Origin of the sequence: Nocardia higoensis, from assembly GCF_015477835.1 — a bacterium.
In the GTDB taxonomy this organism is placed as follows: domain Bacteria; phylum Actinomycetota; class Actinomycetes; order Mycobacteriales; family Mycobacteriaceae; genus Nocardia; species Nocardia higoensis_A.
The window spans coordinates 1-57,671 of record NZ_JADLQN010000008.1 but is presented as its reverse complement, the minus strand read 5'-3'; the positions used below and the strand labels follow the sequence as shown (position 1 = coordinate 57,671).

Genomic DNA, 57,671 nt, shown 5'->3' with positions numbered 1-57,671 from the left:
GCCAGTTCGGGCAGCAGCCCGCCGGACCGCAGGGGTACGGCCAGATGTCCTCGCCCGGCGGTTCGGTCAACGACCTGAACCTGCTCAAGCGCGCCCGTCGCGCCCCGCGCAGCGGCTGGCGGCGCGCCATGCACAAGGCCTCCGGCGGCATGATCAACCCCGGCGAATCCGCGGCCGACATCGTGCACCGCGATCTGGTCGAGCGCGTCAATCAGCCGGTGCGCGGCGATTACCGGATCGCGATCCTGTCGCTCAAGGGTGGCGTCGGCAAGACCACCACCACCGTGGGCCTGGGCTCCACCTTCGCCTCGCTGCGCGGTGACCGGGTCATCGCGATCGACGCCAACCCCGATCTGGGCACGCTGGCCCACCGGGTGCCGCGCCAGACCCGCTCCACGGTGCGCAATCTGCTCGAGGACCCGCACATCTCGCGGTACTCCGACGTGCGCGCGCACACCTCGCAGGCGCCGAGCCGACTGGAAGTGCTCGCCTCCGAACAGGATCCGGCGGTGTCGGAAGCCTTCAGCGAGGCGGACTACCGCAAGGCCATCACCATCCTGCAGTCGTTCTACAACATCATCCTCACCGACTGCGGTACCGGCCTGATGCACTCGGCGATGGCGGGCGTGCTCGACATGGCCAGCTCACTGGTGCTGGTCACCTCCCCGGCCATCGACGGCGCGCGCAGCGCCTCGGCGACCCTGGACTGGCTCGAGCACCACGGCTACGGCAAGCTCGTCGAGCGAACCGTGGTGGTGGTCAACGCCTCCCGGCGCGGCGCCTCCACCGTCGACCTGGACCAGCTGCGCAAACTGTTCCTCGACCGCACCCGCGCGGTGCAGGTCGTCCCCTTCGACGACCACTTGGCCGAGGGCGCCGAGATCGACCTGGAGCTGGTGAGCAAGCCGACCCGGCGCGCTCTGCTGGAGCTGGCCGCCATGGTCGCCGACGACTTCGGTTACGCGGGCGCACAGCAGTATCAGTACCCAGGCCCGCCCCAGCACTACTGAGCACAGCAGAACTCCGATGCTCGAGAGCTCGCCACCACAACGGCGGGCGTCCCGAGGTCTCTGTGCAGGGGAGCGCCTGAGCGACCCGGGGCCGCGGCCGGGGCTGATCAGCTCACTCCGCGGTGATCTGCCGCGCCGCGCGAGTGAAGGCCTCGAGAACGGTCGCGACCGCGGGTCGGCTCTCCGCGCGCGGCCGCGTGACCAGGTCGTAGTGGCGGGCCGCTCGGACCCCGGACAGCCGCAGCACCACCAGCGCCGGATGCGTGACCGCGAACCGCGGCATCAACGCGACGCCGTATCCCACCGCGACCAGCGCCTCGATCGCCCGGAAGTCGTTGATCCGCTGGGCGATTCGCGGCTGCACCCCGGTGACGGTGGCGATGGATTCGAGGACGTCGTCCACCGGGAAGCCACCGCGGACGCTCAGCCAGCTCTCGTCGGCCAGTTCGGCCGGGGTGACCGCCCGCTGACCGGCGAGCCGGTGCCCGGGCGCGACCACCACGTCGATGGGTTCGCGCATGAGGAACCGGCTCGCGACGCGCGGCCCGGTCAGCGGACGGGCGCGCTCGTCGCGGTGGGTCAGCACGATGTCGTAGTCGGCGAGCAGCCCCGGCACTTCGGTCGGCGGCACGTCTTCGTCGCGGGCGACGACATCGACCTCACCCCCTGCCAGGGCGGGTAGGACCAGCGGCAGCAGCAGGGCCGCGCCGGAGGGGAACAGCGCCACCCGCACCCGCCCGCGCGGACAGTCCCGATAGCGCGCCATCTCGGCGGCTGCCCGATCCATCGCGGCGAGCACGTCGTCGGCACGCACCACCAGGGCGTGTCCGGCGTCGGTGAGCCGCACTCGCCTGCCGTCGGGTTCGAGCAGGCCGACACCAGCCTCCTTGGCCAGCACCTTCAATTGCTGCGAGACCGCCGAGGGCGTCATGGACAGCAGGGCCGCCGCACCCGCGACGGTGCCCCGATCGGCGAAGGCACGCAGCACCCGCAGGCGCTCCAGGGACATTCCCGGGGTAAGCCCCGCCACACCGTCGTCGCCCACCCGGCCCTCCCAGCTCATCCGTAAAGTTCTACTACATTATTTGTCCACAATTATTCGATTGTTCTGATCAATCGAGCGGCTCACGATCACCCGGTGACCACTCGTGACCGCATGATCGGCTCGGCCGTCGTCGTCCTCTGGGGCCTGAACTTCCTGGCCATCCGGGCGGGCCTCGATCATTTCCCCGCCCTGTTCTTCGCCGCGCTGCGCTTCGCCGTGCTCGCGATCCCGGTGCTGATCTTCGTGCCGCGCCCACCGGCGCCGCTGCGCTGGCTGCTGCTCTACGGCATCGGATTCGGCATCCTGCAGTTCGCCTTCCTGTTCACCGCCATGCGGGCGGGGATGCCGACCGGCCTGGCCTCGCTGGTGTTGCAGACCTCCGCCCCGTTCACCGTGGTGCTCGGCGCGCTGCTGCTGCGCGAACGGCTGCGCCCGCGCCAGCTGATCGGTCTGGCGGTCGCCTCGGCGGGCATCGCGGTCATCGGGGCGGACCGGATGGGCGAGGCGGCGCTGCTGCCGATGCTGCTCACCCTGGCGGGCGGATTCGGCTGGGCGTTGGGCAATATCGGCTCACGGCTGGCGACGAGCGCCGCGCCCGGCTCCGAGCCGCCGGTCAACCCGCTGCACCTGACCTTGTGGATGACCGTGATTCCCCCGGTCCCGCTGTTCGCCCTGTCGGCCCTGACCGAGGGCCCGGCGACCGGCCTGCGCGCCCTGACCGATCTCGGTGCCGCGACCGCGCCCGCAGCCCTGCTCGGCCTCGCCTACCTGGTGACCCTCGGCACGGTCGGCGGCTCCGGACTGTGGACGTACCTGATGAGCCGCTATCCGGCGGGTACCGTCGCCCCGCTGTCGCTGCTGGTCCCGGTGGTGGGTATCGCCGCCGCCTGGCTGGCGCTCGGCGAGACCCCCACGGCGGCACAGCTGTTCGGCGCCGCCGTGGTGATGACGGGAGCTTTCGTCACCGTGTCGGCACCGGGAGTACGGCGCCCCTCGCGAGGGCAGGCCCGAGGCGACGGAAGTGCCCACGGGATAGGCGAAATCGCGCGGGTGGGCAACGGTGCCCGGTAGTGTCGCCGACAACGTGCGACGCCCGGGGCCGCGGCCCGTGATCGGCGGCGACGGTCGCGGGCCGCAACGGGGGCGGGTGGGATAGCCCCCTGGTCCGATCCCTACAGTGTGTGCGACGGTGCAGGTTGACGAGGCTGGGCAGCGAATTGCGAATGGCGGATCAGCGGTGGGCCGTATCCCGGAGGACAGTTCTTCGCGGAGCGGTGGCGGTAGGCGCGATGACGGTGGGCGCGGGCTGGCGAACCGGATACTCCGCGGCGGCGGGCGGTAACCGGGTCGCGGTACTCGGTGGCGGCGTGGCCGGACTGACAGCGGCGCACGAGCTGGCCGAACGCGGTTTCGAGGTCACCGTCTACGAGCGCCGCGCTCTCGGCGGCAAGGCGCGCAGCATCCCGGTCCCCGGCAGCGCCTCCGGCGGTCGGCCCGAACTGCCCGGCGAGCACGGCTTCCGCTTCTTCCCCGGCTTCTACCGGCACATCCCCGACACCATGCGGCGGATTCCGTTCGGGTCGAACCCGGACGGGGTCTGGAACAACCTGGTCGCGGTTCCTGAGGCGAGATTCGCCCGCCGCGACGGCGAGGATTTCCGGGTCGCGCTGGATTTCGGCGCTCCCCCCGATCCGAGCAAGCCCGGCTTCTCCGAGACTCTGGGAGCCACACTGGCGACCGCGATGAAGATCACCCCCGAGGAAGGGCTGTTCTTCGCCAACCGGTTGCTGGTGTTCAACACCAGCTGCGACGCCCGGCGCCTGCGACAGTGGGAGTACATGTCCTGGCTGGATTTCGTGCGCGGCCATGAGCGCTCACACGAATTCCGCGCGCTGCTCTCGCGCACCCTGACCAGCATCATGGTCGCGGCCAAGGACCATATGGCCAGCGTGCGCACCATCGGCACCATGGGCGAGCAGTTCCTCGGCAACCCGCTCGGCATCGGCAACGACGGCGCGCTGGACCGGGTGCTCAACGGCCACACCAATCTCACCTGGATCGATCCGTGGACCGAGCACATGCGCGGGCTCGGTGTGCGCTTCGCCGTCGGCGCCGAGGTGCGCGGCCTCGACGTCCGCGACCGGCGGGTCACCGGGGTGCGCATCGTCGACGAGTCCGGCACGGCCCGCACCGTCGAAGCCGATCACGTCGTGGTGGCGCTGGCCGCCGAGCAGGCGCGCGAACTGTGGTCGCCGGACGTACTCGCGGTGCGCCCCGAACTCGAGGGTATGAACCGGCTGACCGTGGACTGGATGACCGGAATCCAGTACTACCTGCGCTCCAGCCCCGACATCTCCCCCGGTCACACCGCCTACATCGACTCGCCGTGGTCGCTGACCTCCATCAGTCAGAATCACCTGTGGGCGCGCAAGCTGCCCGAATACGGCGACGGCACCGTGCGCGACTGCCTGTCGGTGGACATCTCCGACTGGCACACCCCGGGCATCCTGTACGGCAAGCCCGCGATGGAGTGCACGCCCGAGGAGATCGCCCGCGAGGCGTGGGCGCAGATGAAGGCCCACCTCAACGATCGCGCCGAACTGCTGCACGACGCGGACCTGCACTCCTGGTTCCTGGACCCCGCGATCGTCTGGCACGCGGATTCCGGCCGCAACACCAACGCCGACCCGCTGCTGATCAACACCGCGGGCTCCTGGGATCTGCGGCCCGAACCGCACGGCGCGCTGGAGAATCTCTTCCTGGCCGGTGATTACGTGCGCACCAATGTGGATCTGGCGACCATGGAAGGCGCCAACGAGTCCGCACGCGCCGCCGTGAACGCCCTGCTCGACACGATCGGCTCGAACGCTCCTCGGTGCGCGATGTACACCCTGCACCGCGCCGCCGAACTGGAGCCGCTGCGCCGCATCGACGCCGACCGCTACGCCGCGGGTCTGCCCAACGTACTGGACATCTGAAAAGCTGCCACGGACCAGCCGGCGAGAAGGCCGGGCGGGACCCGCTGCGGCCGCATATCGGTCTGAGCGGTCGCGGCGGCCACCGCCGAAGCGCCGCTCGCCGGTGTGCGTGTCGAACGCGGGGCGTGATGCGGATCCGGGCGCCGACCCGGAACGCGCCCGCCGCGCCGGTCACACATACACTCGCGTGCGTGGCGGACTTTTCGATACGCGGGCGGATCGCCCTGCGAGCCGCGGCGGCGGCGTCGTGGGCCTCACGGCGCGCCGGTCGCGGCAACGGCTCGATGATCGGCGGCCTGATCGCGCTGAAGATCGACCCGACGATCATGACGCAGCTCGGTCGCGGCCGCCGGACGGTGCTGATCACGGGCACGAACGGCAAGTCGACCACGACCAGGATGACCACCGCCGCGCTGAGCACGCTCGGCGCGGTCGCCACCCAGGCCGACGGCGCCAATATGGACGCGGGCATCGTCGCCGCGCTGAGTCAGCACCCCGGCGTGCCGCTGGCCGCCATCGAGGTGGACGAGCTGCACCTCCCGCACGTCTCCGACGAGCTGAAGCCCGCCGCGATCGTGCTGCTCAATCTCAGCCGCGACCAGCTCGACCGGGTCGGCGAGATCAACATGATCGAACGCAAGCTGCGCGCGGGCCTGGCCAGGCACCCCGAGGCGGTGGTCATCGCCAACTGCGACGACGTGCTGATGACCTCCATCGCCTACGACCACCCGAACGTGATCTGGGTGGCCGCGGGCAGCGGCTGGGCGATGGACGCCACCAGTTGCCCGCGCAGCGGCGAGCCGATCATCTGGGAAGGCGCGCACTGGCACAGCACGGGCACCGATTTCCAACGCCCGGAACCGGATTGGTCGCTGGAAGGCGAGGACCTGGTCGGCCCGGACAGCACCCGTTACCCGCTGCACCTGGCCCTGCCGGGGCGGGCGAACCGCGGTAACGCGGCCCAGGCCGTCGCGGCGGCGGTGGCGCTCGGCGCCGACCCCGCCAAGGCCGCGGTGGCGGCGGGCACCGTGCGCGAGATCGCGGGCCGCTACAAGACGGTGCAGGTCGGCGAGCATTCCGCCCGGCTGCTGCTGGCGAAGAACCCGGCGGGCTGGCAGGAGGCCCTGTCGATGATCGACCGCTCGGCGGCCGGACTGGTCATCGCGGTCAACGGCCAGGTGCCCGACGGCGAGGACCTGTCCTGGCTGTGGGACGTGCGTTTCGAGCACTTCGAGGACGTGCAGGTGGTCGCCGCGGGCGAACGCGCCACCGACCTCGCGGTCCGGCTCACCTACGCGGGCGTGCGGCACACCACGGTGGCGGATCCGTTGCGCGCCATCGCTTCCTGTCCGCCGGGGCAGGTCGAGGTGCTGGCCAACTACACCGCCTTCCGCGACCTGAACCGGGATCTGGAGTCGCGGCGGGCAGGAATACGAGCGCAGTGAACACAGGGAGAAGCGTCGCGCGCACAGCTGCGAGCGCCGGGCGCACGAGTAAGAGCACGGTAGGCACGAGTAGGACCGATGTGAGCACGGTGTACGGCACGGTGCGCACCGCCGACAGCACGGTGGGGAACGAGGCATGAGCGAGTCGACGGTACGGATCGGGCTGGTACTGCCCGATGTGATGGGCACCTACGGCGACGGCGGCAACGCGCTCGTCCTGCGCCAGCGCCTGCGCATGCGCGGCCACGACGCCGAGATCGTGGAGATCAACCTCACCGACCCGGTCCCCGAGTCGCTGGACATCTACACCCTCGGCGGCGCCGAGGACTCCGCCCAGCGGCTGGCCACCCGCCACCTGCGCCAGTACCCCGGCCTGCAACAGGCCGCCGCCAAGGGCGCCCCGGTGCTCGCCATCTGCGCGGCCATCCAGGTGCTCGGCAATTGGTACGAGACCTCCTCGGGCGAGCGTGTCGAGGGCGTCGGCCTCCTCGACGTCACCACCTCTCCCCAGGACCGCCGCGCCATCGGCGAGGTGGTCACCTCCCCCATCGTCCCCGGCCTGCGCGCTCCCCTCACCGGCTTCGAGAACCACCGCGGCGGAACCACTCTCGGCCCGGACGCCGAGGGCCTGGCCCGCGTCACCCGTGGCGTCGGCAACGGCGTCGGCGACGGCCTCGAAGGCGTTGTCCAGGGTTCGGTCTTCGGCACCTACATGCACGGCCCCGCCCTGGCCCGCAACCCCGAACTCGCCGACCTCCTGTTGGCCCGCGCGCTCGGCGTCGAGTCCCTGTCCCCTCTCGACCTGCCCGAGGTCGAGCAGTTGCGCCGCGAACGCCTCCGCGCCTGAATCAGGGCGTGAGCAGTCCGACGTCGGGTTCGTGGTCGAGCCGCGCTTTCACCTCATCCGACAGCCGGGGTTCGGCGGCGAACCACCAGAGGAGGACATGGGGTCCAGCAGCAGACTCACGGTGCGTTTCCGAAATCCGCCGCGATCTCCGCGTTGGTCTCCTCGGAATCCCCATCGGTGTCCAGCACCATTCGGCCGCGCAGCGACCCGCCGCCGCGACGATCCACCGGGCGAACCAGCGGGACCACCTCGGCGACCGGATGGCCTGCACGGCTGATGACGATCTCCTCGCCGTGCTCGACCCGCTCCAGGATCCGCGACAGATGAGTCCCAGCCTCGTGGACGTTGAACTGTCGAGCGTCGTCGAATTGTTCAGCGGCATTGCTCACGCTGACCACCTCCTCAGCTGGAAGCGTATGCCCACAGCGCGCCGGTGGCGCTTCGTGTCGGAGGCATGTGGTGTCATCTAGGTCGACCGACGAACCGACATCCCAGTCAGGAGGGCACATGCGCGCACCGGGTTGCGGGGGATGCGACACCGGGGTCGACCACTGTCACGGGACGTTGGTCGTGCATCAGGACTGGTCGGCGGAGTGCACCGAGGACTGCGTGGACCTCGACCGGGCACGGCATACCTTCGTCGTCGACTGCGCCGATGTGGCGGGCGGATGCGCCTGCGCCGAGGAACGCGGACAGCGGCGCAGCGCATGACGCGAAAGCCGCGTGCGGTCCCGAACCGCGACACGCGCGGCCGCGCCCAGGCCACGGAACCGGGCAGGCACCGGCGGTCGGCCCGTCACTAGGCTGACCGGGTGAACTACGACTTCGTTCTGTTGCCATCCGGTGTCGCGCGCACTCCGTCCGAGGTGGACGGCTACCTGACCGCGCAGCAGGGTCTGCCGCAGACCGAGACGGTCACCGCCATGGCCGCGGTGATCAACGAACGCAATGCGGCGCTGCCGGAGGAGGATTCCTTCCTCGCCGACAACGCCGAAGTCGGCGCAAAGGCGACCGGGTCGGTGCTGCACGTGGCCTGCCCCTACGACGCCATCGGGCACGTGCGCGCCCTGCTGTTCGAGATCGGCACGCCGCGCGACTACGCTCTCTACGATCCGCAACTGGCCTGGTTGATCGACCCCGCCGGCCGCGTCCCGGTCACTGTCACGCACGGCGGCGCGGGCGAATTCCCTTACTTGACGGAAACTCTCGTGCACCAATGGGTTCCCGAACTCGCCGAGCCCGGCCCGTATCTCATCGTCGAACGGGCACCGCAGCACTACATCCAGACCTTCCGCACCGCGCCCGGCGAATTCGCCGTCGAGTACCGCGAGGGCGGGCCGGACCGGCACTACGCCCTCACGCTGACCGAGCCCCGCGATGTCGCCGAGATCATCTGGGCGTGGGCCCGGGGAGATCGGGCGGCCGTGCAGGCACGGACCTGGGAACGAGTCGACTTCTGATCGCGCCGGTCGCCGCCGCCGGGTGCTGCCGAGCGCGGACTCGACGCGAGGCGGGCACGCTCAGAGCGCGCGCCGCCCGGACAACGCCCGCCCCAGCGTCAGTTCGTCGGCGAATTCCAGATCCCCGCCCATCGGCAGGCCCGACGCCAGGCGCGTGACCGACAGCCCGGGGAAATCGCGCAGCATCCGGACCAGATAGGTCGCGGTCGCCTCCCCCTCGGTGTTCGGGTCGGTGGCGATGATCACCTCGGTGACATCGACCCCGTCGTCCTGGTTGCCGATGCGGGCCAGCAGTTCCCTGATCCGCAACTGATCGGGGCCGATACCGCTGAGCGGGTCGAGCGCGCCGCCGAGCACGTGGTAACGCCCGCGGAACTCCCTGGTCCGCTCGATCGCCTGCACGTCCTTGGGCTCCTCGACCACGCAGATCACCGTGCGGTCCCGGCGCGGGTCGGCGCACAGTCTGCACAGCTCTCCGTCGGCGACGGTGCCGCACACCGCGCAGAAGCGCACCCCGTCACGCACCTTCTGCAGCGCGGCCTGCAACCGGTCGATCTCCGGCGGCTCGACCTGCAGCAGGTGGAAGGCGATGCGTTGCGCGCTCTTGGGACCGACGCCGGGCAGTCTGCCCAGTTCGTCGATCAGATCCTGTACCGGCCCCTCGTACAACCGACGCGTCCTCGATCAGAAGCCGGGCAGACCGGGCAGCGAGCCGCCACCCGCCAGCGGCCCGAGACGCTCGGCGGCCAATTGCTGGGCCCGAGCGGAGGCGTCGTTGACCGCGCCGATGATCAGATCCTGCAGGCCCTCCACATCGTCGGGATCGACGACCTTCGGGTCGATGGTCAGCGCGACCACTTCGCCGCTGGCCTTGAGGGTGACGGTGACCAGCCCGTTGCCCGCCTGGCCGGTCACCTCGGCGGCCGCGATCTCGGCCTGCGCCTGCATCACCGCTTCCTGCATCTGCTGTGCCTGGGCGAGTAACTGCTGCATGTCGAATTGACCACCGGGCTGCACGGCATGTCCTCCTCTGGCGGGGTTGTCGATGTTCAGCCTAGTCGCCGCGGCCCTCCGGCCGCGGCGGGCCGTGCGGGTTTGAACTCACGTCGACGGGGAAGACGCAACGAAGTTGGACAAGCGACAGGTTCGGATCGGCGATTCACAGGTATGACACGAGTTCTTTCACTACTGCACAACGACATTCGTGACGGTCTGCGCGGCGGCGTGCTCGCACTGGCGGCAGGCATGCTCCTCTTCGGCAGTGCCGTCAGCGCGGACGCCCGACCGGCGTCCCTCGACTACGGGGGCGGCTGCCTGCTGGATCCCACCGACAAGGTCGCCACGCTGGCCGCGCTGCGCGCCCGGTGCACGCCAGGGCAGCAGGACGCGATCTACTCCGCCGCCGACGCGGGCGCCGCGCCGTCGGGGTTCACCCGGGGCCGGGTGATCCGACCGGGCTACGGCAGCGACCTCGCGCCGACGGTGTGGACCGGCAAGACGTTCACCACCGGCCCGGACGGCGGGGCGGTCACCAACCGGCTGGCCGACGGCACCGACGCCTGGCATGCCGACATCTACCGCGCGCCGTCGATCGCCGACGGCGACCCGACCTGGGTTCTGGACTACGCCCCCTCACCCACCCCACAGGTCTACGACGAGATCAGAGAGGTCGTGCCCGGCGTCTGGCTCGGCTATTCGTGGTGGCGCGAGGCGGGCACGGACACGCTGCTGCTGGCCTTCGTACTCGCGAACTGAGCGGGTCCGGCTTGACTCTCCCCGTGCTGGAGAGTGTTTGCTGTTGCCCATGACCGCGACCGTCGCCATCGGGGAGTTCGCTCGTCTTTCGAACCTGAGCGTGAAAACCCTGCGGCACTACCACGACATCGGCCTGCTCGCCCCTGCCGAGATCGACCCGGGGTCCGGCTACCGCCGCTACCGCACCGACCAGGTGGAGCAGGCGCTGCTCATCCGCAGGCTGCGCCTGCTGGACATGCCGCTGCCCGAGATCAGGGACGTGCTGGCGGCTCCCGACATCGCCGCCCGCGACGCCACCCTGCGCGCGCACCTGGTGCGCATGGAGGAGCAGTTGCAGCGCACCAGGAACGTGGTGGCCTCGCTGCGCGCCCTGCTCACCCCGGCTTCGCCCCCGGGCATCGAATACCGCGCCCTGCCGTCGACGCGAGTGCTGGCCGTGCGAGAAGTGGTCGCCAAGCCCGATATCGACCGATGGTGCGCGGCGGCCTACCCCCGGCTCTACGCGGCGATCGCGGCGGCGGGGTCCGCACCGGCCGGTCCGGCGGGCGCGACCTACCCGCTGGACTATTTCACCGACGACGTCGGCGAGGTGCTCGCCTACGTTCCGGTCCCGCCCGGCGACGCGATCCCCGCCGCCGGACTCGAATTGGCGGTACTGCCCGCCCACCGGGTCGCGATCGCCCTGCACCGCGGTTCCTTCGACGACGTCGACCGCACCTACGGCGCGTTGGGAACTCATGTCGCCGAACATGATCGGGCGCTGCCCGAGCCCGTACGCGAGATCTATCTCGCCGGTCCCGGCGACACCGCCGATCCGGCCGACTACCGCACCGAGATCTGCTGGCCCGTCAGTTGAGCGACACCCCTACCCATCTCTCGACGCACCCCGAGGAGAACACCATGTCTTTGTCCATCGCCGCCGTCACCTTCGACTGCGTCGACGCCGCCGCCCAGGCCCGCTTCTGGGGCGAACTGCTCGGCCGAGCCGTCGATCCCGAGGCCAGCGAGTTCTTCGCCTCCATCGGCCGCACCTCCGGCGAGCAACCTGTCCTGATGTTCTTGAAGGTCGGCGAACGCAACCCCGGTAAGAACGTGGTCCATCTGGACCTGTACGCCACCGACCGGCAGGCGGAAATCGACCGGGCGATCGGCCTCGGCGCCGAACATCGCGGCGATTTCGACGAGTACGGCATCGTGTGGACCACGCTGGCCGACCCCGAGGGCAACCTCTTCGATATCGCCGCCCAAGCCTGACCACCCGCCCGGCCGCGCGGATACCCGCGCGTGGCCGGGCGAGTGCGGCTCAGGCCAGTTCGCGCTGCAGGTTGCCCAGCACCTCGGCCTGGATCTTCTTCAGGCCGAGGGGGGCGAAGATACCCTCGAAGATGCCCTTGACGCCGCCCGCGCCCTGCCAGGTGGTGGTCTGGGTGATCTTCGAGCCGGTGCCCTCCGGGGCGACGGTCCAGGTGGTCACGAGCGAGGAGTTGGCGTCGGTTTCGGTGACCATGCTGCCCGCGACCGAGACGGTGGCCCGCACATTGCGCTGCCGGGTCTCGGTGGCCTGCAGGGTCCATTCGGCGACCGTGCCGTCACCCTGGCCGCCCTCGACCACCTTGTAGTCCCGGTAGTGCGCGGAGAGAATGCGCGGGCGCACCGTCACGTAGTCCGCCACGGCGTCGAGCGCGCGCTTCGGATCGGCCGCAACGGTGATCGAACTGCTGGCGCTGACCTGTCCCACTGTGAACTCCTTGTCCGGTTGTCGATCGAGGTGCCCCAATCCTGCCCTGCGACGGCCCCGGAGCGCCGCGCGCCCTCGGAATCGACCGCAGACCGATATTCACCCCCGGTATTTACAGGGACATCACATGTATTTTGTGGCCGACCCGACCCGCGAGTACTAGCGTCGCAGGGGTGGCAGTGAGTCTGGGCAAGGCCGGTCACACCCCGGCCGCACGCGAATCAGGGTTCGCCGCGCATGAAGCGGGCGTCGACCGACTTCTGGCGAGTTACCACGCCATCCCCCCCGGCGCGACCGTCCGCCTGGCGAAGAAGACTTCGAACCTGTTCCGAGCCAGGGCAGCCAACCCCGCGCCCGGACTGGACGTATCGGGCCTGACCCGCGTCATCGCCGTCGACCCCGAGGCGCGCACCGCCGATGTCGCGGGCATGACCACCTACGAGGATCTGGTCGCGGCCACCCTGCCCTACGGTCTGGCCCCGCTGGTGGTGCCGCAGCTCAAGACCATCACCCTCGGCGGCGCGGTCACCGGCCTCGGCATCGAGTCCACCTCCTTCCGCAACGGCCTGCCGCACGAGTCGGTGCTGGAAATGGACGTGCTCACCGGGGCGGGCGAAATCCTCACCGCCACACCCGACGGCGAGCACGCCGACCTGTTCCGCGGTTTCCCCAACTCCTACGGCACGCTCGGCTACACGGTCCGATTGAAGATCGAACTGGAGCCGGTGCTGCCCTACGTCGCGCTGCGGCACGTGCGCTTCCACGACCTGCGCGCACTGGAAGCCGCACTGGCCGCCATCGTCGACGAGCGCGGCTACGACGGCGAGCGGGTCGACTATCTCGACGGCGTGGTGTTCGGCGCCGACGAGAGTTACCTGACCCTCGGCAGGCAGACCGACGAGCCGGGTCCGGTCTCCGACTACACCGGGATGGACATCTACTACCGGTCCATCCAGCACGATTCGGCCACCCCCCGGCGCGACCGGCTGACCATCCACGACTACCTCTGGCGCTGGGATACCGACTGGTTCTGGTGCTCGCGCGCTTTCGGCACCCAGAATCCCCGCATCCGCCGCTTCTGGCCGAAACGCTATCGGCGCAGCAGCTTCTACTGGAAACTGGTCGCGCTGGATCACCGGTACCACATCGGCGACAAGATCGAGGCCCGCAAGGGCAACCCGCCGCGCGAGCGGGTCGTGCAGGACATCGAGGTGCCGGTCGAGCGCACCGCCGATTTCGTGGAGTGGTTCCTGCGCGAGATCCCGATCGAGCCGATCTGGTTGTGTCCCTTGCGATTGCGCGAGCACGGGCCCGCGATGCGCGGTGCCGGCGGGACGCGGGGCTGGCCGCTGTACCCGCTCGAGCGCGGACGCACCTATGTGAACGTCGGATTCTGGTCGGCCGTGCCGACCGTCCCCGGGCAACCGGAGGGCGCGGCCAACCGCGCGATCGAGAAGACCGTGACCGAATTCGACGGCCACAAATCGCTGTACTCGGATTCCTACTACCGCGAGGACGAGTTCGCGGAGCTGTACGGCGGGCAGATCTACACCGATCTCAAGAAACGCTACGACCCGGACCAGCGCCTGCTGGACTTGTATTCGAAGGCGGTGCAACGCAGATGACGACATTCAAGGACCGCTCCGACGTCTTCGCCGATCTAGGAACCAAACTGACCATTGCCGAAATCTTCGACACCCTCATCGAGGGCACGAGCCCGATCCGGTTGACCGCCTACGACGGCAGCTCCACCGGTCCGGCCGATTCTCCCTACACCCTGCACCTCGCTACCCCGCGCGGGATCAACTACCTGGCCACCGCGCCGGGTGATCTCGGCATGGCGCGCGCCTACATCTCCGGTGACATGACCGTCACCGGCGTACACCCCGGTGATCCCTACGACGCGCTGAAGGCGCTGCAGGATCTGAGGTTCCGGCGGCCCTCGGCGCTGGCACTGGTGACCATCGCCAGGTCGCTGGGCTGGGAGAGACTCAAGCCGATCGCGCCGCCACCGCAGGAGACACTCCCGCGCTGGCGGCGTATCGCTTTGGAGGGCCTGCGCCACACCAAGGCCCGCGACGCCGAGGCGATCCACCACCACTACGACGTGTCCAACGAGTTCTACGAATACGTCCTCGGCCCGTCGATGACCTACACCTGCGCCGCCTACGGCGAACCGGACTGGACGCTGGAACGGGCACAGGAGAACAAGTACCGCCTGGTATTCGAGAAGCTGAAGTTGAAGGCGGGCGACCGGCTGCTCGACATCGGCTGCGGCTGGGGCGGCATGGTGCGCTACGCGGCCGCGCGCGGCGTGCGCGTCATCGGCGCGACGCTCTCCGCGGAGCAGGCGGCCTGGGCGCGGGCGAAGATCGAGGAAGAGGGCCTGAGCGAACTGGCCGAGGTCCGCCACTGCGACTACCGCGACGTCCCGGAGGCCGATTTCGACGCGGTGTCCTCCATCGGTCTGACCGAGCACATCGGCGTGCACAACTACCCGTTCTACTTCGGCTACATCCGCGACAAGCTGCGCGACGGCGGCATCTTCCTCAACCACTGCATCACCCGGCCGGACAACACCCGCACCACCAGGGCGGGCGATTTCATCGACCGCTACGTCTTCCCGGACGGCGAGCTGATCGGTTCCGGGCGCATCATCTCCGAGATCCAGAACGTGGGCCTCGAGGTGCTGCACGAGGAGAACCTGCGCGAGCACTACGCGCTGACGCTGCACGAATGGTGCAAGAACCTGGTCGAGCACTGGGATGCCTGCGTCGCCGATGTCGGTGAGGGCACGGCGAAGGTGTGGGGCCTGTACATGGCCGGTTCGCGGCTGGGCTTCCAGCGCAATGTGGTGCAACTGCACCAGGTGCTCGGCGTCAAGGTACCCGCGGACGGCAGCTGGACAGTTCCGCTGCGCCCCTGGTGGCAGCCCTGAGCCGATCGGGCAGCCATCATTCGCCGAAGGGCGGCTCCGGTCCGACCGGGGCAGCCCTGCCCGGCCGCCACCGCGATCATCCGGTCGCCGCAGCGGGTCAGGCCGTCGAGGGCCCGGTTGGGGATTTCCGCGAGAGATCGAGCGAGGCGCTACGCCGCGGCCGGCTCGTCGGTGCCGGCGGGCGCCCCGGCCCGCACGGGATCAACCGAGTACATCGTCGAGGAAGTGCCCTGGTAGCAGCGGCGCGTCGGGCGGCGAAGCCCCCGGTTCCGTAGGGGAGCCCTCCTCGGCGGCCGGGCGGGCCTCGCTACGCAGCACACGCAGGATCGCGACCACCCTGGGCCCCGCATCCAGCAGCGGTCGCGACCAGCCGAGCCGGGCGCACGTCTCGGCGGCGGGCACGAGCAGAGAGGTCGCCTCGCCGACCCAGCCCGCGGCCGCCAGGCATTCGGCCAGCAGCAGGGCGGTGTCGAGTTCCGCGCGCGGACGGCCCTGCTCGATGGCCCGCCCGTACAGTGCGCGCGCGTGGCGCACCGCCGCTTCCTCGGAGTGCGGGGGCATGCCTGCCAGCATGGCCCGGATGGCGGCGATCTCCTGGGCCTCGGCGATCAGCGCGTCGGCGCCGCGCGCGCGTCGCACTCCCCGGCCGCTGAGCAATTCCTCCTCCGGCAGCGCGGGCACCGGCAGGCCGAGCCGCAGCCGCTCGGCCCGGACATACGCCGCCAGCCGGGGCAGATTGCCGTCGGCGGCGATGCGCTCGCCCTCCTCCAGTCGGGCCGTCGCGGCCCGCATGTCTCCGATCAGCGCCTTGACCCGCGCGCCGATCACGAAGGTCGCGAGCAGCACATCGACGGTGCCGACCCTGGCCACCAGCTGATGACTCTCGTCGAGCAGCCGGTCGGCGCTCGCCAGGTCGCCCGCCCGGTATCGCAACTCGCCCAGCATCGCCGAGACCACCCGCACCCCGTGCGAGCGCGGCCCGGCCCGGCGCGCGACCTCGCACGCGGCCTCGAAGTGCTCCAGCGCGCCACGGACATCGAGCTGCTCGTAGGCGGCCACCCCGCGTGCCAGCAGGCCGAACACCGGCCCCAGCTGGTATTTCGACTTCTCGTGATAGGGCGCGGCCCAGTCCTGGATCTCACGCACCCCGTCGAAGTCGAACGCGCACAGACGCGCGTAGGCAGCGACATTCGCCGCCGTCGACACCGTCCAGGTGGGCAGATCACCGGGATCGTCGAGGACCTCGGCGACCTGGTCGAGCACGCCCTCGGTGTCGTCGCGGGTGACCGCGTCCGCGGCGGCGAGCACAGCGGCCTCGCGGCGCTCGTTGCGGGTCTCGCCCTCGGTGGCGGCCTCGCCGCCGGGCAGCATGTTGGTCAGTTTGCCCAACGCCGAGCGCGCCGCGTCCGACTGCTGCAGGTTCACGTTGGCCCTGGCCACCGCCATCAGCAATTTGGAGCGTGAGGTCACCTGCTGCAGCGGTAGTTTCGAGACGGTGCCGAGCAGCGTGGCCAGCCTGGAGCCGTCGATGAGGTCCATTCCGCCGCCCTCGACCAGATCCAGCGCCATCTTCAGGTCGGTCGCCGCGAGCGCGTGGTCGACGGACTTGCGCAGGAACTGGTGCTCGGCGTACCAGCGGGAGGCCTTGCGGTGCAGCGACCGCAGTTTCGACTGATCGGTGCGCTCCAGCCGGGCGCGCAGGTGCTCGGCGAACAGCGGCTGCATCCGGTACCAGCCGGCATCGTGCTCGATGCGGCGCAGGAACAGTTCCCGTTGTTCGGCCTGGGCCAGCAGCATCTCGGCTTCGCTGTCCTCCGACAGCGCGCCCGCCAGGTCGGCGTTCACCCGCTCGACGACCGCGACCGCGGTCAGGAAGTCGAGCATCCGCGGTTCGAGGGTGTCGAGCACGTTCTCGGCCAGGTACTCGCGGATGTTGTGCCCGCTTTCCGGGCCGGAGGCCAGCAAGCGCTGCGGATCGTTGTTGCCGCGCAGTGCCAGACTGATCAGCTGCACGGCGGCGGGCCAGCCGTCGGTGGACCGATGGATCTGCTCCACCTGCTTGTCGGTGAGGTCGAAACCGTTGCGCTCCACCAGAATCCCGGCGGTCTCTTCGAGGGTGAGCCGCAATTGCGCGGAACCGATCTCGACCAGTTCGTCGTCCACCCGCATGGCGTTCAACGGCAGGCCGGACTGGTCGCGGCTGGTCACCACGAAACGCAGGTGATGACAGCCGTTGCGGAGCAGGGTGTCCATCGCGCGCAGCGCGCCGGAGTCGGTGATGCGATGCCAGTTCTCGATCACCACCACGATGGTCTCGCCGCCGCTGTGCACCTCGTCGATCAGCGTGCTGATGACATAGGGAACCGCGTCGTCGAGCTCTTCCTCGAGCACCTGCTCCAAACCGACGCCGATGTCCGGGCGCACCCGGTGAATGGCCTGCAGCAGATGCGCCAGGAACCACACCTCGGTGTCGTCGTAGCGGTCCAGGCTGATCCAGGCCACCGGCACGCCGTGCTCGGAGAGCTCGGCTCGCCACTGCGCGGCCACCGTGCTCTTGCCGAAGCCCGCGGGCGCGTGGATGAGGGCGAGCCTGCGTCGCCCACCCGCGCGCAGCGTCTCCAGCAGACGCGGCCGGGCCAGCGGCTCCTTGGCGGGCGTGGCCGGGCGGAATTTGGTCGCGGCGGTCGGCGGCGGAGCGGCGCCCGCGGAGCCGGTGGTCGACCACCCGGCCTCCACCGCCACGGTGCCCGCCCCCGCGGCCTGGGCCGCGGCGTCGGTCCCGCCGGGATGCCGGGACACATTCGGTCGCAGTGTCAACGGCCAGCTACGCCGGGAGGCGATCGCGGGAATCGACCGCGTCGACCACTGCGTGCGCGAGACCTGCTCCTCGGTCTCGGCCGCGGGTTCGCCGAGATCCTGGTCGTGCGCGATCGGGTCGAGCAGCGCCATCTCGTCGGGCACCTGCCCCAGCTCGCGCTGGGCCGCGCGCAGCATCTCGCCGAACTCGTAGGCCGAGGCCGGGCGCCGATGGACCTCGGGCGACATGGCGGCCTCGATGGCCTTGGCCACCGGCGCCGGGATGTGCTGTTCACGCAGGTCGGGAACGGGCTGGGTGGTGATCCGCAGGAACTGCGCGACCACCCGCTCACCGGCCTGCCGCTCGAACGCCGCGTGCCCGGTGAGCAGCGCGAACAGCGTCGCGCCCAGACCGTAGACGTCGGAGCGGACGGTCGGCTCCTCACCCTTGAGCACTTCCGGGGCGGTGAAGGCGGGCGAGCCGGTGATCAGGTTGCTGGAGGTACGGAACCCGCCGGGGATGCGGGCGATCCCGAAGTCGGTCAGCTGCGGTTCCCCGTAAGCGCTGAGCAGCACATTGCCCGGCTTGACGTCGCGGTGCAGAATCCTGGCGCGATGCGCGCTCTCGATGGCGCCCGCCAGTTTCACCCCGACCCGCAGAGTGTCGGCCCAGCTCAGCGGTCCCTGTTCGACGATGAGCTGTTCGAGGGATCCGTGCGCGCAGAACGGCATGACGATGAACGGCAGACCGCCGGCGGTGACGTCGACCTGCAGGATGTCGACGATGTTCGGGTGCCCCGACACCCGGCCCATCGCCTGCTCCTCGCGCAGGAACCGCTCCCGGCTCTCGGCGTCCATGTCCGGCGAGAGCACCTTGACCGCCACGACGCGATCCAGCGCCACCTGCCAGCACCGGTACACCACGCCGAACCCGCCGCGCCCGATCTCCACCGCGCCCGTCAGCCCGGCATCCTCCAGTTCGTCGACGATACCGATCGGGGCGTGGCGTTGCGTGGGTTCGCCGGCGGTTTCGGCACGCGAAGATCCGGCCACCGGCCGGTCGCTCACATCGACCTGGGCCGCATCGAGTTCGGACCCGTCCGAACGCGGCTGATGCTTCACCTGGACCACCTCGTGCCGACGACAGCCGGACCGGCGGGCACAGCGCCAGTCCTCATTGCCTGCGCATATCCAACGTAGCGCGGCCGGGTCGCGGTGTGGTGGAGAAACGGCGGAAGCCCGCCACCGCGACGCGATGACGGGCTTCCCTCGGCGAGCCTCAGCTCATCCGATACTTCACTTGCGCAGCGACGCCGGAACCTCGAAGCGCTTGCCGTACTTCTCGGCCAGGTAGTCGGCACGAGCCACGAAGGCCTCCTGCCCACCCGGGTAGCCGACGATGAACTGGTGCACGCCACCGGTCCAGGCCGGGAACCCGATGCCGAAGATCGAGCCGATGTTGGCGTCGGCGGTGGTCTCGAGCACACCCTCGTCGAAGCACTTCTGGGTCTCGATCGCCTCCGCGAACAGCATCCGGTCGATCAGGTCCTGCAGCGGCACTCCGAAACCGGCGTTGGTCTTGAAGTGGTCGCGAACGCCCTGCCAGATGCCCAGACGCTTGCCGTTCTCGTCGTACTCGTAGAAGCCGGCCTTCTCCAGACGACCCGGACGCTGCGCCTCGTTCACCATGTACTCGATGACCGCGATCGCCGGGTGACGCTCGGTGCCCATCGCGATATCGCCCTTGGCGGCCGCTTCCTCGGTCTCCTTGGCGATCTTCAGCATGAGCTTCATGTTCAGCTCGTCGGTCAGCTGCAGCGGCGGCGCCGGGTAGCCCGCCTGCGAACCGGCCTGCTCGATGGTGGCGGGCTCGATGCCCTCGGTGAGCATGGCGATCGCCTCGTTGACGAACGTGCCGATCACGCGAGAGGTGAAGAAGCCGCGGCTGTCGTTGACGACGATCGGGGTCTTCTTGATGGCGAGGGTGTAGTCGAACACCCGGGCCAGCGCCTCGTCGGAGGTCTTCTCACCCTTGATGATCTCCACCAGCGGCATCTTGTCGACAGGCGAGAAGAAGTGGATGCCGATGAAGTCCTCCTGGCGCTTCACGCCGGTCGCGAGACCGGTGATCGGCAGGGTGGAGGTGTTGGAGCCCAGCAGGGCGTCCGGGGTGACGATGTCCTCGATCTCCTGGAACACCTTGTGCTTGAGCTCGGTGTTCTCGAAGACGGCCTCGATGACGAAGTCGACGCCGGCGAAGTCGGCCGGGTCCGCGGTCGGCTTGATGCGGTCCAGCAGCGCCTTGGACTTCTCCTCGGTGGTCTTGCCACGGGAGAGGGCCTTGGCCTCGATCTTCTCCGAGTAGTTCTTGCCGCGCTCGGCCGCCTCGATGGTGACGTCCTTGAGCACGACCTCGTAGCCGGCCTTGGCCGAGACGTAGGCGATGCCCGCGCCCATCATGCCCGCGCCGAGCACGCCGACCTTCTTGATCTCCTTCTTCGGCACATCCTTGGGACGCGAGCCGCCGTTGTTGATCGACTGCAGGTCGAAGAAGAAGGCCTGGATCATGTTCTTGGCGACCGGGCCGGTCAGCAGGTGCACGAAGTAGCGCGACTCGATCAGCGAGGCGTTGTCGATGTCGACCTGCGCGCCCTCGACCGCGGCGGCCATGATGGCACGCGGGGCGGGCATGTTGGCGCCCTTGAGCTGCTTGCGCAGGTTCGCCGGGAAGGCGGGCAGGTTGGCCGCGAACGCCGGGCTGGCCGGGGTGCCGCCGGGGATCTTGAAGCCCTTCTTGTCCCAGGGCTGCACGCCGCCCTCGGGGTTGGCCTTGATCCACGCCTTGGCGGCCGGAATCAGCTCTTCGACCGAGCCGACCAGCTCGTCGACCAGGCCGATCTCCTTGGCCTTGGCCGGCTTGTTGCGCTGGCCCTGGAGCAGCACGCCCATGAGCGCGTTCTGCAGGCCGAGCATGCGCACGGTGCGGATGATGCCGCCACCGGCGGGCAGCAGGCCCAGGGTCGCCTCGGGCAGGCCGATCTGCGAGCCGGGGACGTCGGCGGCGATGCGGTGGTGGGTGGCCAGCGCGATCTCCAGGCCGCCGCCGAGGGCGGCGCCGTTGATGGCCGCGACGACCGGCTTGCCGAGGGTCTCCAGCTTGCGCAGGGCACCCTTGATCTGGCCCAGCTCGTCCATGAGGGCCTGGCCGTCTTCCGGGCCGACCTTCATCATGTTCTTCAGGTCGCCGCCGGCGAAGAAGGTCTTCTTCGCCGAGGTCAGCACGACACCGGTGATGTCGTCCTTCTCGGCCACGAGCCGGTCGACCGTCTCGGTCATCGACTTCTTGTACAGCTCGTTCATCGTGTTGGCGCCCTGGTTCGGGTCGTCCATCGTCAGTACGACGATGCCGTCCGAATCCTTTTCCCAACCGATCATGTTGGTTTCGCTCACAGCTCTGTGTCTCCTTGTTGAATCAGTGACCGGTGGGATCAGACCCGCTCGATGATGGTGGCCACGCCCATGCCGCCACCGATGCACAGGGTGATCAGCGCGTAGCGGCCGTTGCGGCGCTCGAGCTCGTCGACCATGGTGCCGGTGATCATGGCGCCGGTGGCGCCCAGCGGGTGGCCCATGGCGATGGCGCCGCCGTTGACGTTCAGCTTCTCGTCCGGGATGTTCAGGTCCTTCTGGAACTTGAGCACCACGGAGGCGAACGCCTCGTTGATCTCGAACAGGTCGATGTCGTCGACGGTCAGGCCGGCCTTGTCGAGCACCTTCTTGGTGGCCGGGGTCGGGCCGGTCAGCATGATGGTGGAGTCGGCACCGCTGGTGGCGGTCGCGACGACGCGGGCGCGCGGGGTCAGGCCCGAAGCCTTGCCCGCCTCTTCGGAGCCGACCAGCACCAGCGCGGCGCCGTCGACGATGCCCGAGCTGTTGCCGCCGTGGTGGACGTGGTCGATTTTCTCCACGAAGTGGTACTTCTGCAACGCCACCGCGTCGAAGCCGCCCATCTCACCGACCATGGCGAACGAGGGCTGCAGCTTGGCGAGGTCTTCGAGGGTGGTGCCCGGACGCATGTGCTCGTCGTTGTCGAGCACGATCAGGCCGTTCTGGTCCCTGACCGGCACGAGCGACTTGGCGAAGTAGCCGCCGGTGGTGGCCTTGGCCGCCAGCTCCTGCGAGCGCACCGCGTAACCGTCGACGATCTCGCGGGTGAAACCCTCCATGGTGGCGATCAGGTCGGCGGAGACACCCTGCGGAACGAAGTAGGTGTCGTAGTTGGTGGCCGGGTCCAGCGCCCAGGCGCCGCCGTCGGAACCCATCGGCACGCGGGACATCGACTCCACACCACCCGCGATGACCAGGTCGTCGAAGCCCGAGCGCACCTTCTGGGCGGCCAGGTTGACCGCTTCGAGGCCGGAGGCACAGAACCGGTTCAGCTGGAAGCCGCCGACGGTGGGGGGCAGGCCCGCCACGGTGACTGCGGTGCGCGCGATATCACCGCCCTGGTCGCCCACCGGTGCGACGCAACCCAGGATCAGGTCGGAGATCCGGTCCTCGTCGAGGTTGGGGAAGCGGTTGCGCAGCTCCTGGATCAGACCAACAGTCAGGTCGATCGGCTTGACCGAATGCAGCGAGCCGTTCTTCTTGCCGCGGCCGCGCGGAGTGCGGATGGCCTCGTAAATGTAGGCCTCTGTGGTCATATCGGAGTGTTCCTTCCTTAAGGTGCCCCCGCACCGCGGTATGCGGTACAGGCGCGGATAACCTCGCCGACCGGCCGTGCGACCGACCGTCCTAACGCTGTACAAAACTCGGCACGCTTCGACAGACGCACGCTCTGGCCGCCCGCACGTCTGGGCATACCATAGAACCTCGTCGGATCGGAGTTCGCGGCCACCCGTTCATAGTAGCGCCGGTGTGCGAACTCCCGTTAACTTAACGTCGTCGGACCGGGGGTTGTCAACCATCCAGCCGGGTAGCGCCGAGTTCGGCGCGGAGCAACTCCAGGGCGACCTCGTCGGGGTCGCGCCGATCCTCCGGCGCCACCGGCGTCGCCGCCTCGGCGAGCATCTCCTGCTCCTCCTCGGCCGTCAGCGGCCCCGGCACCGCGGGCGGCGCGTACTCGCCCGGCGCCGAGGTCTCGAACTGCGCGAGGTCCGGCGGGGTGAAGTCCCCCGGCCCCGGGTCGTCGGGCAGGTCCGGGAAATCGGGGGGCGGAATGTCGTCGTCCGCCATCGGTCCCGACCGCTTCGGCCGCGCACTCCCGGCCGCGCCGCTCCCCTCCGCACCCGCCCGACTCGGTCGCGAGAACTGCGGCAACCCCCCTTGCCTGCCCGACTTGGCCTGCGCCGGCGCGGGCTGACCGCCGCGCCCCTGCGGGGTACCGCTCTGACCGGCCCGATCGGCCTGCGCCGCACTCGGTTTCGAGCGCGCCGCCTGCGCCTGCGGACGCGCTCCCGAGCCGCCTTCCCAGCGGACTTCGTAGTCGACGCCGAGCACCTCGCGAATCGCCGACCGGATGACCTCGACATTGCGCGGCTCCGACAGCCGCCCCACCAGTACCGCGGTCGGGTGCGCGAAGACGATGGTCTGCCCCTCGACCCGGACGACCGACGCCCCCGACAACATGGCCGGAATGGAGGCGGATCCGTACTCGCGAACCTTCGCGCGGATCTGTGCCCACGCGCCGTCGACCGCCTGCCGGACTTCCTCGGGCGACCCGGCCGGGGCCTGCGGCTCCGGCGCCACCGGTGCGGCGACGTCCGGTTGCCGGTCCTGCCGCGCCGCGGGCGCACCCCCGGTCGGCGCAGGCTGCGCGGCGGAATCCCGCACGCTCGCGGCGCCACCGGACGGCGACGATCCACCCGCGCCGACGGCGTGGTCGTCCGGGCGCGCGTCACCCGTTCCACCCGCCATGGAGCCGTGTGGATCGGGTGTCACCGGATGTGGGGGCGCGGTCGTCGGCTCACCCGTGACCGGCAGATCCCGCGCGGGCGAAGCGATCGGGCTCGCCCCGGACGAAGCACCCGATCGCGGATCGGCCACAGGAGAGGCCACCCGCGCATCCGGGGCCGAAGCCGACGGCTCGGCATGCGACGCGGCGGGCTGCGCGGAGGCGGATTCCACGGCTCGTGGCGGAACGGGCACCTCGGCCGAAGCGGACGGCGCGCCCGCCTCCGATGGCGAACGCTCGGCCGATGGCTGCGCCGTGGTCACCGGCGCGGCGTCCTTGCCCTTGGTCTGCCGTAGGGCGGCGATGGCTTCGGCCCCGCGCCGACGCGAGAGGTCACCGGCACTCGGCCGGGCGACCGGCGCGGCGGCGGCTTCGGCGGCCTGTCCGGCCTGGACCGGCGCGGCCGGGAGCGCTCCCCCGCTCGCCACGCTGCGTTCGAGTCGTTCGATCCGTTGCAGCGTGGCGGCCTCGCTGTCGGAGGCCGCGGGCAGCAGCATCCGCGCGCACACGACCTCGAGCAGCAACCGGGGCGCGGTGGCCCCGCGCATCTCGCCGAGCCCCTCGTGCAGCAGTTCGGCGAAGCGGGTCAGCCCGGCCGGGCCGATGCTCTCGGCCTGGTCACGCATCCGGTCGAGCACATCGCCCGGGCCGGAGACCAGGCCGCGCTCGACCGCGTCGGGCACGGCCTGCAGCAGGATCAGGTCACGGAACCGCTCGAGCAGGTCGACGGCGAAACGACGGGGATCGTGCCCGGCCTCCATCACCCGGTCGATCGTCCCGAACAGCGCCGCGCCGTCGTCACCCGCCAGCGCCGTCACCGCGTCGTCGATCAAGGCCACGTCGGTGACGCCGAGCAACGAGACCGCCCGGTGATAGGTCACGCCTTCGTCGCCCGCACCGGCGAGCAGCTGGTCGAGCACGCTGAGGCTGTCACGGGGCGAACCGCCGCCCGCGCGGATGACCAGCGGATACACCGCCTCCTCGACGGCGACGCTCTCCTGTTCGCAGATCCGCCCGAGCAGTCCGCGCATGGTGGCGGGCGGCAGCAGCCGGAACGGGTAGTGGTGGGTGCGCGAACGGATCGTCGGCAGCACCTTGTCCGGTTCGGTGGTGGCGAAGATGAAGATCAGGTGGGCGGGCGGCTCCTCGACGATCTTGAGCAGCGCGTTGAAACCCGCGGTGGTCACCATGTGCGCCTCGTCGACGATGAACACCCGGTAGCGCGAGGTCGCGGGCGCGTAGAAAGCGCGGTCGCGCAGTTCACGGGTGTCGTCGACGCCACCGTGGCTGGCGGCGTCGAGCTCGATGACGTCGAGGTTGCCCGGCCCGCCGGGCGCCAGCGCCTCGCACGACTGGCAGCGCCCGCACGGGCTGGCGGTCGGCCCCTGTTCGCAGTTGAGCGAGCGGGCCAGGATGCGCGCCGAGGACGTCTTACCGCAACCGCGCGGACCGGAGAACAGGTAGGCGTGATTGATCCGGCCGGTGTCCAGCGCGGTACTCAGCGGTTCGGTGACGTGCTCCTGCCCCACCACTTCCGCGAATGTCGCCGGTCGGTACTTCCGGTACAGAGCCACAGCCCGAGACTACTGCCGGGGCCCGACGAGGTCGGGAGGAGCCGGGCGTTCGCGACGAACCGCTCAGTTCACCGCTTCGGCCGGGGCGGCGAAGGTGTTGCACTGCGCGGCGCGGTTCTGCTCGACACCGATCTCGAACCACGTGCCGCTGTTCTCCGGACTGCCGTGGTCGGGGGAGTCGGTGGGGGCGTCGCCGCGGCCGTTCGCGTCGCGGATCGCCAGGCTGATCTGCGAACTGGTCAGCGCGCCGCCTTCCTGCGAGGACCCGAGATACATGCCGTCGAAGCACTGGGCCTGCAACTCGATGCGGCGGGAGAGCTCGAGTCCGCGGTCGCTGCGCACACCCGCTTCGACTCGCTCGCTGTTGGCCTTGCGCAGGATTCCCGACATCGCCTGAACGTGATGGCCGTATTCGTGGGCGAACACCGACAGGTACACCACCCAGTTGTCTTTGAACAGATCGGTCTGCAACTGGCTGATCGGCATGTAGATGGTCTTGTTCGCCGGGCAGTAGAAGGCGGCGAAATTGGTGGTGGTGCCGGTGCAGGGCGTGGAGATGCCCTCGGTGCTCGCGCTGACCTCCAGAGCGGGCGGCGTGAACGACAGATCCGCGTCGGCCAGCACCGGCTTCCACGCGTCTTCCAGGCAGGCGGCGGCACTGTCGAAGAACGCGCGCGCGACGCTCACCTGGGTGCCCCAGGGCGAGTAGTCGCAGTTCGCCGGGATCAGGGTGAGATCCGGGTCGGTGAGCAGCGGGTTGCTCGCGGACTCGGAGGCGGCCGTCCCGTCGGGGTCGTAGCTGAAGCCGGGCGTCGGGCCGGTGGCGCGGTGCTCGGTGAGATCGAGGCGGACCGCGGCACGCACCAGCCCGCCGACGATCACCACCGCGACCACCAACAACACCGCCAGCCACCGGCCGCCACCGCTCCTGCGGGGCGGCCGCTGCGGACCTCGACCGGGCGGGCCGTAGGGCATGGGCGGCGGCATCGGCGGCCGGTGGGCCCGCTGCGGTCCGTACCCCGGCGGGTAGGCAGGCCGCTGTGGCGGCGGGAACTGCGACGGCGGGGACTGCGGCGGCGCGGAATATGCCCCTGGCTGCGAATAGGCTTGCGGCGGGGCATATTCGGGCTGCTGTCCGTAACCGGGGTGCTGCCCGTGGCCGGACTGCTGCCCGTGCCCCGCGTACCGCGCCGGCCGGTGACCGGGCTGCTGTCCGTAACCGGGATAACCGCCCTGACCAGGGGGCGGCGGAACCGGGCGGCCGCTGGGACGATCGGGTCCGTAGCCATGCGGTGGTTGGGTCACTCCCCCTGCCCCTCCATGCTCGAATCGCCGCGGGCCGTCGCGCGAGAACAGCCGCCGGCGAAGGATACCAACCCTATTAGAGTAGGCAGCCATGTTGAGTTTTCGGGGGGCCGCTGCGGGCGCGCTGATGCTGGCAGCCGCAGCGATGTCGGCCACCGCCCCGCTCGCCCTGGCCGAGCAGCCTGCGGGCATCACCATCGTCGCCGATCTGCTGCTCGATACCCAGGGTGTCCTGCAGGTCGAGGAGAAGGTCACCGTCCCCGAGGGGGACGAGTTCCGGATGTCGCTGCCGCTGCGCCTGCAGGTCGAACCGGACGTGGAGCGCCGGTTCGCGGTGACCGACGTGGAGACCACCGGCGTGGGTTCCACCACAACCGCCGACGACCGGTTCACCATCATCGCTCCGCCCGGCGAATCGACCTTCCGTTACTCGGTGCACAACACCGTCGGCGACGCCCCGAACAGTCAGGTGTTCCACTGGATCGGCGTGGTCGACACCGACATCGCCTCGATCAGCGCCGCGCTGGTGGCGCCCAGCTACGAGCTGGCCATCGTGGACTGCACGCTCGGCCCGCCCGGCGACACCCGCCCCTGCGCCGACGTGCGCACCGAGGCCATCGGCGTGCTGCACCTCGAGCAGACCGACATCCGCAAGGGCGACGCCATCGACCTCACCGTGCAGATTCCCCCCGGCACAGTGCCCGCCAACGCCGACGTGATCGATCACAACGCGCCGGGACCGTTCTCCGTGAGCGCCCCGGTGCTGGCGGCCTTCGGCGTCCTCGCCGCCGTGCTCGCCGCGCTGGCCGCGCTGGTATGGCGGGCCAGGCGCGAGAACGATGCGGCGAGCACCGGTTCGGAGGTGCTCGATCCGCTGGATCGCACGGACGGACACGTCCGGTTCATCTCGCCCGAGGGCATTCTGCCCGGCGAAGCCGGACTGCTGCTCGACGAACACGTCGACCCGATCGACATCGCCGCCACCGTGGTCGATCTGGCGGTGCGCCGCTACCTGTGGATCACCCGCATCGCCGAAAGCGACTGGCGCGTCACCCGGGTCAACGACCCCGACGACCAGTTGCGCGCCTACGAACAGGCCGTCTATCGCGCCCTGCTACCCGACGGCGTGGACGCGGTCACGCTGCGCGAAGTGCGCGAATCCGGTCGCGCCCGGCATGATTCGGTCCGCGCGACGATGATCGCCGACTCGGTGGACCGCGGCACCTTCGTCGACCGCACCCGCCCCGGCCACTATCTCTGGTTCGGCGGCGCCCTCGCCGTCGTCGGTGTGCTCGCCACCGTCGGACTCGCCGTCACCTCCGGTTACGCCCTGGTCGGCGTCGCCATCCTGCTCGCGGGTGTCGCTGTCATGCTGCTCCCGAAGTACCTGCCCGCCAGGACCGCGCTCGGCAGCGATATCGCCCGCCGGGTCCGCGCCCTGCAACGCGGACTCGACGCGATCGGCATCGACCAGATCCCCGCCGCCGATCGGGAGACGGTCTTCTCCCGCGCGCTGCCCTACACCGTGGCCTCCGGCCGCGTCGACAGCTGGGTGCGCGCCTTCCGCTCGATCGACCCCAGCGACGACTCCCAGCCCGGCCTCTACTGGTTCGGCGGCTACGAACGCGACCGTGACCTGCAGCGCTTCGCGGGCGACTTCCCGTTCTTCATCACCGCCGTGGAGGGCCTGTTCCACACGCCCAAGGTCTGAGCCGAGGACTCCGGAAGCGGCGGCCGCGGCTCCCGCGCGATCACCGCGGCCGACGAGCCGCACCCGGCCGCGAGCGCGTTTCGGAGCGCGGTCATCACGTCGCGTTCGACGACGAGCGGGCTCACTACGTCGCGGCGAGGCGGCGCATCGCCGCGAGCGGGTCCGCGTACAGGTTGCTCAGCGACGCCACCACGGCCGCGAATTCCTGTACTTTGCCGCCGAATCCGCTGATGCGAATGTCGGTGGGCGGCAGGGCCGAGGCACCGCGGAACGCCTCGGCGACGCGCGCGACGCCGGGACGGTAGCCGGTGAAGGCCTGACCTGCCAGGATGACCCGGTCGGGATTGAGCATGTCGCTCACCAGCGCGACCGCGTTGCCCAGCACCGTCGCCCGCTCGATCAGCAGATCGTGCGCCGGACCCGAACCCTGCGTGGCGGCATCGTAGAGGTCGGCGATGGTCGAGCCCCTGGTCCCGTTGTGCGCGGGGATGATGCCCTTGCCGACCGCCCGGGCCACCAGGGCACGATCGCCGACGGTGGCCTCCAAGCAGCCGCGCCTGCCGCAGGAGCAGGTCACCTCCGACCCGGTGGGCAGGTGCGCGATGGAACCGGGGCCGCTGCTGGGGGCATGCACCCGGCCGTCGAGAGTGACCGCCACACCGGCGGTTTCGCGCACGTAGAAGAACAGTCCGGCGCCCCGTTCGAGCGCGCGGTCGGGATGCGGGACGGGCAGCAACTCGGAGGCGGCCATCGCCTCCACGTGCGGGGCCACCGAGACGGGCAGCTCCAGCACCTCGGCGAGGACACCGCCGAGCTGCGCGCCCTGCCAGCCCAGCACGGGATGGTCCACGGTGCCCCCGGCCGGGTCCACCCGGCCGCCGACGGCTACGCCCGCCCACAGGGCGCGACGCCGATGCCACCGGCGCAGAAAGGCTTTCGCGCTGCGGGCGATGGTGGTGGTGGCGAATTCCTGGCCGGTCTGCGGTGTCGCGATGGCGAGCCCGCCGATGATGCGGCCGCGCAGGTCCGCCGCCACGATCTCGGTGGAGACGGCGCCGATGTGGATGCCGAGAGTCAGGTAGCTGTCGTGGTCGACCTCGAAGGGCACCCGCGGCCTGCCCACCGCGCCGGGGGTGGTCAGATCGGGACGCTCGCGCAGTAGACCGGCCGTGAGCAGCGCCGATACCTGGCGGTTCACCGTCGCGATGCTCGAACCCGTTGCGCGCGCGACATCGTCACGCGAGACCGGGCCGCCGGTGGCCGCCCGCAGCACCGCGGCGGCGGGATTGTCGCTGAGGCGCAATTCGGGCGCGACGACCGGACGCCGGGTACGGGCGCGTGCGGTGACGGTCCGGGAAGTGGAGCGTTCCAGGATGGGAAGAGACATCTGTTTTCCTTGCTGAAGCCCCGGCCGAGGACGGGACATGCCTACACGTGCGGCGACGGTGGCGCGTGAGCGAGGAAGGAACAGCTCAGCGCCGACGGCGGGAACAACACAGTTCCCGCGTCGGCGGCAGCCGAAGACCCAGCGCGGCGGTCACATAGGTGACCCGCGTGGCGGTGGGGCGGCCGGAAGACATGAGAGGAAAGGTAACACCGCTGTTGTCGGCGCACCAAGCTTTACCCCACCTTCCGTGGGGCAATCCACAGCAAACCTCATCGGGCCCCAGCCACGACGACGGCCCCGCCCGGCGCGAGATGCGCTGAGCGGGGCCGGTATTGGCGGGGCCGGTATTGGCGGGGCCGGTATTGCGCCGGGGAGTTACTTGGCGGGCGGCGTGAACGGCTGATTGACGGTGGTCAGGTACTGGATCGCGGCGCCGATCGCGACCGGGGCCGTCACCAGGATCTGACCGGCGAGGGTGCCGATCGCGCCGACGGCCAGGATGCCGCCGACGCAGCCGATCGCGGCAGCCGGGATGAACGGGCCGAACAGGCCGACGATGGTGGCCGAGGCCACGGTGAGGCCCGCGATGCCGCCGAGGACGCAGCCCAGCGCGCCGCCGCCCAAGCCGCCGACCAGGGTGCCGATGGCGGCACCCATGGTGATCGTGCTGGTCAGCCGACTCCAGGCGGCGACCTCACGGTCGTACTCGCTCTTCCAGGGGGCCTTGTCCTCGTAGGGCAAGGCGACGGGCTTGTAGACGGCCCTGTCCACGGAGATCTGCGGCGTCAGGGTCGCCGTGCGGTCGCTGATCTCCGCGACGATCGGGAACTCGAACTCGTCGATGCGGAAGTGCAGCGGGGCGCCCGCGATGGTCTCGCCGTTGGCGGCCTTGATCTTGAGCGCATTGTCCTCGACGACCAGCGATCCGGAATCGATCGAGATGATCGACTGCGTATCGGTGGCGTGGGCGGTGAAGTTCACCGCTTCCTGCGCCGGCTCTGCATGGGCCGTACCACCGGCGACGCCGGCCACAATGGACACCAGTGCCGTGAGCACGGCAATCTTGCTTCTCTTCATCACGCTGCGATCCCTCATCTGGTGGAGCTATTCGGTCGCAATCATGCGGCAACCGACTCACCACCACAAGAGTAAAAAGCAGCGAGATCGCAACCCCCAGGTTATCCGCCCGCGACCTCCTTCGCCTCGGCCTTCATCTGCTTCTTGAACGCGCGCACCTCGAGCAGCGATCGTCCGTCGGTGATGTCGGCTGCCGAGCGCCGGGAATCCGGCTCCGAGTAGTCGCCCGCCGCCTCCTCCCAGCCATCCGGCCGCACCCCGAGCTGCTTGCCGAGCAGGGCCAGGAAGATGCGCGCCTTCTGTGTGCCGTAGCCGGGCAGATCCTCGAGTCTGCGCAGTACGGTGGCACCGTCGGGGTCGCCGTCGGTCCAGATGCGCTCGGTCTCGCCGTCGTAGTGTTCGATCACGTACCTGGCCAGCTCCTGGGTGCGCCGGGCCATCGAACGGCCGTAGCGGTGGATGGCCGGCGGCGTGGCGCACAGCTCTTCGAATTCCGCCTGATCGGCCTCGGCGATGCGGCGGATATCGAATCCGTCCATGCGTTCGGCGATTTTCCGCGGCCCGCGAAACGCGTGCTCGAGCGGATACTGCTGATCCAGCAGCATGCCGGTGAGCAGGGCGAACGAATCCTCCGACAGCAGTTTGTCCGCCTCGGGCTCCTGCGCCAGACACAAAGTAACGCTCACCGTCGTCCCCTTCGCGATCGCCGACAATTCCTTCCTCGATCATCCCACCCGTGCCGCACCGACGGCAGCCGACGTCGCGCCCGGGATCCGATGCCGGGCACGGCGCTCGTCCGGCCGCCGGATGTCGGTGCCCGGGTGTAGCTTCGCGGCCTATGGCACTGAGTTGGAAGCTCGTCGTCGACACCGGTAACGCGCCCGCGCTGGCCGACTTCTGGGCCGCGGCCCTCGGCTACGACGTGGAGGACCCCGCCCCTCTCATCGAGCGCTTGCTGGCGGCGGGCCACCTCGGCGAAGACATGGTCGCCGAGCACGACGGCCGCCGCACCTTCCGCGGTTACGCCGCCATCCGTCACCCCGAGGACCCGTTCGACCCGGAGAGCGGAATCGGCCGGGGCCGCCGCATCCTGTTCCAGGACGTCCCCGAACCGAAATCCGTCAAGAACCGTCTGCACATCGACATCCACGCCGAGGCGGAAGGCTTGGAAGCGCTGGTGACGCGGCTGGAAGCACTCGGCGCGAGCCGCGTGCAGGAGGTCGACCAAGGTCCTGCTGGGCATTGGTGGGTCATGCGTGATCCGGAAGGCAACGAGTTCTGCGCGGCCTGACCAGACGGTGATCCGAGTCACAACCTGACGCTGCGACCGGGCGGGCCGCCGCGTACGCTCGGCGCATGACGACGGTGATCCCGACGGACGGACGAACGCGCATGGACACTCCCGGTTTGCGCCCGGACCGCTTCGACAGCGCGGGCCAGAATCAATTGGTCGATGTCCGAGATCTGCAAGCGGCCCTGCCCGGCATCCAGCGGCTACGCACCTGGGCCCACCAGGCCCTCGCGCTGCATCCCGGCGAACGCGCCGTCGACATCGGTTCCGGCACCGGCTCGGAAGTCCTCGCCTTCGCCGATGTGGTCGGCCCGACCGGCGAGGCCATCGGCGTCGAACCCGATCCGAACCTGCTCGCCTCCGCCGAGCGCCGTGCCGCCGAGAAGGATTCGACCGCCAGGTTCCTCTCCGGCGACGCCTACGGAATCCCGTTCGGCGCGAACCATTTCGACGCGGTCCTGTCCGAGCGGGTCTTCCAGCACCTGACCGCCCCGGCCCGCGCGGCCAACGAGATCGCCCGCGTGTTGCGCCCGGGTGGCCGGACCGTCGTGGTCGACGTCGACTGGGACACCGCCATCGTGCACCCCGGCGACCGTCGTGTGGTTCGCGAGGTGATCGAGACCCTGATCTCGGCCACCACCAATCCGCTGTCCGGCCGCAGGCTGCCCGGCCTGCTCACTCAGGCCGGGCTGGTCATCGACGAGATCGGCTCACACGCCCTGGTGCAGACCCGCGCCGCGGGCCCCGGCTCACTGGTCGATCGCATCTCCGCCATGGCGGTGGCCCGCGGCTCGATCACCGCGGCCGAACGCGACCAACTGCTCGCCGACCTGGAGCGCGGTGCCCGCACCGGCGACATCCACCTCTCGGTGACCATGTTCGCCGTGCTCGCCCACAAGCCGGCCTGACCGGCTCGCGACGAACCGCGGCCCCCGGATCCACCGTGGATCCGGGGGCCGCGTCGTCGTGCGGACCCGATGCCGGGCGCCTGTGCGCGCTGTCGCGCCGGGGGCTTTCGCCGCCTACTTGCCGAGCGCCTTCTCGGTGGCCGCCAGCAGCACGCAGGTGGCCAACCCGTCCATCGCCACCTCGAGTTCGGCGAGCTTCGGGAAGCTCGGCGCGATACGAATGTTCTTGTCCTCGGGATCGTTCCGATACGGGAAGGCCGACCCGGCGGCGGTCAGCGCGATGCCCGCCTCCTTCGCCAGCGCGATCACCCGGCTCGCCGTGCCCTCCGGCACGTCGAGGCTGATGAAGTACCCGCCCTTGGGCTCGGTCCACGACGCCACCTTCGACGCGCCGAGGCGGTCTTCCAGGATCCGGCGGACCAGCGCGAACTTCGGCTCCAGGATCGCCCGGTGCTTCTGCATGTGCGCCCGCACACCGTCGGCATCGCCGAAGAAGCGCAGGTGGCGCAGCTGATTGATCTTGTCCGGGCCGATGCTCTTCTTCCCGGCGTGGCCGAGGTACCAATCCAGGTTCGCCGTCGACGCACCGAGGAAGCTCACGCCCGCGCCCGCGAAGGTGATCTTCGAGGTCGAGGCGAACACGATCGGCCGGTTCGGGTTGCCCGCCTCGGCCGCCATGCCGAGCACGTCGAGCACCGGCTCGGCGGTGTCGGTCAGCGGGTGCACCGCGTAGGCGTTGTCCCAGAACAGCCGGAAGTCCGCGGCCGCGGCGGGCAACGAGACCAGTTCCCGCACAACCTTTTCCGAGAACACGACGCCGGTCGGGTTGGAATAGTTCGGCACCGCCCACAGGCCCTTGACCGCCGGATCGGCCAGCAGTTCGGCGATCTTCGCGGTGTCCGGGCCGTCGTGGCGCATCGGGACGGCGATCATCTCGATGCCGAGCGATTCGGTGATCGCGAAGTGGCGGTCGTAGCCGGGGGCCGGGCAGATGAACTTGATCGTCGGCTCGTCGGCCCAGCGCCGCTCGGAGTCGGGGGTGCCGTGCAGCATCGCGTACACGATGGTGTCGTGCATCAGCTCCAGGCTGGCGTTGTTGCCCGCGATCAGGTTGTCGACACCGATGCCGAGCAGCTCGCCGAAGATGGCGCGCAGTTCGGGAAGACCGTGCAGCCCACCGTAGTTGCGGCAGTCGGTGCCGGTGCCGTCGCGGAATTCGCCGTCGCCGGGCAGCGTCAACAGCTCGTTGGACAGATCGAGCTGCTCGGGCGCGGGCTTGCCGCGAGTCAGATCCAGCGTGAGCTTCTCGGTCTGGAGCTTCGCGTAGTTCGCGGACTGGATCTCGTGTTCGGACACGAGCTCGTCATGGCTCATCAAACCGATCTGCGTTTGCCGGGGCATCCTGGGCAGCCTTTCAAGCAGCGGGGGTGAGTGTGTGACATCCGCCGCGGCCGTGCGGCCGGCGCCGGAGACGGTGTTCACGTTACCCGCCGACGTCCCGCCGTGGGGGTCGTTGTACGGCGGCATCTCCTCGTCCGGAGCGGCCCCATCACCACACCGATCGTCGGCCTGCGGTTACAGCCGTCGAATGGCGGAACAGACACAGAAGCGGGGTAGCCCTCGAAATCTCGACCTCGGGAAGTGACACCGAGCCGGCCCGACCGGGCGATTTAAGGGGACCCCGCGCACCCGGCAGAGCCCGTTGACCCTTGCTGCCTTCCGGCCCTGGGGGAGTTCACAGGATGCGCGCCGCGCGGGATCCGTCGCCCACTATAGCCGGTCCCCGCACTCCCCGCTCCCACCCCCTCACGCTCCCCCGCTCCCGACGCCCGCCGGACCCCGGTTTGGCATCCACCCGTCACCACCCGCTATGCTGCTCCACGGAGGATTCGCCTAGTGGCCTATGGCGCTCGCCTGGAACGCGGGTTGGGTTAACGCCCTCAGGGGTTCAAATCCCCTATCCTCCGCCACAGAAGGCCGGGTCGGTCGAGGTTTCCTCACCGACCCGGCCTTCTGCACATCCCCCCGGTTCCCCAGGAGTGCGAGGACGGCCATCGCCGGTCCTCCGGATGACCGGACGATCACCGACACCGACCGAGGCCTGCGCTCCCGTGCGTGCGCGATCGCGCGCGTCCGTCGGGACCAGCCCGTACGCCCGGGGGTCGGTCACCTTCGTCAGGTGGAGCGAGACGTCCGCCCCCCGGCTGCACGGAACCTCCGTGACCGACAGCAAGGCTTCGCGGAAAGGCGAGACCGTTGCGCAGGCCGCCGCGCGGCAGCAGGTCACGCATCAGGAACGCGACTTCGAGTTGGGATTGAGGCGACGTGCGATCCGCTCGGGAGACCTCGAGCCGGGCCCCGACGGCGCACGGCAGATCGGAAAGCACCCTCCGGTCATCGCCGTCGGCTCCCCACGCGGCAGGTGCTGTCGAGGCGGCGGGTCGCTGCCGCGCCCGGGCAGGTCCGTCCACGGGTGCGCTCCGCGAGGCACACCGAGCCGCGTTCACTGCTACCGGCGCGACCGGGACAACCGGCCGCGGATAACGCTGTCCAGCCGGAATACGCGAGCCGAGCCGGGGCCCCGTCCGCCGACACTGCGTGCCCCGCCTCTCGGCGCACAGACGAAGCACCCACCCCGTCGCGACCAGGTACACCGCGACCAGCACCAGCACGATCCCGATTCCGGCACCCCGGATCATCACGGCCTCATCGGGGCGGCGGGCACCATCGACGGCCAACGATGTCCACGCGGCCATACCTCGTACGGATCGCAGATGATCACCTGCGCGTGCTCGGTGAGGGCGCGGCGCGCGGCCCACACGTGGTCCACGCTCGGCGCGATCACGACCACCGCCCGGTGCCGATGAAGTTGCTCCAGCACGCCGACTGTCGGCATGTACGTCTCCGCATCGGTCTCCACGATCGTCGCGAGCGTGTGCCCGGCCGCCTCGGCGGCCGCGCGAAGGGTGGTTCGGTCGGTCTCGTGGCGGTCGTCGGACATATCGCGGTCCAGGACTCCGATCGCTGTCGCCATGCGCATCCCCTGACTTTCGGCTGAATGGGTGACACCCGACGCCGAGGTCCTATTTGTGAAGCCACCCACCCGGCGCCGGGGCCTGCCTCCCAGATTCGTGCAGGCAATCGCCCGGGACCAGGCACGAAAGCGGCACGAAACCGGTACGGTAGCGGCACGTTTGACGGCCGCGAGGGGGTAGCGGAATGATCGTCGAGATCTGGACAGCGGCTCAGGTGAAGGCTCTTCGCGTCTCCGCGCTACGAGAGACGCAGGAGCAGTTCGCTCGTCGAATCGGCTGGCAGCCCAGAACGGTGCGCAAGTGGGAGCGGGCCGGTGACGACCGTCCGATGCGTGCCGATCGCGCTGCCGCACTCGACGAAGCGTTGAAGCGGCTGAATCCCGAGCAATTACAACGCTTCACCGCCGCGTTGACCCTGGATCACACCGCATCCGTCGTGCATTCTGGAGAGGCGGCCACCCGCACCTCTACCACAGAGGAGGACGATGTGAGACGCCGTGAACTGGGTAAACTCGCTGCTGTCGCCGCCGCCGCGCTGCCGGTGTGGGAGCACGGCTTCCAGCCGCGCATCGGTACCGAGGATGTGCGTCGGCTGACCGTATTGGTCGACGAACTGCTGGCCACCGATCAGCGGATCGGGGGCGGGACGCTGGTCGATACGGCGACCGACATGCTGCACCGCACGATGGTACTGCTCGAAACATGCACCTTCGACGAGCAGACCGGCCGCCATTTCCTCTCGGCGGCAGGCAATCTCGCGGTCGCGGCCGGATGGTTGGCCTACGACGCGGATCGCCAGGAGCTGGCGCGGCGCTGCTACGCCGATGCGTTGTCGCTCGGTTCAGCTGCCGACGACGAGGACCTCGTCGTCCATGCTTGCCTCAGCACGGCGTTGCAGGCGACCGCGATGGCCCGTCGAGGTCGCGGCTCGCCGTCCTATGTTCTCACCATGGTCGGACGCGCGAAATCGTTGGTTCGAGGCCGTCCGCCCGGCCGAGTTCACGCGCTCATCGCCGCGCGGGAGGCCGGCGCCTACGGGCTCATGGACGACCGCTCCGGTTTCGATCGGGCCATGTCGACGGCGTGGCGGGAGATGGAGGCGGCCGAGCACTTCGAACCGATCACGGAGTGCCCGACCTGGCTGCGGTTCGTCACACCCGCCGAGATTCGCGGGCACGAAGCCCGTGGCCTCAGCGAAATCGGGCACCAGCGCCGAGCGATCGAGCTGTTCGAGTTGGCTTGCGGCGAGCACGCGGGCCCACGCAACACGGTCAATATCCGTGCTTGGACAGCCGCCGCGCGCGTGCGTGCCGGGGACGTCACCGGCGCTTTGCACGAAGGACTCGAGGTGCTGACTCATCTGGAGCAGTCGGTCACCTCTCCGAGAACCATGCGGACCCTCGAACCCGTGGTCGCCGCCACCCGCGACACGTCCGCTGGGGAAGGCTTCAGGGCTCGCTATCGCGCCCTCACCACGACAGAAACGACCGCGCCGTGAATCTGGAATTCCGCCGCTTCGACGCAACCGCCGCGCGGGAGCACCGCGATTTTGTGCAACAGATCTACGAACGGTCCTACGCCGAAGCGATCGCGTCGGGCGACCCGTTCGAACAGCCCGAGGCGTTCATGGGCCGTTTCGACGCCTACACCGACCCCGCCCGCGCGGCCGGATTCGACCTGGTGGTCGGCTATCTCGACGGCAACCCTGTCGGGCAATCGTGGGGCTGGCCCTTGGTCGCGGGTACCGCCTGGTGGAACGGGCTGCGCTTGGACGCGGGAGATCCCGATGAGTTCACCCGCGAGGACGGCACGCGCACCTTCGCACTCAGCGAGATCATGGTGGCCGCCGAACACACCGGTCGCGGGGTGGCGCGCGCGCTGCACGATCATCTGCTGGCCGGGCGCAGCGAGCAGCGAGCGACGCTGCTGGTCGATCCCCACAACGATCGGGCTTACCGCGCGTACCGGCGATGGGGATGGGAACGAGTCGGAGTGCTGCGGCCGCGGTGGCCCGACGCGCCGACCTTCGATGTGCTGATCCGCCCCATCGTCCGCCGCTGACCAGGTGCGGGGCGGACACTATCGCTCCGCCCACTACCTACTGTTCCGCCCAGTACCGATGGAGCCGCTCGACGGCCTGCTCCCTGGTCATCGTCTCGATCTCCTCCGGCGTGAGGTGGACCAGCCGGATCAATTTCTCGATCACGCCGAGCGGGATGGGTTCCTTGTCCGGGATCGTGACCGCTGCCGAAGAGCGTTCCGGCCGCACCCGATCGTTCACGCACGCCCGCTGTGTCGGTCTCCGCCGCGACCGGGCGACGCCGGGACCCGGCCGGATAGCGATCGGGTATCGATCGCATCTCGAACGATGTTGCGGCTGCGCGGTTTTCGCTGCGTGCCCGTGTCGCGGCACCGCATCGAGCCCCAGCGGTAGGCGATCGAATGGGCGCACCGGGGAGACGGCCGACACAGAACGGTGCGATGATGCGCGGGTGACTCAGTGGCTACCCGTGTTCGGTTCGCTGATCGTCGCCGGTGCGGCGCTCGTCGGATTCCTGGTGAACAACGCGACGAACCGGCGGGCGATCGACGCGGCCGACGAACGTCATCAGCAGACGCTCGAGGAGGCCAGAACGGCAGCCGAGGCCGCGCTCGACGCGGGTGAGCGACGCGAGCACGACCGGTGGCGGCACGAAGCGGTCGTCGCCGCGGTGTCCTCGGTACTGGAGACCTCGAATTCGGTGCGCCAGCAGCTGTGGTCGTGCCACCGCTGGGAAGTCGACGACGACTTCGAGCTCGAGCGGGCCGGTCACGACATCCACGAAGCGCTGTGGGGATGCAACGGCACCATCAACCGGTTGCGCCTGCTCGCCACGCCGAAGATCCCGAACCAGTGCGAAGACCTGGTGAGCACCCTCGGCGCGGCCCGCAACATCACCCTGCAATATCTCAAACTGCAGCTCGACGACGAGGCCACCAGCGAAGAGTTCACCGAGATCAACTCGCTGTGGGAGAAGGCGATTCGCAAGGCCATCGAGCAGGAGCGGGCGCTGGTCAACGCCACTCGCACGGAACTCGGTATCGAGCCGTTGAAGGACGTGGCCAAGCCGGAGCGCGAGCAGGTGCTCGACAAGGCCTGAGCACGGCGATCACTGCGCGCGCACCCGGCCGGCCCTGCGTGCGATCCGCCCGTCCGGCGGCGTCGACGACGAGGGTCACCCCGCCGGATGGTCCAGCGCCGGGACATACGCCGGTGCGCGCGGGCTGCGAAGTGCGGTGTCGATCACCGAAGCGCGGCGACAGCCTGGTACAGCGCATCTCGCAGATACCCCGCGTAGACCTCGAGGTCGGGAACGACCGCCGGGTCGGCGTGCAGGGAGACCGTCACCGTCTCGCCGAGTCCGTGCACGCCGTGGGTGAGGCGCATGACCGAGCCGACGGCGGGGAAACCGGCGCTGAACCGAGCCGGGCCGCCGAAATCCAGGTCGGCGGGTCCGCGGTTCACGCTGGAGACGACGGTGTTGCCCGCGATGGCGTCCGGGACCGTGTCCAGCGGCCAGCCCTCGGCGTCGCGGCGCAGGAACAGCGCGGGGGTGACGGCGGTGACCCGGTCCTGAGCCGCCAGCAGCGGGTGACGGGCGCGTTCGCTGCGGGCACGCAGGGCGGTGGCGATCTTGTCGGCGCGCGCGGGCAGATCGGGTTCGTCGAGGCAGAGATCGATCGAGAGGTTGCGATAGTTGTTGCGGGCGGCGCCTTTTCCGCCGTCGGGAAGCGCCATCGGCACCTGTGCTCCGAGGCCGGTGACGGGCCTGCCCCTGGCGCCGAGGTAGGTCGGCAGGGCGATGGACATCGCGGTGAGCACGACGACGGTGACGGTACAGCCCGGTACGCGCAGGTCGTCGCTGTCGAAGACCAGCATGTCGACCGCGTGCGCGGACACCGGGGGCGCGCTGGGGTCGTTCACGGCGGTGGGGGCGAAACCGGGACCGGGCGGGGGCACCCGGCCCGCCTCGGTCAGCGCGGCCAACTGTTCCCGCGCACGGTGGGAGCGGAAGCCGTGGTAGATGGTTCGTGCCACGCCGACCGGCAGCAGCAGTGCGCCGACTGCCGCGGCGAGGCGGTCCGGCCATGGGTGGGCGGACAGCGCACCGGCCGGATCGGCGTGACCCGGCACCGATGTGCTGCTGCCGAATTCGTCTTCGCCCCCGAACAATTCCCGCGCGACCGCCGTGGCGCGCCGCCCGTCGACCAGCGCGTGCGACATCTGCAACACGGCGACGGTCGTCATCTCCTCGGGCGATCGGCGCATCGGCGCATCGGCGATCCCGCGGAACACGTGCAGACGCCACGGGCGCCGAGTCGCATCCACCCCGGTACCGAGCAACTCCCCCATGGCCGACCGCACACCCGCCCAATCGGTGACGCCCGTGTGTTCGACGAACTGGTCGCCGAGGATGTCGCAGGTCACCCACGAGGGATAGGCCAGCTCGCCCGGCACCTCGTGCAGCCGGACACAGAGGTCGGGGACGGTGGCGCCGCGGGTGAGGATCGCGGCGCGCAGCTCGGCGGTGGGGTGGCCGAGATCGGCGAAGGCGTAGAGCAGGAACAGGTCGTTTCGGCTGCGCCTGGACAACCAGAACATCGTCGCGTCCTGCGCGGCCATCCGATTCACAACACGACCTTATCGGCGCATCGCACCGGCACGGGTGCCCGATCCGCGAGCGGACCTGTCCGCGGCAGCCGGGCCGCCTGCCGCGCCGGAACACCTGGTCGACGAGCGGTCGGCAGCGGCGCGCGGACACGCGAAGGCCCCGAGTCCGAACGATGACCCGGGGCCGGCTGCTGCAGTTCCGGCGGGCTCCACTCAGCCGCGCTGGAACTCCCCCGCGGAGACACCGTTCACGAAGGCATCCCATTCTCCCGGCGTGAATGCCAGCACCGGGCCGATTCCGTTGTCCTTGGTGTCGCGGACCGCTACGTTGCCGTCACCGAGAAATGCCACTTCCACGCAGTTCCCGTCGGGACCACTGTATGAGCTCTTCCGCCACACAGCGCCCGTCACATCAACTTCCACGGCACTAGCTCCTTTGCTGCGTCGAAAACGAGATAACTGATTCCCGGATCGTGCTGACTAGCACCGGAATGCGGTGACCAACTTCCGATTCCCGCGGTGCGCCTGGTGGTAGCGCGCAACTCTCCCGTGCGTTGTCATCGCCATCGGGCTCGAGGTGAGAACACCTGCGAGGGCGACCCCCGCGGTTCAGACAGTAGCAGCTTGACCGGGAGTTTGCCCGGCTCTTGCCAATTGGGCTCTACAAGTTTGCCATGCTTGCGAAGAAGGTGGGTTGCCCGATAATTGCCCACGGTGCGCCCGCCGAGGAATGGCGCGGGCACGCCACCCCGGCAGTTCCGTGATTGTCTCGTGATCACACTCGTCGGCGTTCCACATGGACCGCCGGGGTGCCATTCCGCCCGCACACCGTGGATCATGAGGGTTATGGTCGAACGTCCACGCGACGAGGCAGGTCGCGCACGAAATCCACGCCCACGGGATCGCCTCGGCAGGCCCCTTCCGATCGGAAGTGTCGGCGTGCCGCGAATTCCGGACGATCTGAATCTGCCACCCCAGCAAACCCTCACCTTCGCCCAGCAACTTTTCGACGACGGTCTTGCGTTCAATGCCCACGAAGTACTGGAAGCCGCGTGGAAGAACGGGCCATTCGCTGAGAAGATGCTGTGGCAGGGCCTCGCGCAGTACGCGGTGGGCATCACGCACCTCCAGCGCGGCAATCCGAAGGGCGCGCGGACTCTGCTCACCCGGGCGATCGGGAGGCTGGAAGCCCAACTGCGAGGAGATAGCTCGCCTACCGCCGCATTTCCCTACGACATCGACGGGTCCGGCATCATCGCCCACGCCCGTCGGCTGCTCGGTGCCCTCGATCGCGGCGAACCGATCACCGAGGCGGACCTGGCGACCCGGCTGACGCCGGATTCTCCGGGAACGAACACGGCACCGGCGGCCGGGGACGAGGGTCGGGCGAGCCGCGCGCCGGAGCCGGGCGGGCAGCCGCCCCTACGATGACTGTCGTGCCGCCACCCGAATCCGCAGGGGCGGGCCGCTACGCGCCGAGCCCGTCCGGTGATCTGCACCTGGGCAACCTGCGCACCGCGCTGCTCGCCTGGTTGTTCGCGCGTTCCACCGGTCGGCGTTTCCTGTTGCGGGTGGAGGATCTGGACCGGGTGCGGCCCGGTGCTCAGGAACGCCAGCTCGCGGATCTCGCGGCCATCGGTCTGGATTGGGACGGGCCGGTGGTGTGCCAGTCGCAGCGGCTCCGACTCTACGAAACCTCGATCGAGCGGCTGACCGAGGCGGGCCGCACCTACGAGTGCTTCTGCACGCGCCGCGAGATCCAGCAGGCCGCGAGCGCGCCGCACGGCCCGATGGGCGCCTACCCCGGCACCTGCCGCGATCTCACCGCCGCCGAGCGGGCCATCCGCCGCGCCGCGGGCCGCTCGCCCGCGCTCCGATTGCGTTCCGAGGTGCGGGAATTCACGATCGACGACGAACTGCACGGCCGCTACACAGGCAGCGTGGACGACGTGGTGTTGCGCCGCGCCGACGGCGTGCCCGCCTACAACCTGGCCGTGGTGGTCGACGACGCCGACCAGGGCATCGATCAGGTGGTGCGCGGTGACGACCTGTTACCGTCCACGCCTCGCCAGGCATATCTGGCGACATTGCTCGAACTCCCGGCACCGCGCTACGCGCATGTTCCGCTGGTGCTCAACCGGCACGGGCAGCGCCTGGCCAAGCGCGACGGGTCGGTCACTCTGGAGGATCAGCGCCGCGCCGGGGTCGGGGCCGAGGAAGTCGTCGCGCGCTTGACCGCCTCGCTCGGATTTTCGCCCGGCAGCGCTGCGGACACCCTGGCGCGCTTCGATCCGGCTATTCTTCCCCGGCAGCCTACGATCTTCACCGACGACGGGTTGTTAGGACCCGGCGATACTCCGTAACGTACGAAATGACCGATCTACGGTTCACTCGATCGACGACTAGGACGTAGCGATGACGAGCGGTGGGTACGACCCCAATCAGAATCCCCAGGGCGGACAGCCCTACGGCCAACAGCCCTACGGCCAGCAGCCCTACGGTCAGGACCCGTACGGTCAGCAACAGCCGCAGTACGGGCAGCAGCCGCAGTACGGGCAGCAGCCCTACGGACAGCCCGACTACGGACAGCAGCAGCCCTACGGCCAGCAGCCCTCCAGCGAGACCTACGGCGGTGTCACCCCCGGCGAACTGCTGCCACGCTTGGGTGCTCGCATCATCGACACCCTGATCGTGGGCATCCCGGTCTCCATCGTGATGAATCTGATCCTGGGCTTCGACAACGGCATCGGCGCCTCGCTGATCAGCAACATCGTCACCACCGCCGCGATCCTCGGCTACTTCGTCGGCATGGAGGTCACCCAGGGCGGTGCGACCCTCGGCAAGAAGATGCTGGGGCTGCGCGTGGTCGCCCCCGGTGGCGCCCCCTCGATCGATCCGGTCACCTCGCTCAAGCGCAACCTGTTCTACGCGGTCAGCCTGGTGCCCTGCATCGGCGGGTTGATCACCCTCGGCCTGTCGATCTACATCGCGATCACCATCGAGCAGGACCCGAACAAGCAGGGCTGGCACGACAAGTTCGCCGGCGGCACGCAGGTCGTCAAGGGCTGACCGCCGCCCGTTCCGACAGCAGAGGGGCGCTCCCGAGTGTGGGAGCGCCCCTTTCGTCGTTGCGCGGCTAGAGCGTCCCCGCGAAGGCGCCCGCGAAGGCGAGAACCCAGTACAGCAGGTTGAGCACCACGCCCGCCGCGCCGACCCAGATACCTGCCTGCGCCATGCCCTTACCGGTCTCGTCGCCCGATGTCTTCATCTGGTTCGTCGCGACGATGCCCAGTACCAGGCCGACCGCGGGGAGGATGACGGTGCAGCAGGAGACCAGGCCGAGGATCGAGACGATCATCGACGCCAGCGCCATGCCGTTGACCCCGCCCGACGACGGTTGGCCGTAGGGCTGGTAGCCGCCCGGCGCCGGATATCCCTGCTGCGGGTAGCCGGGCTGACCGTAGCCGGGCTGCTGGGGATACCCCGGCTGCTGGCCGTACCCCGGCTGCGACTGCTGGGGATGACTCGGCTGCGACTGCGGCGGATAGCCGGGTTGCTGGGCGTAGCCCGGCTGCGACTGCTGGGGATCGGCCGGACCGGAGTCACCCGACTTGTACAGCGACGGTCCCGACGGCGGGTACTGACCCGGCGACGACGGGGGCGTGGACTGTCCGTACGCCGGTGGTTGCTGCGGGTACTGCGGCACCGAACCCTGGGCGCCGGACTCGGGCGAAACGCCTTCACCGCCGTACTGTTTCCACCATTCGTCGGAATCGCCGGGATTCGTCATGGATACAGGGTATTCCACACCTGCGAGGATGGTCTGTGTGAGTCATTCCGAACAGTCCGTGAAGCCCGAGGGGTCTGGACACCCCGCGCCCGTACACGCGGCGTACGCCCAGGTGGCGCGGGGGTACTACCCACAGATCGTCGCCCTGTTCACCGCGACGCTGATCATCTCCAACATCTGCGCGACCAAGGGCGTCGAGTTCTTCGGCGACCGATCGGTCACGCTCGGCCCGCTCCAGATCCTGCCGATCGTCACCGACGGCGCGTTCTTCCTCTTCCCGCTCGCCTACATCCTCGGCGACGTGCTCAGCGAGGTCTACGGCTTCCGCGCCACCCGCCGCGCCATCTACTGCGGGTTCGCCGCGCTGGTGCTGACCGTGCTGTGCTTCGCCGTGGTACTGAATCTGCCCGCCGCGGGGTTCTACGAGAATCAGGAGGCGCTGCGTAGCGTCATCGCGCCGGTGCCGCGACTGGTGCTGGCCGGTCTGGCCGGCTATTTCGTGGGGCAGCTGCTCAATTCCGCTGTGCTGGTGCTGATCAAGGAGCGCACCAAGGAACGCCATCTGTGGGCGCGACTGCTCGGTTCGACCGTGGTCGGCGAGTTCGCCGACACCCTGATCTTCTGCTCGATCGCGGCGGGGGCCATCGGCATCGAGACGACCGCGCAGTTCGTGAACTTCGTGATCGTCGGCTTCCTGTGGAAGACGTTGTGCGAGATCATGGTCATGCCGATCACCTATCGCGTGATCGCGGTATTGAAGAAACGGGAGCCGAGCTACGCGCCGGTCACCGCCGATCCCCTGCACAGCTGAGTACCGTGCTCGGCCGATTCCGCTGCCCGGTCGAGCGGCCGATTCCGGCGGGGCGGGTCACCGCCCGCCCCGCCACCTGGCCATCGCCTCGTCTTTGAATTCGTCGAAGTATCCGCCGTCGATGCTGTCCCGGATCCGGTCGACCATCCGGATGGTGAACCGCTCGTTGTGGATCGTGCACAGCGTCGAGGCCAGCATCTCCTTGGCCTTGAACAGGTGGTGGATGTACGCGCGGGTGTAGTGCGCGCAGGTGTAGCAGTCGCAGTCCTCGTCGATGGGGGTGAAGTCGCGGCGGAATCGACTGGTGTTGATGTTGAATCGGCCGTCCTCGCGGTAGATCGCCGCATTGCGGGCCACCCGGGAGGGATTCACGCAGTCGAAGGTGTCCGCGCCGTTCTCGATGGCGGCGAACAGATCCTCTGGTTCACTGATGCCGAGCATGTGCCGCGGCTTGTGCTCGGGCAGTTCCGCGGAGCACCAGCCGACGATGGCGCCGAGATTGTGCTTCTCGATCGCGCCGCCGATGCCGTAGCCGTCGAATTCGGTGCCCGCCGCGCCGCGGATCGACTCCAGGTCGCGACAGGCCTTGCGGCGCAGGTCCTCGTACTGCGCGCCCTGGATGACCGCGAACAGCGCCTGGTAGGGGCGGTGGCCGCGGGCCACGGTGAGCCGCTCGTGCTCGTCGATGCAGCGCTGGGCCCACTCGTGCGTGCGTTGCAGCGATTTCTCTTGGTAGCCACGGGTATTGAGCAGGGTGGTCAGCTCGTCGAAGGCGAACATGATGTCGGCACCGAGCTGATGTTGGATGCCCATCGACGCTTCGGGCGTGAAGCGGTGCCGCGAGCCGTCGAGGTGGCTGCGGAAGGTCACGCCGTCGTCGTCGACGGTGGCCAGCCGCTCCTTGCCCGCGGCGATCACGTCGTCGTTAGCGACGCCGACCGCCTCCATCGCCAGTACTTTCTTGAATCCGACGCCCAGCGACATCACCTGGAAGCCGCCGCTGTCGGTGAAGGTCGGGCCGGGCCAGTTCATGAACCGACCGAGCCCGCCCGCCTCGTCGACGATGTCGGAGCCGGGCTGCAGATACAGGTGGTAGGCGTTGGCCAGCAGTGCCTGCGCGCCGTGCTCGCGCATCGTCTCGGGCAGCACCGCCTTCACCGTCGCCTTGGTGCCGACCGGCACGAAGGCGGGGGTGGCGATCTCACCGTGCGGGGTGCTGATCACCCCGGTGCGTCCACATCGTTCACCGTCCAGACGAGTCTTGACGGTGAACGAGAACGTTTCGCGTGCTCGAGCGGCTTCCACGGCGACCATCCTCTCCTACACCGAGCCCGGCGCTGTCACCGCGTCGCAGACTCCGGTGCGGCCGACTTCGACCGCCGTATCGCAGGAGGTGAGCGGCGATCTGCTCGACAGCTGCCGGACCGCGCAACCCGACCGCAGTCCCGGACCTGCGGCATCGCAGCCCCGGACCTCCGGCAGCCCAGCTGGTGAGGACCCGGCGTCGACGACCGCGCCCCGCATCCGCGGCTCCGGCGACGGCAGCCGCGGGCAGAGCACGAGGGCGGCCGCACGCATCGGCGGCGATCTAAGCGTCCGCGGCCGCCGCCGCGAACTGGGCGTTGTAGAGACGGTAGTAGGCGCCGCGCTCCTCCAGCAGCCGCTGGTGGTCGCCGTGCTCGACGATGCGGCCCGCCTCCATGACGACGATGAGGTCGGCGTCGCGGATGGTCGAAAGCCGGTGCGCGATCACGAAACTGGTGCGGTCGCGACGCAGCGCGGCGGTGGCCTGCTGCACCAGCAGCTCGGTGCGGGTGTCGACCGAGCTGGTGGCCTCGTCCAGGATCAGGATGGACGGCTTGGCCAGGAAGGCGCGGGCGATGGTGATCAGCTGCTTCTCGCCCGCGCTGACGCCGCCGCCCTCTTCGTCGATCATGGTGTCGTAGCCGTCGGGCAGCGCGTGCACGAAGCGATCCACGTAGGCGGCGCGGGCGGCGTCGAGGATCTCGGACTCGGTGGCCTCCGGGTTGCCGTAGGCGATGTTCTCGCGGATGGTGCCGCGGAACAGCCAGGTGTCCTGCAGCACCATGCCGATGCGCGAGCGCAGGTTGTCGCGGGTCATCTCGGTGATGTCCACGCCGTCGATGGTGATGGTGCCCGCGTCGAGTTCGTAGAAGCGCATGAGCAGGTTCACCAGCGTGGTCTTGCCCGCGCCGGTCGGGCCGACGATCGCGACCACGTGCCCGGGCTCGGCGACCAGCGAGAGCCGTTCGATCACCGGCCTGCCGGGTTCGTAGCCGAAGGACACCGCCTCGAACTCCACCCGCCCGCGATCGACCGGGCGCACCGCGGCCATCTCCGGGTCCGGTGTCTGCTCCTCGGCGTCGAGGATCTCGAAGATCCGTTCGGCCGAGGCGACACCGGATTGCAGCAGGTTGATCATGGAGCCGATCTGGGTGAGCGGCTGGCTGAACTGGCGCGAGTACTGGATGAAGGCCTGCACCTCGCCGAGCGAGAGCTGGCCTGTGGCCACCCGCAGACCGCCGACCAGCGCGATCAGCACGAAGTTCACATTCCCCAGGAACATGATCGAGGGCATGATCAGCCCGGAGATGAACTGCGCGCGGAAACTCGATTCGTAGAGTTTGTCGTTGCGCTTGTCGAATTCGATGCCGACCTCACGGTTGCGGCCGAAGGCGGTGATCACCTCGTGGCCGGTGTAGGCCTCCTCGACCTGGGCGTTGACCAGGCCGGTGTATTTCCACTGGTCGACGAAGTGCGGCTTGGAGCGCTTGGCGATCATGGCGGTGACGATCACCGCGCCCGGCACGGTGAGCAGGGCGATCAGCGCCAGCAGCGGCGAGATCCAGAACATCATGATCAGGATGCCGATCACGGTGAACACCGAGGTCAGCAGCTGGCTCATGGTCTGCTGCAGGCTCTGGGAGACGTTGTCGACGTCGTTGGTGACCCGGCTGAGCACGTCGCCGCGCGGCTGGGAGTCGAAATAGCGCAGCGGCAGCCGGTGGATCTTGTCCTCGATCTCGGCGCGCAACCGCTTCACCGTGCGGTTGATGACGATATTGAGCAGGTAGGCCTGCCCCCAGCTGAACAACGCGGCGGTCACGTACAACGCGAGCACGATCAGCAGCACCCGGCCGACCGCGTCGAAGTCCACGCCGACGCCGGGCACCACGTTCATCGCCGAGAGCATGTCGGCGAGAGTGTCGTCGCCTGCCGCGCGCAGCCGCTCGACCGCCTCCTCCTTGGACAGTCCGCTCATGCCGGCGAGATTGTTGCCGACCACGCCGTCGAAGACGATATTGGTGGCCTTGCCCAGCAGATACGGGCCGAGTGTGTTGAGTACCACCGAGGTGATCACCATGGCGGTGATGCACCAGACGTAGAAGCGTTCCGGCGCGAGCCTGGCCAGCAGGCGTTTCAGCGACGGGGTGAACGATTTGGGTTTGGTGCCCGGCGCGCCCGGCTGCGGTCCACCCGGTCTCATCGGGCCTCCTCCTGCGCGCCGAGCTGCGACGCCACGATCTCCTGGTATTCGGGGCAGTCGCGCAGCAACTGTTCGTGAGTGCCGATGCCCGCCATGCGCCCGTCCTCGAGCACCACGATCTGGTCGGCGTCGCGGATGGTGGACACCCGCTGGGCGACGATGATCACCGCGGCGTCGCGGGTCACCGGCCGTAGCGCCGCGCGCAACCGGGCGTCGGTGGCGATGTCGAGCGCGGAGAACGAATCGTCGAACACGTAGATCCTGGGCTTGCGCACCAGGGCTCGAGCGATGGCCAGGCGCTGGCGCTGACCGCCGGAGACCGTGGTGCCGCCCTGGGCCACCGGGGTCTCGAGCCCTTCGGCCATCTCCCGCACGAAATCGGCGGCCTGGGCGACCTCGAGCGCCTCCCACAGCTGCTCGTCGGTGGCCGCGGGGTCGCCGTAGCGGAGGTTGCTCGCCACCGTCCCGGAGAACAGATAGGCCTTCTGCGGCACCAGGCCGATCTGCTCGCGCAGGATTTCCAGATCGAGGTCGCGCACGTCGGTACCGCCGATGCGGACCGCGCCCGCTGTGACGTCGATCAACCGCGGTACCAGCCCGACCAGGGTGGTCTTGCCCGCGCCGGTGGAACCGACGATCGCCGTGGTGGTGCCCGGCTCGACGCGGAAACCGATGCCGCTGAGGACCGGCTTCTCCGCGCCCGGATAGGCGAACTCGGCGCCCGCGAATTCCACCGTGCCCGGGTCACCGGCGAAGGGCCGCGGGAATTCCGGCTCGCGCACCGAGGACTCGGTGTCGAGCACCGTGCCGATGCGATCGGCCGAGACCGCCGCGCGCGGGGCCATCACCGCCATGAAGGAGGCCATCATGACCGCCATCAGGATCTGCATGATGTAGGACAGCATCGCGGTGAGCGAGCCGATCTCCAGCTCGCCCTGGTCGATCAGGTGCCCGCCGAACCAGATGACGCCGACGGTGGTGAGGTTGCTGATCAGCAGCACGGCCGGGAACATCAGCGCCATCAACCTGCCGACCCGCAGCGATGCCTCGGTGAGATCGCTGTTGGCCAGGCTGAAACGCCAGATCTCCTGGCGTTCGCGCACGAACGCCCGCACCACCCGGATACCGGTGATCTGCTCGCGCAGCACCCGGTTGACCGCGTCGATGCGTTCCTGCACCGCGCGGAAGCCTGGCACCAGCTTCACGACCACGAATCCCATGGCCAGGGCAAGGGCGGGCACCGCGATCAACAGCAGCCAGGACAGCTTCATGTCCTCGCGGATCGCCATCACGATGCCGCCGACGCACATGATCGGGGCCATCACCAGCACCGTCACCGACATCACGACCAGCAACTGCACCTGCTGCACGTCGTTGGTGTTGCGGGTGATCAGCGAGGGCGCGCCGAACATGCCGACCTCGCGGGCGGAGAAGGTGCCGACCCGGTGCACCAGCGCGGCGCGCAGATCGCGGCCCGCGCTCATGGCCGCCTGCGCGCCGAGGAACACCGAGGAGGCCGAGGCCACGATCTGCACCAGCGTCACCGCCAGCATCCACAGGCCGGTGTCCCAGATGTAGCCGATATCGCCCTTGGTCACGCCGTTGTCGATGAGATCGGCGTTCAGACTGGGCAGATAGAGCATGGCGATGACCGATACCAGCTGGAGCGCGACGACCCCCGCCAGCTGTGCGCGGTAGGGGGACAGAAACGTCCTGAGCAGACTGATCAACATGATGTGAGGGAGGCTACCGCCAAAACGACGCCCTCGCCCCTACGTTTCGCACAGAGCTCAGCCGCGCGTTTCACGCGGAGTCGCGCCGCGCGCACGGAGTTCATCTCGTGCTCGGCGTGCGGTTCACCACGCGCGGCACGCGCGGCTCACCGGCGCGACCAGGCCCCCGGGTCGGCGGTGAGCGCGCCGACGAATTCCGGCAGCCGATCGGTGGCCACCTGCTCGATCGAGACATTCTCGAGCACCGCCCGGATGTTCACCCGCAGCGCGATCCACACCCGTTGCAGTGGCGCGGCCGCTCCCTCGTAGTGCACGTCCTCGGGGCGCTCGCCACGGACCGAGGCCAGCGGGCTCTCGACAGCCCGGATGACATCGGCGATGGAGATCTCGGCGGCGGGCCGGGCCAGCCGGTACCCGCCGTCGGGCCCGCGCCTGCTGGTCACCAGGTCGGCGCGGCGCAGTTCGGCCAGTACCGCCTCGAGCACCTTGGGCGGGATCTTCTGGGCCGAAGCGATGGTCTCGGCCTTGACCTTGGCCATCGGCGCGGCCGATACCCGTGCGATCTCGACCAGGGTGCGCACCGCGTAGTCGACCTTCGCGGTGATGTGCACGACGGACTCCCTGGCGTATCGGCGTACTCGACGGCAGACCGGCCGACGACACGTCGAATCTACGCGGTGACGCGAACGTTCAGCACAGAGGTCGCCGCGTCGAGCAAGGTGGTCTCGAGCAGTTCGGCGCGGGCTCCCGGGGCGTATTCGTGCGCTGTCAGGGCGGTGGTGATCACCGAGATGGCGGCGGCGGCACGCACTCGCGCCTCGTCGGACGCCTCCGGCCCGGCGAGCCAGTCGGTGAGCACCCTGCCCGCTTCCAGGACGTCGGGGTAGCGCTCGGACACCGCGTTGTACACCGCGACCGTGTCACGCACGCACATCGAGCCCGCGTCGCGGTGGCGGATCATGCCGCGCAGGTAGTCGCGCAGCACCCGGCGCGCGTTCTCGGCATCGTGCGCCAATCCGTCGATGTCGGCGACCACCGCGCGGATGTTCTCCACGACCGGGTCGATGATCGCGAGCAGCAGATCCAGTTTCGAGGGATAGTGATAGTAGAGGGATGCCTTTGTGATCCCTACCGCATCGGCGACCTCACGCAAGCTCGTCTGTTCGAAACCTTTGCTTCCGAACAACTCCACCGCGGCGTCACGAATCGCCATCTTGGTGCCGCCACCAGCGATGATGCTGTCGGCTGCGTCTGGTTGGGCCATCCGATGATCCTCTCACCCCGGCTCTTCCCTGTTGGCCGGGTCACGAAAACTGAGGTTGTTCCTCCGCTTAGTTGATAGGTAGTCTACCTACCGCACGGTAGGCAGGAGCGGTTGTGGAGGTGGGGCAGACGAATGCCCCGCGAGTGCTGTCTACGCCAAGCCATGAAACGAGCACGTCCCAGTCGTCACTAGGAGAACCCACTCGTGTCCGTCTATCTGTACCGATTCGGAAAGTTCGCTTTCCGCCGCAAATGGATAGTGCTGCCCATCTGGCTCGTCCTGCTCGGCATCCTCGGTGCGCTCGGCGCGCAGCTGAGCAAGCCGATGAGCAACGACTTCAGCATGCCGTCGCTGCCCTCCGAGCGCGCCACCGAAATCCTCGACAAGCACTTCCCGGGGGCTTCCTCCGCCTTCTCGCTCGACGCGGTCACCGGCACCTACGTCATCGCCGCCCCCGAGGGCCAGAAGCTGACCGACCCCGCCAACCGGGCCGCGGTCGACGCCTTCGTCGCGCGCCTCGGGCAGTTCGACCTCGTCGACCACGCCAAGCCGGTGACCAACCCGATCCTGGCCGCCGAGGCGATGGGCTGCCTGACCGCGCCCGACCCCGCCACCTGCAGTGGGGCGCCGCTGAACGTCTTGAACGCCGAGGCACCGGACACGGTGGCGGTGATCGCCGTGCCGTTCACCATCGAGTCCTTCGCCGACATCACCCCCGAGAACCGCGAGGCCGCCTACGACGTGGCCGACGCCGCGCGGGCGGCCGGGCTGACCGTCGAACTCAGCGGCAGCATCGCGCAGGAGGAAAACCAGCCGAGTGGTCAGGCCGAGATGATCGGTATGGCCGTGGCGCTGGTCGTCATGATCGTCGGCTTCGGCGCGATCGTGGCCGCCTTCGTCCCGATCATCACCGCCATCGCCGGACTCGGCGCGGCCATCTCGGTGGTCACCCTGGGCACCTCCTTCATGGAGATCCCCAGCTTCACCACCTTCCTGGCCTCGATGATCGGCATCGCGCTGTCCATCGACTACGCGCTGTTCATCGTCTCGCGCTACAAACACGAACTGACCGTTCAGGATTCGCCCGAGGAAGCCGCGGGCATCGCCCTGGGCACCGCGGGCTCGGCGGTCGTGTTCGCCGGTCTGACCGTGATCATCGCGCTGGCCGGTCTGAGCATCGTCGGCGTGCAGTTCCTGACCTTCATGGGTCTGGGCGGCGCCATCGCCGCCGCGTTCGCCGTGATCACCGCGATCACCCTGATGCCCGCGCTGCTCGGCGCGTTCGGCCGCTTCCTGTTCACCCCGAAGCTGCCCTTCATCGCCAAGCACGACCCCGAGGACGACTCGACGGTCACCAACGGCATGCGCTTCGGACGCCTGCTCGGCAAGGCCCCGTGGGTCGCGGTGGTGCTCAGCGTGATCGTCCTCGGTGCCCTGGCCGCTCCCGCCGCGAACCTGAACCTCGGCCTGCCCGGCGAGGACGCCATGCCGACGGACTCCACCGTCCGCAAGGCCTACGAGCTGCGCACCGAAGGCTTCGGCGAGGGCAGCAACGGCGTGCTCAACGTGGTCGTCGACCTGGAGAACGTGCCGGGCGACCGGCGCGAGGAAGCCGTGAACGCGCTGCGCGACCGGCTGGCCGGCTACCCGGACATGGACTACGTGACCACGCCGATGCTCAGCGAGAACGGCGCGGGCGCCATGCTCGACGCCGTGCCGAAGGCGGGCCCGAACAACCAGGCCACCAAGGATCTGGTCGCTTCCGCCCGCGACGCCGAGGCCGAACTGAACGCGCAGTACGGCATGGAGTACGGCATCACCGGCCCCACCGCCATCTACGCCGATATCGACCACGTGCTGCTCAGCAAGATCGTTCCCTACCTGGCCATCGTGGCGGGCGCGGCGTTCGTGCTGCTGATCCTGGTGTTCCGTTCCATCCTGGTTCCGCTGACCGCCGCCCTGGGTTTCCTGCTCTCGATGGCGGCCACCTTCGGCGCGACGGTGCTGATCTTCCAGGAGGGCGCCTTCGGCCTGATCTCCGATCCGCACCCGATCGTCAGCTTCCTGCCGATCATGTTGATCGGCTTGGTGTTCGGCCTGGCGATGGACTACCAGGTGTTCCTGGTGACCCGCATGCGCGAGGAGTTCGTGCACGGCAAGTCGCCAGCCGAGGCGGTGGTCTCCGGTTACCACCACGGCGCCCGCGTGGTGACCGCGGCGGCGATCATCATGATCTCGGTGTTCGCCTCGTTCATGCTCGAACCCGATGTCACCGTGAAGTCCTTCGGCTTCGCGCTCGCCGCGGGCGTGCTGTTCGACGCCTTCGTGGTGCGCATGGTGCTGATCCCGGCGCTGCTGGTGATCATGGGCAAGTGGTCGTGGTGGATGCCCGCCTGGCTGGACCGCGTCCTGCCCGAGATCGACGTGGAGGGCGCCAAGTTGCGCGATCTGCAGCAGCCCGCGGGCCTGCCGAACAAGGAACCGGTCGGCGTCTGATCCGATGCGCAACGGCGGCCCCGCACCCGGAAAGGTGCGGGGCCGTTGTCGGTTTCCCGAACTACGGGCTGGGCTCCCCGATCTCGGGCAGCTCGGGCAGCTCGCAATCATCGATCTTCGGATTGACGCCCATGTAGTTGAGCGGCCCGGCGATGACGGTGACCGCGAGGGTGCCGAACCCCGCGCAATCGCTCGGCCCGCTCCCTTCGAGGTAGTCCCGCTGCACTGCCGCGACCACGCCTACGAACAACCAGATCAGGACAATCGCACTACCGATTCTCATGTGACCGAGCCCATCCCTCCGACTCGGGCGATTCGGCAACGCCCCCGCCCTCGATCACCACTATCCCCGAACGCCCCCCGCCGCGCCGCCGCACCGCGCGGAATCACTACGGACTCGGTTGCGGCACATCCACATCGCAGTTCGCGATCTTCGGGTTCACCCCCATGTAGTTCAGCGGCCCGGCGATCACGGTGACCGCGATGGTGCCGAAACCGGCGCAGTCGACCGGCCCACTGCTGTCGAAGTAGTCCCGCTGCACAGCAGCCACCACGCCGATCACCAGCCAGATCAGAACAATCGCACTTCCAATTCTCATGTCACTCTCGCGCATCGTTCTTGCGGACGGTTCGGCGGCGCACCCGGCGCCCCTTCCCCTTCCCGCTGCCAACGACTTCGAGATACCCGGAAACGCCCGATTCACGCGGATATTTCGATTCGCGAGGATCCGCGGACCGGTGCCACGGCAGTCCACACCCGCACAGCGACCCGGACATCGGTTACGGCGGCGTGGACGCGGCGCGCTCGAGCATGCCCGCGCGCTCGACCAGCAGCGCCGCCGCGCCGACGGGCGGAGAGCCACGCCGCCACACCGCGCGGAACTTGCGGGTGAGCTTGTCCGGCTCGGCCGTGCGGACCACCACGAGGGTCCCCGCGGCCAGATGGGGGGCGGCGATCAGCCGGCTGAGCACCGCGGGCGCCATGCCCGACTCCACGGCGGCCACGATGGCCGCCGCCGAGCCGAGTTCGGCGGCGGGTCCGGCGAGCGGCGCCTGCGCGGCGAGCAGATCCCACACGGTGTCCCGGGTGCCCGAACCCGGCTCGCGCCACAGCAGCGCGGTCCGCGCCAGCTCGCGCAGAGTCACCGGCCGGGCCCGGGACGCCCACGGATGCCCCGGGGCCACGACCACAATCAGTTCGTCCGCACCGAGCACCCGGCTGCTCAACCCGGTGGGCGGATGCGGGCCCTCGACGAAACCGAGGTCGGCGGCTCCGTCGCGGACCAGCATCGCGACCTGTGCCGAATTCTCCACCTCGAGGGACACCACCACCTCCGGCCGATCGGTCCGCAGGGCCGCCAGCCAGTACGGAACACGATGGTCGGCAATGGTTTTCGAGGCGGCGATACGCAGTTTGGCCGCGCCGACCGCGCGCAGCCCCTCCACCTCCGCCATCAGTTCCCCCGCGGCGACCAGCAACCGCCTGGCCTGTCCGACGACGGCGTGGCCGGCATCGGTGAGCACCGACCCGGTCGGGCCGCGATCCACCAGTGTCAATCGCAGCCGCCGCTCCAAAGCGCTGACCCGCATACTCGCCGCGGGCTGGGTGATGCCGTGCCTGCGCGCCGCCGCGCCGAGACTGCCCAGCTCGGCCACCGACACCAGCAGGTCGAGGACCTCCAGGTCGGGTGTTCCGGGCGGCAGGGTCATGGTCCGATTATCCGGCCGCGGGCAGCGAGCACGACGACGCCCGGCCGCATCCGTCGCCACGCCCCGCCGTGGTGGCCACCGATACCGGCAACGACATCCCGGTCAGTCCACGACGGTCCGCTCGTAGCGCGCCGGCCAACTCGTCGAAGGCCGACGCCACGGGCGAGCTCGGGTCGGCGATCACGATCGGCGTGCCCTCGTCGCCTGCCGCGCCCACCGCCGGATCGAAGGGAATCCGCCCCAGTACCGGGCAGGGAGCACCGAGCAGACCGGTCAGCGCGTGGCTCACCGCCGCGGCGCCGCCCGCACCGAAGAGCTCCTGTCTGCTGCCGTCGGGCGCCTCGTACCAGGCCATGTTCTCCACGATGCCCGCCACCCGCTGCCCGGTCCGGGCTGCCATCGCGCCCGAGCGCTCGGCGATGCGCGCCGCCGCGCGCTGCGGCGTCGTCACCACCAGCAGCTCCGCCTCGGGGAGCAGCTGGGCCAGCGACAGCGCGATATCGCCGGTGCCCGGCGGCATGTCGATCAGCAGCACGTCCGGCTCCCCCCAGGCCACGTCGGCGACCAACTGACGCAGCGCCCCGTGCAGCAGCGGGCCGCGCCAGGCGAGCGGGGCATTGTCCTCGGCGAACATGCCCGCCGACATCACGGCGACGCCGAAAGCGACGGGCGGCACCATCTTCGCGTCGACGAGCGCGGGGGCGGTGGTGATCCCGAGCAGCGCGGGCACCGAATGCCCGTGCACGTCGGCGTCGAGCACGCCGACCCGAAGCCCGCGCCCAGCCAGAGCGACCGCGAGATTCACCGTGACACTGGACTTTCCGACGCCCCCTTTACCCGATACCACGCAGTACACGCGCGCAGCGGTCATCGCACACCCCCGCCGACCAGACTCGCGCGCAGCATGTCCGCGCGCTCGACGACTTTGACCCGCTCGCGGCCTTCCGGCTCGCCCAGCGAACGCTCGTGCGCGTCCAGGCGGTACCACCCGTCCCAGGTGGTGAAGGCGATCCCACGGGCGGTGAGGAGATCGACGACAGCGGCGGGATCGGGCTCAGCGGGTGGAGCCAGGTGTGGCCGGTCGTCGAGCAGGCAGGCCACTGTTTCGTTGGCGTCGCCCTTGGTGTGACCGATCAGGCCGACCGGGCCGCGCTTGATCCAGCCGGTCACGTAGACGCCGGGCAGGAACCGGCCCGCATCCGCCGATTCCGCGAGCACGCGGCCCGCCTCGTTCGGAATCGTGCCCGTACATTCGTCGAAGGGGAGGTCGGGCGCGGCCTGCGAGAGGTAGCCGACGGCGCGGTAGACGGCTTGGATGTCCCAGTCCGTGAACACGCCGGTGCCTTTGACGTTGCCGGTGCCGTCGAGTTGGGTGCGTTCGGTGCGCAGGCCGACGACCTTGCCGTTGTCGCCGAGGATCTCGGCGGGGGATTCGAAGAAGTGCAGGAACAGTTT

At 69.4% G+C, this 57,671-nt stretch carries 50 protein-coding genes, 1 tRNA gene, 1 other RNA gene and 2 pseudogenes (1 of these 54 running past the window's edge); 24 read left to right on the top strand and 30 right to left on the bottom strand.

Annotated elements, in window-relative coordinates:
* Positions 1–1,010 carry the 3' portion of an AAA family ATPase gene (locus tag IU449_RS26035; protein WP_324188444.1) on the top strand. 826 nt of this gene lie to the left of the window's left edge, so 1,010 of the gene's 1,836 nt are visible here — the last part of the coding sequence; its start codon lies off the left edge, out of view; its stop codon occupies positions 1,008–1,010.
* Between the two features lie 112 nt (positions 1,011–1,122).
* Here IU449_RS26035 and IU449_RS26030 read toward each other — a convergent pair whose 3' ends face one another.
* Positions 1,123–2,019, bottom strand: coding sequence for a LysR family transcriptional regulator (locus tag IU449_RS26030; RefSeq protein WP_195004834.1), 897 nt, complete (start codon positions 2,017–2,019; stop codon positions 1,123–1,125).
* A gap of 129 nt (positions 2,020–2,148) precedes the next feature.
* Here IU449_RS26030 and IU449_RS26025 point away from each other — a divergent pair, with 129 nt between their 5' ends.
* The 4 genes from IU449_RS26025 to IU449_RS26010 all read left to right on the top strand — a co-directional run bounded on the left by IU449_RS26025 (position 2,149) and on the right by IU449_RS26010 (position 7,325).
* The gene (locus IU449_RS26025; protein ID WP_195004798.1) at positions 2,149–3,126 is read left to right on the top strand and encodes an EamA family transporter; all 978 of its coding nucleotides are present in this window, start codon (positions 2,149–2,151) and stop codon (positions 3,124–3,126) included.
* 218 nt (positions 3,127–3,344) lie between these two features.
* Entirely contained in the window at positions 3,345–5,033 is a 1,689-nt protein-coding gene (locus tag IU449_RS26020; RefSeq protein WP_228805751.1) for a hydroxysqualene dehydroxylase, read from the top strand.
* Between the two features lie 191 nt (positions 5,034–5,224).
* Positions 5,225–6,478 (top strand): Mur ligase family protein, encoded by a 1,254-nt coding sequence (locus IU449_RS26015; protein ID WP_195004796.1) that lies wholly within the window; start codon positions 5,225–5,227, stop codon positions 6,476–6,478.
* A gap of 136 nt (positions 6,479–6,614) precedes the next feature.
* Complete coding sequence (locus IU449_RS26010) at positions 6,615–7,325, top strand: type 1 glutamine amidotransferase (protein WP_195004795.1); 711 nt, start codon at positions 6,615–6,617, stop codon at positions 7,323–7,325.
* A 116-nt stretch (positions 7,326–7,441) separates the two neighbouring features.
* Here the strand turns inward: IU449_RS26010 and IU449_RS29555 are convergent, their stop codons facing one another.
* The gene (locus IU449_RS29555) at positions 7,442–7,714 is read right to left on the bottom strand and encodes a type II toxin-antitoxin system prevent-host-death family antitoxin (RefSeq protein ID WP_324188443.1); all 273 of its coding nucleotides are present in this window, start codon (positions 7,712–7,714) and stop codon (positions 7,442–7,444) included.
* Positions 7,715–7,832: 118 nt separating this feature from the next.
* Between IU449_RS29555 and IU449_RS26000 the strand changes: the two genes are divergently transcribed.
* Together IU449_RS26000 and IU449_RS25995 are read left to right on the top strand one after the other, a co-directional pair.
* Positions 7,833–8,036 (top strand): hypothetical protein, encoded by a 204-nt coding sequence (locus IU449_RS26000; protein WP_195004793.1) that lies wholly within the window; start codon positions 7,833–7,835, stop codon positions 8,034–8,036.
* Between the two features lie 101 nt (positions 8,037–8,137).
* Positions 8,138–8,785 (top strand): hypothetical protein, encoded by a 648-nt coding sequence (locus tag IU449_RS25995; protein WP_195004792.1) that lies wholly within the window; start codon positions 8,138–8,140, stop codon positions 8,783–8,785.
* 60 nt (positions 8,786–8,845) lie between these two features.
* On the opposite strand, the gene recR is transcribed toward IU449_RS25995, so the two are convergent.
* Positions 8,846–9,454 carry a recombination mediator RecR gene (recR, locus tag IU449_RS25990; RefSeq protein WP_195004791.1) on the bottom strand — a complete coding sequence of 203 codons (609 nt, stop codon included), beginning with the start codon at positions 9,452–9,454 and terminating at the stop codon, positions 8,846–8,848.
* Positions 9,455–9,469: 15 nt separating this feature from the next.
* On the bottom strand, positions 9,470–9,802 hold the full coding sequence (locus IU449_RS25985) for a YbaB/EbfC family nucleoid-associated protein (RefSeq protein WP_067864524.1): 333 nt from the start codon (positions 9,800–9,802) through the stop codon (positions 9,470–9,472).
* A 150-nt stretch (positions 9,803–9,952) separates the two neighbouring features.
* On the opposite strand from IU449_RS25985, the gene IU449_RS25980 reads away from it, so the two are divergent.
* Genes IU449_RS25980 through IU449_RS25970 form a run of 3 tightly spaced genes read left to right on the top strand, consistent with a single transcriptional unit; the run spans position 9,953 to position 11,794 of the window.
* Positions 9,953–10,540: a hypothetical protein gene (locus tag IU449_RS25980; RefSeq protein ID WP_195004790.1), complete on the top strand. Its 588-nt coding sequence runs from the start codon at positions 9,953–9,955 to the stop codon at positions 10,538–10,540.
* A 49-nt stretch (positions 10,541–10,589) separates the two neighbouring features.
* Positions 10,590–11,396, top strand: coding sequence for a MerR family transcriptional regulator (locus IU449_RS25975; RefSeq protein ID WP_195004789.1), 807 nt, complete (start codon positions 10,590–10,592; stop codon positions 11,394–11,396).
* A 44-nt stretch (positions 11,397–11,440) separates the two neighbouring features.
* Positions 11,441–11,794, top strand: a complete 354-nt coding sequence (locus tag IU449_RS25970) for a VOC family protein (protein ID WP_195004788.1) — start codon at positions 11,441–11,443, stop codon at positions 11,792–11,794.
* A 49-nt stretch (positions 11,795–11,843) separates the two neighbouring features.
* Here the strand turns inward: IU449_RS25970 and IU449_RS25965 are convergent, their stop codons facing one another.
* Entirely contained in the window at positions 11,844–12,278 is a 435-nt protein-coding gene (locus IU449_RS25965; protein WP_195004787.1) for an SRPBCC family protein, read from the bottom strand.
* A gap of 173 nt (positions 12,279–12,451) precedes the next feature.
* Between IU449_RS25965 and IU449_RS25960 the strand changes: the two genes are divergently transcribed.
* Together IU449_RS25960 and IU449_RS25955 are read left to right on the top strand one after the other, a co-directional pair.
* Positions 12,452–13,903: an FAD-binding oxidoreductase gene (locus IU449_RS25960; protein ID WP_416382242.1), complete on the top strand. Its 1,452-nt coding sequence runs from the start codon at positions 12,452–12,454 to the stop codon at positions 13,901–13,903.
* The gene (locus tag IU449_RS25955; protein ID WP_195004786.1) at positions 13,900–15,216 is read left to right on the top strand and encodes a class I SAM-dependent methyltransferase; all 1,317 of its coding nucleotides are present in this window, start codon (positions 13,900–13,902) and stop codon (positions 15,214–15,216) included. The genes IU449_RS25960 and IU449_RS25955 overlap by 4 nt, the downstream gene beginning before the upstream one ends.
* Before the next feature lie 201 nt (positions 15,217–15,417).
* Here IU449_RS25955 and IU449_RS25950 read toward each other — a convergent pair whose 3' ends face one another.
* The 5 genes from IU449_RS25950 to IU449_RS25930 all read right to left on the bottom strand — a co-directional run bounded on the left by IU449_RS25950 (position 15,418) and on the right by IU449_RS25930 (position 26,442).
* Positions 15,418–19,080 carry a protein kinase domain-containing protein gene (locus IU449_RS25950; RefSeq protein ID WP_416382244.1) on the bottom strand — a complete coding sequence of 1,221 codons (3,663 nt, stop codon included), beginning with the start codon at positions 19,078–19,080 and terminating at the stop codon, positions 15,418–15,420.
* A gap of 228 nt (positions 19,081–19,308) precedes the next feature.
* Complete coding sequence (locus IU449_RS25945) at positions 19,309–21,462, bottom strand: 3-hydroxyacyl-CoA dehydrogenase NAD-binding domain-containing protein (protein WP_324188442.1); 2,154 nt, start codon at positions 21,460–21,462, stop codon at positions 19,309–19,311.
* Between the two features lie 38 nt (positions 21,463–21,500).
* The gene (locus IU449_RS25940) at positions 21,501–22,715 is read right to left on the bottom strand and encodes an acetyl-CoA C-acetyltransferase (protein ID WP_195004785.1); all 1,215 of its coding nucleotides are present in this window, start codon (positions 22,713–22,715) and stop codon (positions 21,501–21,503) included.
* 256 nt (positions 22,716–22,971) lie between these two features.
* Positions 22,972–25,539 carry a DNA polymerase III subunit gamma and tau gene (locus tag IU449_RS25935; RefSeq protein WP_195004784.1) on the bottom strand — a complete coding sequence of 856 codons (2,568 nt, stop codon included), beginning with the start codon at positions 25,537–25,539 and terminating at the stop codon, positions 22,972–22,974.
* A 63-nt stretch (positions 25,540–25,602) separates the two neighbouring features.
* The gene (locus tag IU449_RS25930) at positions 25,603–26,442 is read right to left on the bottom strand and encodes a neutral zinc metallopeptidase (RefSeq protein ID WP_324188441.1); all 840 of its coding nucleotides are present in this window, start codon (positions 26,440–26,442) and stop codon (positions 25,603–25,605) included.
* A 493-nt stretch (positions 26,443–26,935) separates the two neighbouring features.
* Here IU449_RS25930 and IU449_RS25925 point away from each other — a divergent pair, with 493 nt between their 5' ends.
* Entirely contained in the window at positions 26,936–28,555 is a 1,620-nt protein-coding gene (locus IU449_RS25925; protein ID WP_195004783.1) for a DUF2207 family protein, read from the top strand.
* 124 nt (positions 28,556–28,679) lie between these two features.
* Here IU449_RS25925 and IU449_RS25920 read toward each other — a convergent pair whose 3' ends face one another.
* The 3 genes from IU449_RS25920 to IU449_RS25910 form a co-directional block, all read right to left on the bottom strand.
* Complete coding sequence (locus tag IU449_RS25920; RefSeq protein ID WP_195004782.1) at positions 28,680–29,942, bottom strand: ROK family transcriptional regulator; 1,263 nt, start codon at positions 29,940–29,942, stop codon at positions 28,680–28,682.
* 375 nt (positions 29,943–30,317) lie between these two features.
* Positions 30,318–31,019, bottom strand: a complete 702-nt coding sequence (locus tag IU449_RS25915) for a hypothetical protein (RefSeq protein ID WP_195004781.1) — start codon at positions 31,017–31,019, stop codon at positions 30,318–30,320.
* A 101-nt stretch (positions 31,020–31,120) separates the two neighbouring features.
* Complete coding sequence (locus IU449_RS25910) at positions 31,121–31,705, bottom strand: HhH-GPD-type base excision DNA repair protein (RefSeq protein WP_195004780.1); 585 nt, start codon at positions 31,703–31,705, stop codon at positions 31,121–31,123.
* A gap of 152 nt (positions 31,706–31,857) precedes the next feature.
* Between IU449_RS25910 and IU449_RS25905 the strand changes: the two genes are divergently transcribed.
* Both IU449_RS25905 and IU449_RS25900 read left to right on the top strand, forming a co-directional pair.
* Positions 31,858–32,310, top strand: coding sequence for a VOC family protein (locus tag IU449_RS25905; RefSeq protein ID WP_195004779.1), 453 nt, complete (start codon positions 31,858–31,860; stop codon positions 32,308–32,310).
* A gap of 65 nt (positions 32,311–32,375) precedes the next feature.
* Positions 32,376–33,218, top strand: coding sequence for a methyltransferase domain-containing protein (locus IU449_RS25900; protein ID WP_416382241.1), 843 nt, complete (start codon positions 32,376–32,378; stop codon positions 33,216–33,218).
* Between the two features lie 114 nt (positions 33,219–33,332).
* Here the strand turns inward: IU449_RS25900 and IU449_RS25895 are convergent, their stop codons facing one another.
* Positions 33,333–34,619: an aminotransferase class I/II-fold pyridoxal phosphate-dependent enzyme gene (locus IU449_RS25895; RefSeq protein ID WP_195004778.1), complete on the bottom strand. Its 1,287-nt coding sequence runs from the start codon at positions 34,617–34,619 to the stop codon at positions 33,333–33,335.
* Between the two features lie 269 nt (positions 34,620–34,888).
* Positions 34,889–34,983: signal recognition particle sRNA small type (ffs, locus tag IU449_RS25890), an RNA gene on the bottom strand.
* 117 nt (positions 34,984–35,100) lie between these two features.
* Here ffs and IU449_RS25885 point away from each other — a divergent pair.
* Positions 35,101–35,188, top strand: a tRNA-Ser gene (locus tag IU449_RS25885).
* 728 nt (positions 35,189–35,916) lie between these two features.
* Here the strand turns inward: IU449_RS25885 and IU449_RS25880 are convergent.
* Positions 35,917–36,252 (bottom strand): hypothetical protein, encoded by a 336-nt coding sequence (locus tag IU449_RS25880; RefSeq protein WP_195004777.1) that lies wholly within the window; start codon positions 36,250–36,252, stop codon positions 35,917–35,919.
* A gap of 185 nt (positions 36,253–36,437) precedes the next feature.
* Here IU449_RS25880 and IU449_RS29305 point away from each other — a divergent pair, with 185 nt between their 5' ends.
* Both IU449_RS29305 and IU449_RS29300 read left to right on the top strand, forming a co-directional pair.
* On the top strand, positions 36,438–37,751 hold the full coding sequence (locus tag IU449_RS29305) for a helix-turn-helix domain-containing protein (RefSeq protein WP_228805749.1): 1,314 nt from the start codon (positions 36,438–36,440) through the stop codon (positions 37,749–37,751).
* Positions 37,748–38,314: a GNAT family N-acetyltransferase gene (locus tag IU449_RS29300; protein ID WP_324188440.1), complete on the top strand. Its 567-nt coding sequence runs from the start codon at positions 37,748–37,750 to the stop codon at positions 38,312–38,314. The genes IU449_RS29305 and IU449_RS29300 overlap by 4 nt, the downstream gene beginning before the upstream one ends.
* 37 nt (positions 38,315–38,351) lie before the next feature.
* Here IU449_RS29300 and IU449_RS25865 read toward each other — a convergent pair whose 3' ends face one another.
* Complete coding sequence (locus IU449_RS25865) at positions 38,352–38,534, bottom strand: hypothetical protein (protein WP_195004774.1); 183 nt, start codon at positions 38,532–38,534, stop codon at positions 38,352–38,354.
* 211 nt (positions 38,535–38,745) lie between these two features.
* Here IU449_RS25865 and IU449_RS25860 point away from each other — a divergent pair, with 211 nt between their 5' ends.
* Complete coding sequence (locus IU449_RS25860) at positions 38,746–39,393, top strand: hypothetical protein (RefSeq protein ID WP_195004773.1); 648 nt, start codon at positions 38,746–38,748, stop codon at positions 39,391–39,393.
* A gap of 143 nt (positions 39,394–39,536) precedes the next feature.
* Here IU449_RS25860 and IU449_RS25855 read toward each other — a convergent pair whose 3' ends face one another.
* Together IU449_RS25855 and IU449_RS25850 are read right to left on the bottom strand one after the other, a co-directional pair.
* Positions 39,537–40,925 (bottom strand): hypothetical protein, encoded by a 1,389-nt coding sequence (locus IU449_RS25855; RefSeq protein WP_195004772.1) that lies wholly within the window; start codon positions 40,923–40,925, stop codon positions 39,537–39,539.
* Positions 40,926–41,117: 192 nt separating this feature from the next.
* Positions 41,118–41,303: a DUF397 domain-containing protein gene (locus tag IU449_RS25850; protein ID WP_416382243.1), complete on the bottom strand. Its 186-nt coding sequence runs from the start codon at positions 41,301–41,303 to the stop codon at positions 41,118–41,120.
* A 447-nt stretch (positions 41,304–41,750) separates the two neighbouring features.
* Here IU449_RS25850 and IU449_RS25845 point away from each other — a divergent pair.
* The 3 genes and pseudogenes from IU449_RS25845 to IU449_RS25835 form a co-directional block, all read left to right on the top strand.
* A pseudogene (locus tag IU449_RS25845) lies at positions 41,751–42,239 on the top strand (DUF309 domain-containing protein); the annotation flags it as partial.
* Positions 42,240–42,340: 101 nt separating this feature from the next.
* Positions 42,341–43,267 carry a tRNA glutamyl-Q(34) synthetase GluQRS gene (gene gluQRS / locus IU449_RS25840; protein WP_416382240.1) on the top strand — a complete coding sequence of 309 codons (927 nt, stop codon included), beginning with the start codon at positions 42,341–42,343 and terminating at the stop codon, positions 43,265–43,267.
* A gap of 52 nt (positions 43,268–43,319) precedes the next feature.
* A complete protein-coding gene (locus IU449_RS25835) occupies positions 43,320–43,973 on the top strand; it encodes an RDD family protein (RefSeq protein WP_195004769.1) in 654 nt (217 codons plus the stop codon).
* Positions 43,974–44,040: 67 nt separating this feature from the next.
* Here the strand turns inward: IU449_RS25835 and IU449_RS25830 are convergent, their stop codons facing one another.
* Positions 44,041–44,694 (bottom strand): DUF4190 domain-containing protein, encoded by a 654-nt coding sequence (locus tag IU449_RS25830; RefSeq protein ID WP_195004768.1) that lies wholly within the window; start codon positions 44,692–44,694, stop codon positions 44,041–44,043.
* Between the two features lie 28 nt (positions 44,695–44,722).
* On the opposite strand from IU449_RS25830, the gene IU449_RS25825 reads away from it, so the two are divergent.
* A complete protein-coding gene (locus IU449_RS25825; protein WP_195004828.1) occupies positions 44,723–45,505 on the top strand; it encodes a queuosine precursor transporter in 783 nt (260 codons plus the stop codon).
* Between the two features lie 57 nt (positions 45,506–45,562).
* On the opposite strand, the gene tgt is transcribed toward IU449_RS25825, so the two are convergent.
* From tgt to IU449_RS25800, 5 genes are all read right to left on the bottom strand, one after another.
* Positions 45,563–46,819, bottom strand: coding sequence for a tRNA guanosine(34) transglycosylase Tgt (gene tgt, locus IU449_RS25820; protein WP_195004767.1), 1,257 nt, complete (start codon positions 46,817–46,819; stop codon positions 45,563–45,565).
* Between the two features lie 274 nt (positions 46,820–47,093).
* Positions 47,094–49,013: an ABC transporter ATP-binding protein gene (locus IU449_RS25815; protein ID WP_195004766.1), complete on the bottom strand. Its 1,920-nt coding sequence runs from the start codon at positions 49,011–49,013 to the stop codon at positions 47,094–47,096.
* A complete protein-coding gene (locus IU449_RS25810) occupies positions 49,010–50,746 on the bottom strand; it encodes an ABC transporter ATP-binding protein (protein WP_195004765.1) in 1,737 nt (578 codons plus the stop codon). The genes IU449_RS25815 and IU449_RS25810 overlap by 4 nt, the downstream gene beginning before the upstream one ends.
* A 146-nt stretch (positions 50,747–50,892) precedes the next feature.
* Complete coding sequence (locus tag IU449_RS25805) at positions 50,893–51,357, bottom strand: RrF2 family transcriptional regulator (RefSeq protein WP_195004764.1); 465 nt, start codon at positions 51,355–51,357, stop codon at positions 50,893–50,895.
* A gap of 59 nt (positions 51,358–51,416) precedes the next feature.
* Positions 51,417–52,010, bottom strand: coding sequence for a TetR/AcrR family transcriptional regulator (locus tag IU449_RS25800; protein WP_195004763.1), 594 nt, complete (start codon positions 52,008–52,010; stop codon positions 51,417–51,419).
* A 204-nt stretch (positions 52,011–52,214) separates the two neighbouring features.
* Between IU449_RS25800 and IU449_RS25795 the strand changes: the two genes are divergently transcribed.
* A complete protein-coding gene (locus tag IU449_RS25795) occupies positions 52,215–54,506 on the top strand; it encodes an MMPL family transporter (RefSeq protein WP_195004762.1) in 2,292 nt (763 codons plus the stop codon).
* A gap of 61 nt (positions 54,507–54,567) precedes the next feature.
* Here the strand turns inward: IU449_RS25795 and IU449_RS25790 are convergent, their stop codons facing one another.
* From IU449_RS25790 to IU449_RS25770, 5 genes and pseudogenes are all read right to left on the bottom strand, one after another.
* Positions 54,568–54,789, bottom strand: coding sequence for a hypothetical protein (locus IU449_RS25790; RefSeq protein WP_195004761.1), 222 nt, complete (start codon positions 54,787–54,789; stop codon positions 54,568–54,570).
* 106 nt (positions 54,790–54,895) lie between these two features.
* Positions 54,896–55,105, bottom strand: a complete 210-nt coding sequence (locus tag IU449_RS25785) for a hypothetical protein (RefSeq protein ID WP_195004760.1) — start codon at positions 55,103–55,105, stop codon at positions 54,896–54,898.
* 181 nt (positions 55,106–55,286) lie between these two features.
* Entirely contained in the window at positions 55,287–56,216 is a 930-nt protein-coding gene (locus tag IU449_RS25780; RefSeq protein WP_195004759.1) for a LysR family transcriptional regulator, read from the bottom strand.
* Between the two features lie 7 nt (positions 56,217–56,223).
* Entirely contained in the window at positions 56,224–57,087 is an 864-nt protein-coding gene (locus tag IU449_RS25775) for an Mrp/NBP35 family ATP-binding protein (RefSeq protein ID WP_195004758.1), read from the bottom strand.
* A pseudogene (locus IU449_RS25770) lies at positions 57,084–57,671 on the bottom strand (pyridine nucleotide-disulfide oxidoreductase); the annotation flags it as partial. The pseudogene IU449_RS25770 and the gene IU449_RS25775, both read right to left, overlap by 4 nt.

Bases quoted from the DNA above. Each gene is read 5' to 3' on its own strand.
- IU449_RS26030 (WP_195004834.1), bottom strand. From the start codon at position 2,019: ATGTCCCTGGAGCGCCTGCGGGTGCTGCGTGCCTTCGCCGATCGGGGC.
- IU449_RS26020 (WP_228805751.1), top strand. From the start codon at position 3,345: ATGACGGTGGGCGCGGGCTGGCGAACCGGATACTCCGCGGCGGCGGGC.
- IU449_RS26010 (WP_195004795.1), top strand. From the start codon at position 6,615: ATGAGCGAGTCGACGGTACGGATCGGGCTGGTACTGCCCGATGTGATG.
- IU449_RS26000 (WP_195004793.1), top strand. From the start codon at position 7,833: ATGCGCGCACCGGGTTGCGGGGGATGCGACACCGGGGTCGACCACTGT.
- IU449_RS25980 (WP_195004790.1), top strand. From the start codon at position 9,953: ATGACACGAGTTCTTTCACTACTGCACAACGACATTCGTGACGGTCTG.
- IU449_RS25975 (WP_195004789.1), top strand. From the start codon at position 10,590: ATGACCGCGACCGTCGCCATCGGGGAGTTCGCTCGTCTTTCGAACCTG.
- IU449_RS25970 (WP_195004788.1), top strand. From the start codon at position 11,441: ATGTCTTTGTCCATCGCCGCCGTCACCTTCGACTGCGTCGACGCCGCC.
- IU449_RS25955 (WP_195004786.1), top strand. From the start codon at position 13,900: ATGACGACATTCAAGGACCGCTCCGACGTCTTCGCCGATCTAGGAACC.
- IU449_RS25940 (WP_195004785.1), bottom strand. From the start codon at position 22,715: ATGACCACAGAGGCCTACATTTACGAGGCCATCCGCACTCCGCGCGGC.
- IU449_RS25925 (WP_195004783.1), top strand. From the start codon at position 26,936: ATGTTGAGTTTTCGGGGGGCCGCTGCGGGCGCGCTGATGCTGGCAGCC.
- IU449_RS25920 (WP_195004782.1), bottom strand. From the start codon at position 29,942: ATGTCTCTTCCCATCCTGGAACGCTCCACTTCCCGGACCGTCACCGCA.
- IU449_RS25915 (WP_195004781.1), bottom strand. From the start codon at position 31,019: ATGAAGAGAAGCAAGATTGCCGTGCTCACGGCACTGGTGTCCATTGTG.
- IU449_RS25905 (WP_195004779.1), top strand. From the start codon at position 31,858: ATGGCACTGAGTTGGAAGCTCGTCGTCGACACCGGTAACGCGCCCGCG.
- IU449_RS25900 (WP_416382241.1), top strand. From the start codon at position 32,376: ATGACGACGGTGATCCCGACGGACGGACGAACGCGCATGGACACTCCC.
- IU449_RS25895 (WP_195004778.1), bottom strand. From the start codon at position 34,619: ATGCCCCGGCAAACGCAGATCGGTTTGATGAGCCATGACGAGCTCGTG.
- IU449_RS25880 (WP_195004777.1), bottom strand. From the start codon at position 36,252: ATGGCGACAGCGATCGGAGTCCTGGACCGCGATATGTCCGACGACCGC.
- IU449_RS29305 (WP_228805749.1), top strand. From the start codon at position 36,438: ATGATCGTCGAGATCTGGACAGCGGCTCAGGTGAAGGCTCTTCGCGTC.
- IU449_RS25835 (WP_195004769.1), top strand. From the start codon at position 43,320: ATGACGAGCGGTGGGTACGACCCCAATCAGAATCCCCAGGGCGGACAG.
- IU449_RS25830 (WP_195004768.1), bottom strand. From the start codon at position 44,694: ATGACGAATCCCGGCGATTCCGACGAATGGTGGAAACAGTACGGCGGT.
- IU449_RS25825 (WP_195004828.1), top strand. From the start codon at position 44,723: ATGGTCTGTGTGAGTCATTCCGAACAGTCCGTGAAGCCCGAGGGGTCT.
- tgt (WP_195004767.1), bottom strand. From the start codon at position 46,819: ATGGTCGCCGTGGAAGCCGCTCGAGCACGCGAAACGTTCTCGTTCACC.
- IU449_RS25815 (WP_195004766.1), bottom strand. From the start codon at position 49,013: ATGAGACCGGGTGGACCGCAGCCGGGCGCGCCGGGCACCAAACCCAAA.
- IU449_RS25810 (WP_195004765.1), bottom strand. From the start codon at position 50,746: ATGTTGATCAGTCTGCTCAGGACGTTTCTGTCCCCCTACCGCGCACAG.
- IU449_RS25800 (WP_195004763.1), bottom strand. From the start codon at position 52,010: ATGGCCCAACCAGACGCAGCCGACAGCATCATCGCTGGTGGCGGCACC.
- IU449_RS25790 (WP_195004761.1), bottom strand. From the start codon at position 54,789: ATGAGAATCGGTAGTGCGATTGTCCTGATCTGGTTGTTCGTAGGCGTG.
- IU449_RS25785 (WP_195004760.1), bottom strand. From the start codon at position 55,105: ATGAGAATTGGAAGTGCGATTGTTCTGATCTGGCTGGTGATCGGCGTG.
- IU449_RS25780 (WP_195004759.1), bottom strand. From the start codon at position 56,216: ATGACCCTGCCGCCCGGAACACCCGACCTGGAGGTCCTCGACCTGCTG.
- IU449_RS25775 (WP_195004758.1), bottom strand. From the start codon at position 57,087: ATGACCGCTGCGCGCGTGTACTGCGTGGTATCGGGTAAAGGGGGCGTC.